At 62.6% G+C, this 55,671-nt stretch carries 58 protein-coding genes (1 of these 58 only partly in view); 31 read left to right on the forward strand and 27 right to left on the reverse strand.

The features are described 5' to 3' along the window. Positions 1–85 precede the first annotated feature (85 nt). Together MAFF_RS01100 and MAFF_RS01105 are read left to right on the forward strand one after the other, a co-directional pair. Complete coding sequence (locus tag MAFF_RS01100) at positions 86–1,084, forward strand: sterol desaturase family protein (RefSeq protein ID WP_044547396.1); 999 nt, start codon at positions 86–88, stop codon at positions 1,082–1,084. Continuing rightward, on the forward strand, positions 1,081–2,223 hold the full coding sequence (locus MAFF_RS01105) for a GNAT family N-acetyltransferase (protein ID WP_044547397.1): 1,143 nt from the start codon (positions 1,081–1,083) through the stop codon (positions 2,221–2,223). The genes MAFF_RS01100 and MAFF_RS01105 overlap by 4 nt, the downstream gene beginning before the upstream one ends. A gap of 29 nt (positions 2,224–2,252) precedes the next feature. On the opposite strand, the gene MAFF_RS01110 is transcribed toward MAFF_RS01105, so the two are convergent. Next, positions 2,253–2,720 carry a peroxiredoxin gene (locus MAFF_RS01110; protein ID WP_010909054.1) on the reverse strand — a complete coding sequence of 156 codons (468 nt, stop codon included), beginning with the start codon at positions 2,718–2,720 and terminating at the stop codon, positions 2,253–2,255. A 95-nt stretch (positions 2,721–2,815) separates the two neighbouring features. Here MAFF_RS01110 and MAFF_RS01115 point away from each other — a divergent pair, with 95 nt between their 5' ends. Next, a complete protein-coding gene (locus MAFF_RS01115) occupies positions 2,816–6,196 on the forward strand; it encodes a DUF3971 domain-containing protein (protein WP_010909055.1) in 3,381 nt (1,126 codons plus the stop codon). 6 nt (positions 6,197–6,202) lie between these two features. On the opposite strand, the gene tyrS is transcribed toward MAFF_RS01115, so the two are convergent. Further along, positions 6,203–7,456 carry a tyrosine--tRNA ligase gene (gene tyrS, locus MAFF_RS01120; RefSeq protein WP_010909056.1) on the reverse strand — a complete coding sequence of 418 codons (1,254 nt, stop codon included), beginning with the start codon at positions 7,454–7,456 and terminating at the stop codon, positions 6,203–6,205. Positions 7,457–7,755: 299 nt separating this feature from the next. On the opposite strand from tyrS, the gene MAFF_RS01125 reads away from it, so the two are divergent. The 4 genes from MAFF_RS01125 to MAFF_RS01140 all read left to right on the forward strand — a co-directional run bounded on the left by MAFF_RS01125 (position 7,756) and on the right by MAFF_RS01140 (position 11,366). Next, complete coding sequence (locus tag MAFF_RS01125) at positions 7,756–8,490, forward strand: glycosyltransferase family 2 protein (protein WP_044547401.1); 735 nt, start codon at positions 7,756–7,758, stop codon at positions 8,488–8,490. After that, the gene (locus MAFF_RS01130; protein ID WP_010909058.1) at positions 8,483–8,815 is read left to right on the forward strand and encodes a lipid-A-disaccharide synthase N-terminal domain-containing protein; all 333 of its coding nucleotides are present in this window, start codon (positions 8,483–8,485) and stop codon (positions 8,813–8,815) included. Before MAFF_RS01125 ends, MAFF_RS01130 begins: the two co-directional genes overlap by 8 nt. 40 nt (positions 8,816–8,855) lie before the next feature. Further along, the gene (locus tag MAFF_RS01135) at positions 8,856–10,505 is read left to right on the forward strand and encodes an ArnT family glycosyltransferase (protein WP_010909059.1); all 1,650 of its coding nucleotides are present in this window, start codon (positions 8,856–8,858) and stop codon (positions 10,503–10,505) included. A 255-nt stretch (positions 10,506–10,760) separates the two neighbouring features. Further along, positions 10,761–11,366 carry a phosphatase PAP2 family protein gene (locus MAFF_RS01140; RefSeq protein WP_244420697.1) on the forward strand — a complete coding sequence of 202 codons (606 nt, stop codon included), beginning with the start codon at positions 10,761–10,763 and terminating at the stop codon, positions 11,364–11,366. Between the two features lie 12 nt (positions 11,367–11,378). On the opposite strand, the gene MAFF_RS01145 is transcribed toward MAFF_RS01140, so the two are convergent. Continuing rightward, positions 11,379–12,029: an FMN-binding negative transcriptional regulator gene (locus MAFF_RS01145; RefSeq protein WP_010909061.1), complete on the reverse strand. Its 651-nt coding sequence runs from the start codon at positions 12,027–12,029 to the stop codon at positions 11,379–11,381. Between the two features lie 21 nt (positions 12,030–12,050). Then, a complete protein-coding gene (locus MAFF_RS01150) occupies positions 12,051–12,725 on the reverse strand; it encodes an alpha/beta hydrolase (protein WP_027046762.1) in 675 nt (224 codons plus the stop codon). 238 nt (positions 12,726–12,963) lie between these two features. Between MAFF_RS01150 and MAFF_RS01155 the strand changes: the two genes are divergently transcribed. The 8 genes from MAFF_RS01155 (at position 12,964) to sufA (ending at position 20,838) form a co-directional block, all read left to right on the forward strand. Then, a complete protein-coding gene (locus MAFF_RS01155; protein WP_010909063.1) occupies positions 12,964–14,127 on the forward strand; it encodes a cysteine desulfurase family protein in 1,164 nt (387 codons plus the stop codon). A gap of 188 nt (positions 14,128–14,315) precedes the next feature. Continuing rightward, positions 14,316–15,833: a Fe-S cluster assembly protein SufB gene (gene sufB, locus MAFF_RS01160; RefSeq protein WP_010909064.1), complete on the forward strand. Its 1,518-nt coding sequence runs from the start codon at positions 14,316–14,318 to the stop codon at positions 15,831–15,833. Then, positions 15,830–16,450 (forward strand): hypothetical protein, encoded by a 621-nt coding sequence (locus MAFF_RS01165; RefSeq protein ID WP_010909065.1) that lies wholly within the window; start codon positions 15,830–15,832, stop codon positions 16,448–16,450. The genes sufB and MAFF_RS01165 overlap by 4 nt, the downstream gene beginning before the upstream one ends. A 101-nt stretch (positions 16,451–16,551) precedes the next feature. After that, positions 16,552–17,307: a Fe-S cluster assembly ATPase SufC gene (gene sufC, locus MAFF_RS01170; protein ID WP_010909066.1), complete on the forward strand. Its 756-nt coding sequence runs from the start codon at positions 16,552–16,554 to the stop codon at positions 17,305–17,307. Between the two features lie 25 nt (positions 17,308–17,332). Continuing rightward, positions 17,333–18,601 (forward strand): Fe-S cluster assembly protein SufD, encoded by a 1,269-nt coding sequence (sufD, locus tag MAFF_RS01175; protein ID WP_080512014.1) that lies wholly within the window; start codon positions 17,333–17,335, stop codon positions 18,599–18,601. A 111-nt stretch (positions 18,602–18,712) separates the two neighbouring features. Then, on the forward strand, positions 18,713–19,954 hold the full coding sequence (locus tag MAFF_RS01180; RefSeq protein ID WP_010909068.1) for a cysteine desulfurase: 1,242 nt from the start codon (positions 18,713–18,715) through the stop codon (positions 19,952–19,954). A gap of 8 nt (positions 19,955–19,962) precedes the next feature. Continuing rightward, a complete protein-coding gene (locus tag MAFF_RS01185) occupies positions 19,963–20,355 on the forward strand; it encodes an SUF system Fe-S cluster assembly protein (protein ID WP_044550339.1) in 393 nt (130 codons plus the stop codon). A gap of 102 nt (positions 20,356–20,457) precedes the next feature. Then, positions 20,458–20,838, forward strand: a complete 381-nt coding sequence (gene sufA / locus MAFF_RS01190) for a Fe-S cluster assembly scaffold SufA (RefSeq protein ID WP_013895897.1) — start codon at positions 20,458–20,460, stop codon at positions 20,836–20,838. Between the two features lie 36 nt (positions 20,839–20,874). On the opposite strand, the gene MAFF_RS01195 is transcribed toward sufA, so the two are convergent. Next, positions 20,875–21,372 (reverse strand): GFA family protein, encoded by a 498-nt coding sequence (locus tag MAFF_RS01195; RefSeq protein WP_010909071.1) that lies wholly within the window; start codon positions 21,370–21,372, stop codon positions 20,875–20,877. Between the two features lie 89 nt (positions 21,373–21,461). Between MAFF_RS01195 and MAFF_RS01200 the strand changes: the two genes are divergently transcribed. Further along, positions 21,462–21,785, forward strand: coding sequence for a TfoX/Sxy family protein (locus tag MAFF_RS01200; protein ID WP_010909072.1), 324 nt, complete (start codon positions 21,462–21,464; stop codon positions 21,783–21,785). Between the two features lies 1 nt (position 21,786). Here the strand turns inward: MAFF_RS01200 and MAFF_RS01205 are convergent, their stop codons facing one another. Continuing rightward, positions 21,787–22,704, reverse strand: a complete 918-nt coding sequence (locus tag MAFF_RS01205; RefSeq protein ID WP_010909073.1) for a pseudouridine-5'-phosphate glycosidase — start codon at positions 22,702–22,704, stop codon at positions 21,787–21,789. A gap of 73 nt (positions 22,705–22,777) precedes the next feature. Next, positions 22,778–23,722 carry a carbohydrate kinase family protein gene (locus tag MAFF_RS01210; protein WP_010909074.1) on the reverse strand — a complete coding sequence of 315 codons (945 nt, stop codon included), beginning with the start codon at positions 23,720–23,722 and terminating at the stop codon, positions 22,778–22,780. A gap of 281 nt (positions 23,723–24,003) precedes the next feature. On the opposite strand from MAFF_RS01210, the gene recA reads away from it, so the two are divergent. The 3 genes from recA to MAFF_RS41385 all read left to right on the forward strand — a co-directional run bounded on the left by recA (position 24,004) and on the right by MAFF_RS41385 (position 28,395). Continuing rightward, the gene (recA, locus tag MAFF_RS01215) at positions 24,004–25,101 is read left to right on the forward strand and encodes a recombinase RecA (protein WP_010909075.1); all 1,098 of its coding nucleotides are present in this window, start codon (positions 24,004–24,006) and stop codon (positions 25,099–25,101) included. Positions 25,102–25,361: 260 nt separating this feature from the next. Beyond that, entirely contained in the window at positions 25,362–28,028 is a 2,667-nt protein-coding gene (gene alaS, locus MAFF_RS01220; protein ID WP_010909076.1) for an alanine--tRNA ligase, read from the forward strand. Between the two features lie 10 nt (positions 28,029–28,038). Then, a complete protein-coding gene (locus MAFF_RS41385; RefSeq protein ID WP_010909077.1) occupies positions 28,039–28,395 on the forward strand; it encodes an NAD-dependent epimerase/dehydratase family protein in 357 nt (118 codons plus the stop codon). Between the two features lie 31 nt (positions 28,396–28,426). On the opposite strand, the gene MAFF_RS01230 is transcribed toward MAFF_RS41385, so the two are convergent. The 3 genes from MAFF_RS01230 to MAFF_RS01240 all read right to left on the reverse strand — a co-directional run bounded on the left by MAFF_RS01230 (position 28,427) and on the right by MAFF_RS01240 (position 31,639). Then, positions 28,427–29,053: a glutathione S-transferase family protein gene (locus tag MAFF_RS01230; protein WP_010909078.1), complete on the reverse strand. Its 627-nt coding sequence runs from the start codon at positions 29,051–29,053 to the stop codon at positions 28,427–28,429. A gap of 79 nt (positions 29,054–29,132) precedes the next feature. Continuing rightward, positions 29,133–30,344, reverse strand: a complete 1,212-nt coding sequence (locus MAFF_RS01235; protein WP_010909079.1) for an NADP-dependent isocitrate dehydrogenase — start codon at positions 30,342–30,344, stop codon at positions 29,133–29,135. 317 nt (positions 30,345–30,661) lie between these two features. Next, entirely contained in the window at positions 30,662–31,639 is a 978-nt protein-coding gene (locus MAFF_RS01240; RefSeq protein ID WP_044547411.1) for a right-handed parallel beta-helix repeat-containing protein, read from the reverse strand. A 551-nt stretch (positions 31,640–32,190) separates the two neighbouring features. Between MAFF_RS01240 and MAFF_RS01245 the strand changes: the two genes are divergently transcribed. Beyond that, positions 32,191–33,102 carry an RNA methyltransferase gene (locus MAFF_RS01245; RefSeq protein WP_010909081.1) on the forward strand — a complete coding sequence of 304 codons (912 nt, stop codon included), beginning with the start codon at positions 32,191–32,193 and terminating at the stop codon, positions 33,100–33,102. Beyond that, positions 33,095–33,883, forward strand: coding sequence for a glutamate racemase (murI, locus tag MAFF_RS01250; RefSeq protein WP_044547414.1), 789 nt, complete (start codon positions 33,095–33,097; stop codon positions 33,881–33,883). Before MAFF_RS01245 ends, murI begins: the two co-directional genes overlap by 8 nt. Positions 33,884–33,965: 82 nt before the next feature. Here murI and MAFF_RS01255 read toward each other — a convergent pair whose 3' ends face one another. After that, complete coding sequence (locus MAFF_RS01255) at positions 33,966–35,348, reverse strand: ribonuclease R family protein (protein WP_010909083.1); 1,383 nt, start codon at positions 35,346–35,348, stop codon at positions 33,966–33,968. A 163-nt stretch (positions 35,349–35,511) separates the two neighbouring features. On the opposite strand from MAFF_RS01255, the gene MAFF_RS01260 reads away from it, so the two are divergent. Then, entirely contained in the window at positions 35,512–35,700 is a 189-nt protein-coding gene (locus MAFF_RS01260) for a DUF3008 family protein (RefSeq protein ID WP_010909084.1), read from the forward strand. Positions 35,701–35,796: 96 nt separating this feature from the next. Here MAFF_RS01260 and MAFF_RS01265 read toward each other — a convergent pair whose 3' ends face one another. Further along, positions 35,797–35,994: a hypothetical protein gene (locus MAFF_RS01265; protein WP_027042433.1), complete on the reverse strand. Its 198-nt coding sequence runs from the start codon at positions 35,992–35,994 to the stop codon at positions 35,797–35,799. 367 nt (positions 35,995–36,361) lie between these two features. Between MAFF_RS01265 and rpsD the strand changes: the two genes are divergently transcribed. From rpsD to MAFF_RS40460, 4 genes are all read left to right on the forward strand, one after another. Next, on the forward strand, positions 36,362–36,979 hold the full coding sequence (gene rpsD, locus MAFF_RS01270) for a 30S ribosomal protein S4 (protein WP_010909086.1): 618 nt from the start codon (positions 36,362–36,364) through the stop codon (positions 36,977–36,979). A 132-nt stretch (positions 36,980–37,111) separates the two neighbouring features. Further along, positions 37,112–37,999, forward strand: a complete 888-nt coding sequence (gene ttcA, locus MAFF_RS01275; RefSeq protein WP_032930041.1) for a tRNA 2-thiocytidine(32) synthetase TtcA — start codon at positions 37,112–37,114, stop codon at positions 37,997–37,999. Continuing rightward, on the forward strand, positions 37,989–38,816 hold the full coding sequence (locus MAFF_RS01280; RefSeq protein ID WP_010909088.1) for an inositol monophosphatase family protein: 828 nt from the start codon (positions 37,989–37,991) through the stop codon (positions 38,814–38,816). Before ttcA ends, MAFF_RS01280 begins: the two co-directional genes overlap by 11 nt. A gap of 250 nt (positions 38,817–39,066) precedes the next feature. After that, on the forward strand, positions 39,067–39,300 hold the full coding sequence (locus MAFF_RS40460) for a hypothetical protein (RefSeq protein ID WP_244420698.1): 234 nt from the start codon (positions 39,067–39,069) through the stop codon (positions 39,298–39,300). Positions 39,301–39,310: 10 nt separating this feature from the next. Here MAFF_RS40460 and MAFF_RS01290 read toward each other — a convergent pair whose 3' ends face one another. The 5 genes from MAFF_RS01290 to purL form a co-directional block, all read right to left on the reverse strand. Next, on the reverse strand, positions 39,311–40,579 hold the full coding sequence (locus MAFF_RS01290; protein WP_080512015.1) for a multidrug effflux MFS transporter: 1,269 nt from the start codon (positions 40,577–40,579) through the stop codon (positions 39,311–39,313). Positions 40,580–40,723: 144 nt separating this feature from the next. Continuing rightward, positions 40,724–41,059: a Grx4 family monothiol glutaredoxin gene (grxD, locus tag MAFF_RS01295; protein WP_010909091.1), complete on the reverse strand. Its 336-nt coding sequence runs from the start codon at positions 41,057–41,059 to the stop codon at positions 40,724–40,726. 152 nt (positions 41,060–41,211) lie between these two features. After that, positions 41,212–41,445 (reverse strand): BolA/IbaG family iron-sulfur metabolism protein, encoded by a 234-nt coding sequence (locus MAFF_RS01300; RefSeq protein WP_010909092.1) that lies wholly within the window; start codon positions 41,443–41,445, stop codon positions 41,212–41,214. Between the two features lie 122 nt (positions 41,446–41,567). Further along, the gene (locus tag MAFF_RS01305; protein ID WP_044547425.1) at positions 41,568–42,092 is read right to left on the reverse strand and encodes a hypothetical protein; all 525 of its coding nucleotides are present in this window, start codon (positions 42,090–42,092) and stop codon (positions 41,568–41,570) included. Next, positions 42,089–44,320, reverse strand: coding sequence for a phosphoribosylformylglycinamidine synthase subunit PurL (gene purL, locus MAFF_RS01310; RefSeq protein ID WP_010909094.1), 2,232 nt, complete (start codon positions 44,318–44,320; stop codon positions 42,089–42,091). The genes MAFF_RS01305 and purL overlap by 4 nt, the downstream gene beginning before the upstream one ends. Positions 44,321–44,575: 255 nt before the next feature. Here purL and MAFF_RS39890 point away from each other — a divergent pair, with 255 nt between their 5' ends. Then, positions 44,576–44,740, forward strand: coding sequence for a hypothetical protein (locus MAFF_RS39890; protein WP_164987053.1), 165 nt, complete (start codon positions 44,576–44,578; stop codon positions 44,738–44,740). A gap of 15 nt (positions 44,741–44,755) precedes the next feature. On the opposite strand, the gene MAFF_RS01315 is transcribed toward MAFF_RS39890, so the two are convergent. Next, the gene (locus MAFF_RS01315) at positions 44,756–46,168 is read right to left on the reverse strand and encodes a PLP-dependent aminotransferase family protein (protein ID WP_010909096.1); all 1,413 of its coding nucleotides are present in this window, start codon (positions 46,166–46,168) and stop codon (positions 44,756–44,758) included. Positions 46,169–46,261: 93 nt separating this feature from the next. Here MAFF_RS01315 and MAFF_RS01320 point away from each other — a divergent pair, with 93 nt between their 5' ends. Beyond that, positions 46,262–46,513, forward strand: a complete 252-nt coding sequence (locus MAFF_RS01320) for a DUF1127 domain-containing protein (RefSeq protein ID WP_010909097.1) — start codon at positions 46,262–46,264, stop codon at positions 46,511–46,513. Between the two features lie 9 nt (positions 46,514–46,522). Here the strand turns inward: MAFF_RS01320 and MAFF_RS01325 are convergent, their stop codons facing one another. The 6 genes from MAFF_RS01325 to purC form a co-directional block, all read right to left on the reverse strand. Continuing rightward, positions 46,523–47,164 carry a Pr6Pr family membrane protein gene (locus MAFF_RS01325; protein ID WP_044547428.1) on the reverse strand — a complete coding sequence of 214 codons (642 nt, stop codon included), beginning with the start codon at positions 47,162–47,164 and terminating at the stop codon, positions 46,523–46,525. A 2-nt stretch (positions 47,165–47,166) separates the two neighbouring features. Continuing rightward, complete coding sequence (locus tag MAFF_RS01330) at positions 47,167–47,574, reverse strand: hypothetical protein (protein WP_044547429.1); 408 nt, start codon at positions 47,572–47,574, stop codon at positions 47,167–47,169. After that, entirely contained in the window at positions 47,571–48,236 is a 666-nt protein-coding gene (locus MAFF_RS01335) for a glutathione S-transferase family protein (RefSeq protein WP_010909100.1), read from the reverse strand. The genes MAFF_RS01330 and MAFF_RS01335 overlap by 4 nt, the downstream gene beginning before the upstream one ends. A 70-nt stretch (positions 48,237–48,306) precedes the next feature. Further along, positions 48,307–48,975, reverse strand: coding sequence for a phosphoribosylformylglycinamidine synthase subunit PurQ (gene purQ, locus MAFF_RS01340; protein WP_010909101.1), 669 nt, complete (start codon positions 48,973–48,975; stop codon positions 48,307–48,309). 271 nt (positions 48,976–49,246) lie between these two features. Then, positions 49,247–49,489, reverse strand: a complete 243-nt coding sequence (gene purS, locus MAFF_RS01345) for a phosphoribosylformylglycinamidine synthase subunit PurS (RefSeq protein WP_013895864.1) — start codon at positions 49,487–49,489, stop codon at positions 49,247–49,249. Between the two features lie 43 nt (positions 49,490–49,532). Then, positions 49,533–50,327, reverse strand: a complete 795-nt coding sequence (gene purC / locus MAFF_RS01350; RefSeq protein WP_010909103.1) for a phosphoribosylaminoimidazolesuccinocarboxamide synthase — start codon at positions 50,325–50,327, stop codon at positions 49,533–49,535. A gap of 275 nt (positions 50,328–50,602) precedes the next feature. On the opposite strand from purC, the gene MAFF_RS01355 reads away from it, so the two are divergent. Next, a complete protein-coding gene (locus MAFF_RS01355; RefSeq protein WP_010909104.1) occupies positions 50,603–50,923 on the forward strand; it encodes a DUF1476 domain-containing protein in 321 nt (106 codons plus the stop codon). Between the two features lie 164 nt (positions 50,924–51,087). Then, a complete protein-coding gene (locus MAFF_RS01360) occupies positions 51,088–51,861 on the forward strand; it encodes an HpcH/HpaI aldolase family protein (RefSeq protein WP_010909105.1) in 774 nt (257 codons plus the stop codon). Positions 51,862–51,899: 38 nt separating this feature from the next. Here MAFF_RS01360 and MAFF_RS01365 read toward each other — a convergent pair whose 3' ends face one another. Both MAFF_RS01365 and MAFF_RS01370 read right to left on the reverse strand, forming a co-directional pair. Continuing rightward, positions 51,900–53,078 carry an acyltransferase family protein gene (locus MAFF_RS01365; protein WP_044547432.1) on the reverse strand — a complete coding sequence of 393 codons (1,179 nt, stop codon included), beginning with the start codon at positions 53,076–53,078 and terminating at the stop codon, positions 51,900–51,902. A 170-nt stretch (positions 53,079–53,248) separates the two neighbouring features. Then, positions 53,249–53,797, reverse strand: a complete 549-nt coding sequence (locus MAFF_RS01370) for an RBBP9/YdeN family alpha/beta hydrolase (protein ID WP_010909107.1) — start codon at positions 53,795–53,797, stop codon at positions 53,249–53,251. A 245-nt stretch (positions 53,798–54,042) separates the two neighbouring features. On the opposite strand from MAFF_RS01370, the gene MAFF_RS01375 reads away from it, so the two are divergent. Beyond that, positions 54,043–54,855 (forward strand): VOC family protein, encoded by an 813-nt coding sequence (locus tag MAFF_RS01375; protein ID WP_010909108.1) that lies wholly within the window; start codon positions 54,043–54,045, stop codon positions 54,853–54,855. 79 nt (positions 54,856–54,934) lie between these two features. On the opposite strand, the gene purB is transcribed toward MAFF_RS01375, so the two are convergent. Next, positions 54,935–55,671, reverse strand: partial view of an adenylosuccinate lyase gene (purB, locus tag MAFF_RS01380; protein WP_010909109.1) — the 3' portion only. It continues 571 nt past the right edge of the window; 737 of the gene's 1,308 nt are visible here — the last part of the coding sequence; its start codon lies beyond the right edge, outside the window; it ends in the stop codon at positions 54,935–54,937.

The raw sequence follows: 55,671 nt of genomic DNA on the forward strand, positions 1-55,671 counted from the left end.
TTAATTAACTGTCTTCGATTGCGTTTAATTGACGGTTTTCGATTAAAAGCGGTACCGGGGTTTGGGAGGTACTATGGCGGCAGGAATGCTGGGCGATCTGGTTGGCAAGATCCTCGACAAGATATCGGGCACCAGTTTGCTGGCGACCGGGCTTTTGCTGCTGACTGCCTTTGTCAGCGCGCTCGTCGCCTATTGGCGCACCGTCGAGGCGAAGAGCTGGAAGGAGTTCTTCGAGTTCGTCGTCCCGCACGAGGTCATCACCCATCCCTCGGCGAAGGCCGACCTGATGTTCTGGGTCACGAAAAAGGCCCTGATGCCTTTCCTGATGCTGCCGGCCGGAATAATCTTCGTCTCGGCGGTGGGCTACGCAATCAACTGGCTGTTTTCGACACTCTTCCAGTTCCAGCCACCGCTGGTCGAGGGACCGGCGGGGCCAGTGACGGTGCTGATCTTCACCATCACCATGCTGCTCGCCTACGATATTTCCTATTATCTCTATCACGTCGCCCAGCATCGCTATCCCCTGCTTTGGGAACTGCACAAGGTGCATCACTCGGCCGAGGTGATGGTCGGGATCACCAAGGACCGGGTTCACCCGCTCGACGAGCTGATGAATCGAGCCTGGGATGGCCTCATCGTCGGCATCTGCTTCGGCATCTGGTCGCTGATTTCGCTGAACCTTGTCGAACTGACCGTCTTTGGCGTCAACGTCTATGTCATGCGCAACATCCTGATGATGGATTTCGTCAGGCACACGCATTTCAAGATTTCGTTCGGCCCGCTCAACAATGTGATCCTGTGTCCGCATTGGCACCAGCTGCATCACAGCACCGATCCGCGCCACTATGACAAGAATTTCGGCCTGCTCTTCTCGTTCTGGGATCGACTCTTCGGAACATTGTGCGTGCCGAAACCTGACGAGGACTTCAAGTTCGGACTGGTCGACCGCAATGTCCGCGACTACCAGTCCCTCGCGGGCCTTTATGTGATGCCGCTGAAGCGGATGTGGGGGCATATTGCCAGGCGCATCCGGCCTGCAAAGTCACGGACCGTACAGTCATCGGAAGAAGGGACGCGGCCATGAACGCTCCCTTCGTGCTGGCGATTCCGCGGACACGCACCTTCGAAGTCGTGACATCTGCGGCGCGCCTGGCCGAGATCGCACCGGCCTGGACCGCGCTCTGGCAGCGAGCGGGCGGGCTTGTCTTCCAGCACCCGGACTGGATCGCGGCCTGGTGGCGCACCACCCCGCATCAGGAGCGGCGCACGCTCAGGATCGGGCTTGCTTGGAATGGCGATCGGCTCGATGGCGTGATCGCGCTCGCCACTTTCAGGCGCTCCGGCATCCGCATGCTCGAATGGGCGGCGAAGGATCACAGCGACTATGGCGACGCGCTGGTTGCGCCCGATAGCGATCCGCAGGTGATCTCCCGTCTCTGGCAGCATGTTTTTGATCAGGGCGGCTTCGACCTGGCCTATCTCAACCGCCTGCTGCCGGATGCCGGGGTCCGGGCCCTGCTGGATCCGGCCTCGCGCCATGCCAGGGCGCTTCGGCCCAACCACCGCAGTGAAATCAGCTATCGTGTCGTCGGTCCCTGGCAAAGTGGGGCGGAATGGTTCGAGACGCTGTCCAAGAAGGCCCGGCAGAACTACCGTCGCGGCCGCAAATTCATGGAGGAAGGCGGTGCGGTGCGTTTCCGCCTGCTGGGTGCGGACGACCCGCGCGAGCCGGTGCTCGCACGGGTCGCGGTGCTGAAGCGCCTCTGGCTTGCCCGGCATGGCCGCGTCTCGGACCTGTTCGACAAGGGCTCGCCGGTTCTCGCCGCGCTGGTTTCGGTGCTGGCCGAACTCGGGCTGTTGCGCATCTTCGTGTTGGAACTCGACGACACGATCATCGCCGTCTCGATCAATTTCGAGCAGCACGGCACGATGATGGCTTTCGTCACCACCTATGATCCCGAATATGAGCGCGCCTCGCCGGGCATGGTGCTGATGATGGACTATATCCAGTGGTCGCTCGACCGTGGCCTCGCCAAAGTCGATTTTCTCTGCGGCGGCGAGGATTTCAAGCGGCGCTTCGCCACGCAATCAGTCAGGCTGTCGTCGATGATCGGCGCGCGCGGTCTGCGCGGCCATCTCGCCGCGCTTGCCGATCGTGCCGTCCATGTCACGAAATCCTCGCGGGCACAGCGGCAGCCGAACGCGCAAACGCCCGACGAGTAAGGACGGCTCGTATGGGCCCTAGCCCACGCTCAAAGCGCGCGAACGGCTTCCAGCACGTCCTCGGCATGGCCCTTGACCCGGACCTTGCGCCAAATCCTGGCGATGCGCCCGTCACGGTCGATCAGGAACGTCGCGCGCTCGACGCCCATATATTTGCGGCCATACATCGATTTCTCGACCCACAGATGGTAGGCCTCGATCACCTTGCGCTCCTCGTCGGCGGCGAGGTCGACGGTGAGATTGTATTTCGATTTGAACTTGTCGTGCTTCTTGACGTTGTCGGGTGACAGACCGATCACGACAGCGCCTGCCTTCTCGAATTCCGGTTTCAGCTGCGAAAAGCTGATCGCTTCCTGCGTGCAGCTTGTTGTGTCGTCCTGCGGATAGAAGTAGAGCACCACGGGTTTGCCGGCCGATGCGGCCAGGCTGAACGAGCCGCCGCCGTCCTGCGGCAGATCGAATTGCGGCGCAAGATCGCCCACGTCGAGGTCAGCCATATCGATGCCCTTGTTTGAGGTTACGCGCGGCGCCACACCGATATAGTGTCGACCGGGGATTCGTCCACGAGCGAGTTTGTACAACGGAAGATTGCGTGGATCAGGAGCAACCGCAGCACGAGAAGATCCGGTTCAGGCGTGACGAGATCACCGACCTGGGGGCTTTGCCGTCCGCGTGCCGCGTTCCACCACTCGGCCAGGCGTCGATCGGCCGCGGCTTCCGCATCCTTTCGCGCGTGTTCGCCGGCATGGTCGCGTTCGTGTTGCTGGCCGCGATCGTTGTCTATCTGGTCGGAGCATCCGGGGTCGGCTCCGAGCGGCTTCGGGCGGAAGCGGAGACCGCCATCGAGAAACTCGCCGGGGTCGATGTTAATGTGGCGGTCGGGCCGGCGCGCATCACGCTCGACAGTTCGAGCTTCGTCGCGCTTCAGGTCAGCGACGTCAGCCTGAAGACATCGGACGACAAACCGATGGCGGATGCCGGCCGCGTCCGCTTCGGCATGCGCCTGATCCCGCTGCTTTGGGGAGAGGTGCGGCTGACCAGCGCCAGGATCTCGGATGCTCACATCGTTGTGGCGGCGATGCCGTCCGGCGACGACTGGACAGCGCAATTGCGCAACGAGGACGGCCTCGTCGATCCGGAGAGACTGTCCGACGCGCTGTTCGGCAACATCCATCGCGCGCTCGACGCCGTGCGGGAAGATTCGATGCGCCGGATCGATCTCAGCAATGTCGAATTCGTGCTGCCTGAAACGGGAGCGATCAAGCTGGTCAAGATCGCCGACGCCACCGTCGTTCAGTCGGGGCCGGGCGCTGTGGAGTTTTCCTCGGAGGCGGATATCGACGGCAGAAAGGTCACGGTTGCCGCCTCCGCCACCCGCGATATCGCGGCGCATCGGGTGACGGCGCTGACTGCGAGCGTCGACCTGGCGGCTGCCGACGACACCGCTGCCGGCGCTGGGAAGCTAGGCGCGGTCGCGTTGAAGCTGACAGGAGCGGAAGGATCCGGCGCCAATGAATCACGGCTGACAGCCGCCCTATCGTCCGCCGGATCCGTGCTCGATCTTGGCACGCGCGGCTTGCTGCCCGCCGATGTCGATGTCGACGCGACGCTTGTCCATGGCAGCAACAAGATCCAGGTCGACAGGCTGCTGCTGAAGACCGGCCGGTCCTCTTTCAATTTCGGCGGCTCGATAGGGCCAAAGCCGGCGACAGGGGCGGCGGGCGAGGAACCCTCTTATCGCTATGACCTGACCAGCGACGGTTCGACCCTGGCGCCGTCGGAATCGCCCGAGCCCGCACTGACCTTCCTCGCCCGCATTGCCGGCGTCTATCAGACCAAGAGCCATAAATTGGTGGCCGAGCAGATCGCGGTTCGGTCCGCCGCTTCCGGCGAGGTACTCGGCACCGCGGCCGTGGCGTTCGTTGAAGGCAAGGCCCCCGGGGTCAATCTCGCGCTCAACGTCCATGACATGCCGGTCTCGCACGTCAAGCAGTTGTGGCCGTGGTTTTCGGCGCGCAATGCCCGGCTCTGGGTGCTGGACAATCTCTTCGGCGGCCGCGTCGTCGATGCCAACCTCCAGTTCCAGGTCGTGCCGGATCGCCTCGGCAACGGCGTGCCGCTTTCGGCCGAGGAGGTGTTCGGCCGCTTCCAGATCGAAGGCTCGCGCTTTGACACGGCCGGCCGCATCCCGCCGATACGCGACGCCGTCGGCGTGGTCGCCTTCCACGGCAATGACGTCGACATTTCGCTCTCCTCGGGCACCGTCTACATGCCCAGTGGCCGCACCGTGGCGGCCAGCAACGGTACGCTGGCGGTCAAGGCGGCGAACCGCCCACCGGTCATCGGCGCCCTCGACATCGATGTGGAGGGCGAGGCGCCGGCTGTGGCCGAACTCGCCTCCTACGAGCCGATCAACGCCATGCGCCATGTCGGCTTCCTGCCGGAGGACCTGTCCGGCAACGTCACCGGCCATGTCCGGGCCGACATTCCGCTGCAGTCCGGCGTCGATACCTCGAAGCTCGATTGGCTGGTGTCGCTCGACTATTCGGGCCTGTCGCTGGCCAAGCCGTTCGAGGGGCAGACCGTGACGGATGCCGACGGTTCGATCACCGTCGACCCCGAAAAGGCGGTGATCTCCGCCAAGGCATCGCTCAATGGCATTCCGGCCGAACTCGACCTTATCGAGCCGCTGGCGGATGACGGGCCGGCGCGCAGCCGCAAGGTGGCCCTGGTGCTCGACGACAAGGTCCGTGCCGCGGCCATGCCCGGCCTGACGCCGCTGCTTGGCGGAACGGTGAAGGTCGCAATCGACAAGAGCGGCGATGGCAACCAGAACGTCTCGGCCGACCTGACCAATGCCAGGCTGGACATTCCGTGGGCCGGCTGGAGCAAGGGGGCAGGGGTTCCCGCCAGTGTCACCTTCGTCATGACCAAGGCTGGCGACACCACGACACTGTCCGATTTCAACCTCGACGGCAAAACATTCTCGATCGACGGCAGCATCGTGCTGGTCAACGGCGGCCTGTCGTCGGCCAAGTTCAGCAAGGTCACCTTGAACCGGGGTGACGATGTCGCCATTTCGGTGAAGCGGTCGGGCAAGGGCTATGCGGTCGACATCAATGGCAACGCGCTCGACGCCCGTTCGCTCATCAAGCAGTTCACGTCCGATGTGGACACCGCGACCAAGACGACCGGAACAGACAACATTTCCGTCAGCGCCGACGTCGAGCAGCTCACCGGCTTCCATGACGAGCAACTGTCCAATTTGAAGCTCGATTACAGCGCGGCCGGCTCAAGGGTGAACGGGCTGAAGGTCAGCGCCACGGCAAGTTCGGGCGCGGCCATCACCATCAGCAACACCACCGGCGACGGCCGGCGCTCGCTCAACGTGAAGTCAGCGGACGCCGGCGCGATATTGAGGTTCCTGAACGTCTACGAGCACATGGAAGGCGGCTCGATCATGCTGGCGCTGACCGGGGCCGGCGACGGGCCGATGAAGGGCAAGGTCGATACCAGCAACTTCTTCATCGTCAACGAACCGAAGCTCGCCTCCATGGTCTCGACCACGCCGGCCGGCGACAACCGCAGCCTCAACCAGGCGGTCAAGGGCAATCTCGACACGTCGCGGGTCAAGTTCGAACGCGGTTATGCCGAGATCGAGAAAGGCAGCGGCTATCTGAAGCTGGCCAATGGCGTGCTGCGCGGCCCGCGCATCGGCACGACGTTCCAGGGCATCCTCTATGACCAGAACAACAATATGGACATGACCGGCACCTTCATGCCGGTCTACGGCCTCAACCGCATCTTCGGCGAACTGCCCATCGTCGGCGCGCTGCTTGGCAACGGCCGGGACCGCGGCCTGATCGGCGTCACCTACCGGCTCAGGGGCAATGCCAACAAGCCGGTGCTGGATATCAATCCGCTGTCGGTGATCGCACCGGGCATCTTCAGGTCGATCTTCGAATATCGATGAACGGCCTCAGGCCGGCCGCACCAGAACGTGCTTTTTCTTGCCGAGTGAAAGCTTGACGACGTTTTCCGGACTCAGATCCTGAAGCGTGACCATGCGGCGGTCGTCGCTGACCGACTGGTCGTTGATGCGAACCGCGCCGCCCTGTATGTGCCGCCGTGCCTCGCCATTGGACGATGCCAGCCCCGCCGTGACCAGCAGCGACAGGATGCCGATGCCGGCTTCGAGCGCTGCCTTGTCGGCCCCGACGGTCGGCAATGTGTCGGCGAGCGCCCCTTCCTCGAAGGTCTTGCGCGCGGTTTCCTCGGCCTGGTTTGCCGCTTCGCGGCCATGGACGATCGCCGTCGTCTCCGTGGCCAGGATCTTCTTGGCCTCGTTGATTTCGGAGCCGCCGAGTGCGGCCAGGCGCGCGATTTCGGGCAGCGGCAGGCGGGTGAATATCTTCAGGAAGCGCTCGACATCGGCGTCCTCGGTGTTGCGCCAGTACTGCCAGAAATCATAGGGCGAGAAGAGGTCGCCGTTGAGCCACACCGCACCCTTCGCCGACTTGCCCATCTTGGCGCCCGACGACGTCGTGAGCAGCGGCGTGGTCAGCGCGTAAAGCTGCGGCGTGCCCATGCGATGGCCGAGATCGACGCCGTTGATGATATTGCCCCACTGGTCCGACCCGCCCATCTGCAGGCGGCAGTTCTGGCGCCGGGCGAGCTCGACGAAATCGTAGCCCTGCAGGATCATGTAGTTGAATTCGAGGAACGACAGCGACTGCTCGCGGTCGAGCCTGAGCTTGACGCTGTCGAAGGTCAGCATGCGGTTGACGGAAAAATGCCGGCCGACATCGCGCAGGAACTCGACATAGTTGAGCTTCATCAGCCAGTCGGCATTGTTGACCATGATGGCGTCGTTCGGGCCGTCGCCGAAGCGCAGGATGCGGCCGAAAATGCGCTTGATGCCTTCGATGTTGGTGGCGATCGCCTCGGGCGTCAAAAGGCTGCGCTGGTCGTCGCGGAAGGACGGGTCGCCGATCATCGACGTGCCGCCGCCCATCAGCGCGATCGGCCGGTGCCCGGTTTCCTGCAGCCAGTAAAGCATGGTCGCCGAGATCAGATTGCCGATATGCAGGCTGGTGGCGGTGGCGTCGTAGCCGACATAGGCGGTGACCGTTTCCTTGGCGAAAAGCTGGTCGAGGCCGGTCTCATCCGAAATCTGGTGGATGAAGCCGCGCTCGCTCATCGTGCGCAGGAAATCGGATTTGAAGGCAGGCATATTTTGTTTCCTGAAAGCGTCCAGCCGGTCTGATGCGGCCTATATGAAGGCGCGCGTTTAGCATCCAAGCGCGATCAGCAAAAGTGGAATCCGGTTTTGCGGTGGATTGCCATGCGTAGATGTCCTGACGATCACCCGTTGTTGAAACGGTGTAACCTGCCGTCCGGCACGAATGCTTGCTTCATCGTTTCGGCTGGCGTAATGAGGCGCCGCGCCAAAGGTTCTTGCAGCCCACGACCTCGAGCGGCACCGCACGGCATCCATCAATGCCACATTCGACGACAGAGCCCCGACGCGACATGCCGGACGCATTGATATCCATTGTCATTCCTTGCAGGAACGAGGCGGCAAACCTGCCGCTCTTGATCGACGAGATCGAGGCGGCGATGGCCGGGCGCCACTTCGAACTGATCATCGTCAATGACGGCTCGACCGACGAGACGGCTGCCGTGCTTACCGAACAGGCGGCACTTCGCTCTTTTCCGGTGCGGGAACTGCGGCACCAGAAATCCGCCGGCCAGAGCCTTTCGGTGAGGTCGGGCGCCTGGGCGGCTCGCGGCGGCATCGTCGCCACGATCGATGGCGACGGCCAGAACGATCCGCAATACATTCCGGTGCTGGTCGATGCCTTGCGGCAGGCCGGGCCTGATTTCGGCGCCGCCCAGGGGCAGCGCCTCAAGCGCCGCGACAGCAAGGTCAAGCAGCTGGCGTCGCGCTTCGCCAACTGGCTGAGAAACGCCATCCTGCATGATGAGACCCGCGATACAGGCTGCGGCTTGAAGGCTGTCCACACCGAGATCCTGCGCAAACTGCCCTTCTTCGACGGCACGCACCGCTTCGTCCCGGCCCTGGTCATCCAGGAAGGCTATCGCGTCGTGCATTGCGATGTCGTCGACCGCTCGCGCCGCCACGGCAAGTCAAACTACGGCATTTTCGACCGCGGCCTGCAGGGCGCGCTCGACCTTGGCGGTGTCTGGTGGCTGCGCCGCCGGCGCCGCAGAATGCCAAAAGTAGAGGAAATCAAGCGTGTTTAACGTGCTTCAGGAACTGGGGACCTGGCTTCACCAGGTCTTCATCAAGCAATTCGATGCGTGGATCCTGCTCGGCTTCGTTGCGCAGTTCTTCTTCACCATGCGCTTTGTCGTGCAATGGCTCGCCTCGGAAAAGGCCAAGCGCAGCGTCGTGCCGGTCGCCTTCTGGTTCTTCTCGCTGTTCGGCGGCGGCCTGCTGCTGATCTATGCCATCCAGCGCCAGGATCCGGTGTTCATCGCCGGCCAGGCCATGGGCATGTTCATCTACATCAGAAATCTCTGGCTGATCGCCAATGAGCGCAAGGCGGCGATGACCAAGGTCGATTGAGCACCGTCACTTCCGAGAAACTGGTCACAGAGGCTAAAGCATGGCGTTGAACAGGAACTACATTCTTCTCTTCCTGTTCAGCCTGGTGATGACGCTTTCGGGGCTGGCATCGCTGCCGCCGATCGACCGCGACGAATCGCGCTTCGTCCAGGCGACCAAGCAGATGGCCGAGAGCGGCGACTATGTCGACATCCGCTTCCAGGAGGCCTCGCGCTACCAGAAGCCGATCGGCATCTACTGGCTGCAATCGGCGGCGGTGACGCTGAGCGGCAAGGGCGCCGAGGCGCCGATCTGGGTCTATCGCACGATCTCGGCGCTCGGCATTGCCATTGCGGTGCTGGCGATCGCGTGGACGGGAACCAATCTTTTCGGCGCCAATGCCGGTATCGCCGCCGGCCTGGTGATGGCGGCGATCTTCGCCACGGCCTTCGAGGGTCGCGACGCCAAGACCGATGCGATGCTGCTGGCCTGTTGCGTGGCGGCGCAAGGTGCGCTGGCGCTGATCTACCTCGCATCACGCCGCAACGAACCGGTCGCCGGCCATCTCTGGTGGATTTTCTGGATCGCGCAAGGCGCGGCGATCCTCATAAAGGGGCCGATTGCACCGCTGCTGTCGGCGCTGACCATCGCCGCGCTGTTCGCCTTCGAACGTGACGGGCGCTGGCTGTCAAAGCTCAGGGTTGGACGCGGCCTGTTGCTGGTCGTGGTGATCACGCTGCCCTGGCTTGCGGCGATCACCTGGAAAAGCCATGGCGCCTTCCTGCAGCAAGCCGTCGGCAAGGACATGCTCGGCAAGGTCGCGTCGGGCGAGGAATCGCATGGTCTGCCACCCGGCTTTTACATGCTGACCTATTCACTGTTCATGTGGCCGTTCGGGCTGATCGCGGTCGGCGCCGGCCTCCAGGCCCTCAACCGTATGCGCGACGATGTCAGGCTTCGCTTCTGCCTTGCCTGGTACATCCCTTTCTGGCTGGTTTTCGAGCTGATCCCGACCAAGCTGCCGCATTATGTGCTGCCGGCCTATCCCGGGATGGCGCTGCTGATCGGCTGGCTGCTGACATTGCAGCCCGAGGACGCCAACGCATCGCTCAAGCGCTGGCAGCAATGGCTGTGGTGGTCGACCGCCTTCGGCCTGGTCGTGGTCAGCCTCGGCCTTGCGGCGGTCTCCATTGGAGCGCCGATCTATCTCACCCACAGCTTCTCCTGGTGGAGCATTCCGGCCGCCGCCGCCGCATTGGGCACTGGCTATTTCGCTTTTTCGCGGCAGTTGCAGGTGCCGTTGCCCCGCATCGGAGCCACCGCCGCCTGTGCCGGCATCACTTATGCCTTGCTGTTCGGCGTGATCGCCCCATCGCTCAAGCCGATCTGGCTGAGCCCGGCGATCAAGCAGGCGGTGCTTGCCAACAAGCCTTGCGACACGACGGTGCTGGCCTCGGCACGGTTTCAGGAGCCGAGCCTGGTGTTCCTGGTCGGCACCAAGACGGTGCTGACTGATGTCGGCGGCGTGGCGCAGCATCTGCTTACCGATCCGGCCTGCGCCCTGGGGCTGGCGCCGATCGAGGACGAGCAGAAACTGAATGGCATGCTGTCGGTGCAAGGGAAATCGGTGAAACGGGTCGCGGAGATCGACGGCCTCAACTATTCGTCGGGAGACAAATTGTCGCTCGGCCTCTATCGTGTGGCCCCATGACGGCTCGTCGATGCCCATAACGGCGACAATGGGGTCGAATTCCCAATGCTCGTAAAATCGCGCCCTTCCGTTTCCAGTCGGCTCCTTGGGGTGGGGCGCCGATCCCTGAGCAATTTTCACGACACCATGCGGATCGTGAGAGGGCGCTTTGCCGCTCGTCCCGCGCGTTACCCGAACATTGCATGGCCGGTATGGGGCCTGGTTTGGCTGTTGCTGACGGCGGTGGCATTCGTTCGCCTGGATACACCGGCAGGGATGGTCCATGGCCAATGGTCGGGAGCCGGGCTGGCCGAGTTCCTGACCCAGTTCGCTCTCGGTGGCTGGTACCTGATCCCGTCGGCGCTTTTGCTCGTCGCGGCCAATCTGACCGATTGGCGCGGCCTTTCACGGCGATCGCTGATGCTCGTCTACAACTGGACTTGCCTGGCTTTTCTGGTGCTGAGCGCCGTTGGCCTGTCGGGTCTGCTGGTCAATGTGCTGAAATATGCGATCGGCCGGGCCCGCCCGCTCTACTTCCAGGATTTTGGTGTGCTCGCCCTGCATCCCTTCGCCTTTGACGCGCGCTTCGCCGGCTTTCCATCCGGCCATGCCACGACGATGGGGGCGGTGTTCGGCGTTCTCCTGCTTTTGTTTCCGCGGCGTTGGCACATCGCCTTGGTGGTCACCGCCTGTCTCGCCTCGACCAGGGTTTTCGTCGGCGCGCACTATCCGAGCGATACGGTGGCCGGCTTCGGCCTTGGCTGCGCCTTCGCGCTGGCTTGCGGGCTGGTCTTTGCCCGGCTCGGCTTCATCTTCCGTGCGACGCCGTCGGGGTTGCCGGTCCGCAAAGCATCGTTCCGGTTGATTGCCCCGCAAAAATAAGTCGTTGCCGGATTAATTGCTGTCCAGGCCGCCGTAGGACCTTACCAGGCGAGCCATGTCGGATGCGTCGGCGACTTCGCTTTCCAGCCCCTGTGCCACGCCGGCGCGATCTGCGACGGGGCGGTTCTGGCTGACCTTCCACTTGCCGTGGATCTCGCTGATCTCGATCTCAAGCCCGATGATGCCCTTGATCTGCGACTGGATGAAGGGCGGCGGCGCATCGGTCACTGCCCAGGGCGCCTGGCGCGCGCCTTCCTGGGAGCCGGTCAGATCGGCGATCTGCTGTGCCAGCCACTCCTGGTCGTCGATCACCTTTGCGGTGCCGCGCACCTGCACGATGGCGTAGTTCCAGGTCGGCACCACCTTGCCGGTCTCGCGCTTGGTCTCATACCAGGAAGGCGTCACATACGCGTCGGCGCCCTGGAAGACGATCAGCACGGGCGACGCCGGATTGTCGGCAATGAGGCGCCAGTGCGGGTTGGCCTTGGCCAGGTGAGCCCGCAGTCTGCCGTTCGACAACCCTTCGGCGTCGAGCAGGAAGGGAATGGCATTGGCGACCGGGCCGTCAGGCCCGTTCGAGATCAGCATGCCGAGCGGATGTGCCCTGATCAGTCCATGCAGCACGTCGGGCCGCGTTTCCTGGAAATGGGGAGGCTCGTACATCGGCGATTGCGCCTTTCCTGCTTATCTCAGCCGCTTGGGCCGCGGATCGGACAATTCGCCCGCCAGCCGGCGATCGAGATAGTCCGCGCATTCCTCGATCAAAAGATCGGCGTGGTTGGCGAAGAAGTGGTTGGCGCCGGGCAGGGTCTTCTGCGTGATGGTGATGCCCTTCTGCGTATGCAGCTTGTCGACCAGGCCTTGGACATCCTTCGGCGGCGCCACCTTGTCGGCATCGCCATGGATAATCAGGCCCGATGACGGGCAGGGCGCCAGGAACGAGAAGTCATAGGTGTTGGGCTGCGGCGCGATCGAGATGAAGCCCTCGATCTCCGGCCGGCGCATCAAAAGCTGCATGCCGATCCACGAGCCGAAGGAATAGCCGGCGACCCAGCAGCTCTTGGAATCCGGGTGCAGCGACTGGACCCAGTCGAGTGCGGCGGCTGCATCCGACAATTCGCCGGTGCCGTGGTCGAATTCGCCCTGGCTGCGGCCGATGCCGCGGAAATTGAAGCGCAGCGTGGTGAAATCGCGCTTCTGGAACATATAGAAGAGGTCGTAGACGATCTTGTTGTTCATCGTGCCGCCGAACTGCGGATGCGGGTGCAAGACGATGGCGATCGGCGCGCTCTTTTCCTTGGAGGGCTGGTAGCGTCCCTCCAGGCGGCCGGCCGGACCGGTGAAAATGACCTCAGGCATGAAATACTCCACTTGGTATACGAATGCGCGGCGCCCGGAACGAGTCTTCCTCTGGCCTTGACGCAGGGCGAGCGTCTTCTTAGAAGCTAGTTTAGAACTATTCAAAACTGAATGGCCAGACGTCGAGCCCGGCCACCCGCGCCGCAAGCCGCGTAAATAGGACGGCTCGCCTTGGAATTTCAAGGAAATAACGCCATACGACGACCGAATGGCTTCTGACGGGATCAACTGGACGAAAATGGCCGCAAAACGCGCCTATCTCGACTATAATGCCAGTGCGCCGCTGCTCCCAGCGGCGCGCGAGGCTATGGTCGTGGCGCTTGACGTGGCCGCCAACCCGTCATCGGTCCATGCCGAGGGCCGCGCCGCGCGCCGCCTGATCGAGACGGCAAGGCGCGAGGTCGCGGCTCTGGTCAGCGCCAGGCCCGAACATGTCGTTTTCACCTCTGGCGCGACGGAAGCTGCCTCGACGTTGCTCTCCCCCGAATGGCAGATGGGGCGCGGCAGCGTGCGCATGAGCCGGCTCTACGTCTGCGAGGCCGATCATCCCTGCCTGTTGAATGGCGGGCGCTTTCCGGCGGCCCAAGTGACGCGCATCGGCGTCGATGCCAACGGCATTGCCGACCTTGCCGCCTTGGCCGCGGCACTTGGCGATCACGACAAGGCCGATGGCCTACCGCTGGTCGCGATCCACGCCGCCAACAACGAGACCGGCGTCATCCAGCCGATCGATCGCATCGCCGAAATCGTCAAGGCCGCTGGCGGCATTCTTGTCGTCGATGCCGTTCAGGCCGCAGGCCGCGTTTCCATCGACATGTCAGCGGGTTACGCCGATTATTTGATTCAGTCTTCGCACAAGATCGGCGGTCCCAAGGGCGTCGGCGCCATCGTCGCCGCCGCCGATCTGATGATGCCGAAGCCGCTTATCAATGGCGGCGGCCAGGAAAAGGGCCATCGCGGTGGCACCGAAAACCTCGCCGCCATATCAGGCTTTGGTGCCGCCGCGCGCGAAGCGCTGGCCGGACTGCTCGCGATTGATGCGGTGCGCCAGCGCCGCGACGAGATCGAAGCCATCGTGAAAATGCTGGTGCCGGACGCGGAAATCTTTGGAACCGGTGCGCCAAGGCTTGCCAACACGACATTCTTCGCTATTGCGGGCATCAAGGCCGAAACCGCGCAGATCGCCTTCGATCTCGCCGGTGTGGCGCTGTCGGCCGGCTCCGCCTGTTCGTCGGGCAAGGTCGGGCCGAGCCACGTGCTGAAAGCCATGGGCTATGGCGACAGTCTTGGCGCCTTGCGTGTGTCGATCGGCTCGGCGACGGGCGCCGAGGACATTGAATTGTTCCGCACCGCGCTGGCGGGAATTGCCCAGCGCCGGGCGGGCAGGGAACAGGCCGCGTGACGCGGTGAAAAGGAATTCAGGCTTCGCAGCCTGGTAGAGCCGTGCGTTTGCAAGTGGCCGGGTGAATTTCCGGTCGAAACGCACTATATGGAACTTACGCCGCTTCCGGCGCCTCCAGGGGCTGCCGTTCGCGGTGCCATAGTTTGAAAACTGTCGGGCCTTGACCCCGGCGTGGATGGAGAACGCATATGCCTGCTGTGCAGGACACGATCGATCGGGTCCGAAAGATCGACGTCGACCAATACAAATATGGATTCCAGACCGAGATTGCTGTCGCCAAGGCCCCCAAGGGCCTGAGCGAAGACATCATTCGTTTCATTTCGGCCAAGAAGGACGAACCGTCCTGGATGCTGGAATGGCGTCTGGAAGCCTATCGGCGCTGGCTGACGCTGGAAGAGCCGACCTGGGCGCGCGTTCATTATCCGAAGATCGATTTCCAGGACATCTACTATTACGCTGCGCCAAAGAGCACGCCTGGCCCGTCGTCGCTCAGCGATGTCGATCCCGAACTCTTGAAGGTCTATGAGAAGCTGGGCATTCCGCTGCGCGAGCAGGAAATCCTGGCCGGCGTGCAGAAGACCGATGCCTCCGAACTCGAGGAGCCCAGCGACAACGTCTACAAATCGGGCCGTGTCGCCGTCGACGCGGTGTTCGATTCCGTCTCCGTCGTCACCACCTTCAAGAAGGAGCTGGCCCAGGCCGGCGTCATTTTCTGCTCGATCTCGGAAGCTATTCGCGAGCATCCGGAACTGGTGCAGAAATATCTCGGCTCGGTCGTGCCGACCTCCGACAATTTCTACGCCACGCTGAATTCGGCTGTCTTCACCGACGGCTCGTTCGTCTTCGTGCCCAAGGGCGTGCGCTGCCCGATGGAGCTGTCAACCTATTTCCGCATGAACGAGAAGAACACCGGCCAGTTCGAGCGCACGCTGATCATTGCCGAGGAGGGGGCTTACGTCTCCTATCTCGAGGGCTGTACCGCACCGCAGCGTGACGAGAACCAGCTGCACGCCGCGGTCGTCGAACTGGTGGCGCTCGACGATGCCGAGATCAAATATTCGACCGTACAGAACTGGTACCCCGGCGACGCCGAGGGCAAGGGCGGCATCTACAATTTCGTCACCAAGCGCGGCGATTGCCGTGGCGACCGCTCGAAGATCTCGTGGACGCAGGTCGAAACCGGTTCGGCGATCACCTGGAAATATCCGAGCTGCATCCTGCGTGGCGACGACTCTTCCGGTGAGTTCTATTCGATCGCCGTTTCCAACGGCTACCAGCAGGTCGATAGCGGCACCAAGATGATCCATCTCGGCAAGAACACGTCGAGCCGCATCATCTCCAAGGGCATCGCCGCCGGCTTCTCGCAGAATACCTATCGCGGCCAGGTCTCGGCGCACCGCAAGGCGACCAACGCGCGCAATTTCACCAACTGCGACAGTCTGCTGATCGGCGACCAGTGCGGCGCGCACACCGTGCCCTACATGGAAGCCAAGAATTCGACGGCGCAGTTCGAGCACGAAGCGACGACGTCGAAGATTTCCGAGGACCAGAAGTTCTACGTCATGCAGCGCGGCATCCCTGAAGAGGAAGCCATCGCGCTGATCGTCAACGGCTTCGTCAAGGACGTCATCCAGCAACTGCCGATGGAGTTCGCCGTCGAGGCGCAGAAACTGATCGGGATCAGCCTTGAGGGTTCCGTTGGGTGATGGTGATGCCGTTCCGAAACATAGTTTCTGGACTGTTTGCTGGTCTCCTCGGCGTGGCCTCGGCTGTTTTGCCAACAGCGTCTGCTTATGCGGTTGAAGAGAAAGAGGCGGGGAGCGCTGACGGCCTTCTGCTTTCAATGTCCAAGGAGTTTCTCGAGAATTCCGGATTCGTATCAGGCCTTGGGCTCGATGGTTCGAAGCTCGACTATTCCGTCGAGAGCTTGAAGCAGATCGATGCGGCCTTACAGAAGCTCCATGACGAGTTGCCGGACGGAACAGACGGAAAAGATCTTATGGCTGCCGGAGACAAGCAGCTGCAATTTGTCACCCTGAGCCTGGGTTCCTATGTCGGTGAGGTCTTGCGCAGACACCTGAAGCAAGATGCCAGATGGGAAGGTTTCGGGTCGCTTTCGGAAGATGAGAAGCAGCTGTTCGGAAATGAGAAGGACATCGGAAACGCTTATTTCATTCGATGGGCGGATGGCGTGGTTTTTCCCATGAGCAAGGTCATGAAATTCCTGGCTAACGGAGACGAAGACAGCGTTTATTTCTACGCAAAGGTCATTCTCAAGGACACCAAGCAGGTTGATGGCGATGGCACCGCAGCTTCCCGTTAACGACATCTGGTTTGCCGCCCGCTGTCGGCGGCTGTGGGCTCTGCAGCGCCGGCACACCGACTACACCGTCACTTACGACGACTATTTCAGAGAAAAGAAAAATGCTTGAAATCAGAAACCTGCACGCCCGCATCGTCGATGACGGCACCGAAATCATCCGTGGCCTGAACCTTACGGTGAAAGCCGGCGAGGTCGCCGCGATCATGGGGCCGAATGGCTCGGGCAAGTCGACGCTGTCCTATATCCTGGCCGGCCGCGAGGATTATGAGGTCACCGAAGGCGACATCCTCTACAACGGCCAGTCGATCCTCGAAATGGATCCGGCCGAGCGCGCCACGTCAGGAATCTTCCTAGCCTTCCAGTATCCGATGGAGATACCGGGCGTGGCGACCATGGAATTCCTGAAAGTGGCCATGAACGAGCAGCGCAAGGCGCGCGGCGAAGAGCCGTTGAAGATCCCGGAATTCTTGAAGCGGGTGAAGGAAGCCGCAGCCTCGCTCAACATGGACATGGCGATGCTGAAGCGGCCGCTCAATGTCGGCTTCTCCGGCGGTGAGAAGAAGCGCGCCGAGATCCTGCAGATGAAGCTGCTGGAGCCGAAACTCTGCGTGCTCGACGAGACCGATTCCGGCCTCGACATCGATGCGCTGAAGATCGTTTCCGACGGCGTCAACGCGCTGCGCGCGCCGGACCGGGCCTTCCTGGTCATCACCCATTACCAGCGGCTGCTCGAGCACATCGTGCCCGATAGCGTGCACGTGCTCTACAGAGGCCAGGTCATCAAGTCCGGCGACAAGTCGCTGGCGCTTGACCTCGAGGCCAATGGCTATGCCGGCGTGATCGGCGAAGCCGCGTGAGATGCCAGAAGGCAAGGTCAAACTGATGAATATGCACACACAACCGCAGCGGACACCGGCTGAAACAGCGTTGATCGACGCGTTCGGCGACCGGCTGTCGCTGCTGCCGGGTGACGGCGCGGTGATGCTGAAGCGCGACGACGCGATCGAGGCGATCAAGCACGGCCTGCCGACCCGGCGCGTCGAATCCTGGCATTACACGGACCTGCGCCGGCTGTTGAGCGTGGTGCCGGACTTCGACCCCGCCGCCATGGCCAAGGCCATCGCGCCGATCGTCGAAGGCTCCGCCGTTCTCCCGGTCCTGAACGGCAAGTCCGACGCCAAGGTGCCGGCGCTTGACGGTGTCACCGTGCAAAGCCTGTCGGAAAAGCTGATTGATGGCAGCATCGCGCCGGGCCTCGATTCCTATGGCAGCGACGATGCGATCGGCGCGCTGAACACCGCCTTCGTTGCCGATGGTTATTTTGTCGACATCGCCGACGGCACGGAACTCGAAAAGCCGATCGAACTGCAGAATGTGCAGGCCGGCGGCCAGACCCATGTGCGCTTGGCCGTTCGCGTCGGCGCCGGCGCCAAGGCCGTCATCGTCGAGCGTCAGGCGGGTGATGGCGCCGCGCTGGTCAGTTCGGTCAGCCAGCTGGTGCTTGGCGAGGACGCCGAGGTGACGTGGCTGATCGTCCAGGAGCAGCCGGACACGGCGACGCATCTGGCGCAGTTCAAGGCCCATATCGGCAAGAACGCGAAGCTGACGCTGTTCGTGATGAACGCCGGCGGCAAGCTTGTGCGCCAGGAGGTCATGGTCAAGACGACTGGCGAAGGCGCCGATTTCAAGCTGCGCGGCATCAACCTTCTGGCCGGCGATACCCATAGCGACGTGACGATGGTGCTCGACCACGCCGTGCCGCACACGACCTCGACCGAGGTCATCCGCAACGTGGTGACGGGCAAGGCGCGCGGCGTCTTCCAGGGTCGTATCAACGTCCACCAATATGCGCAGAAGACCAACGCCAAGATGGCCTGCAACACGCTGCTGTTGTCGGACGATGGCGAGTTCTCGACCAAGCCGGAGCTCGAAATCTTCGCCGACGACGTTGTCTGCGGCCACGGCGCGACGGTGACCGAGATCGACCACGACCATCTGTTCTACCTGATGGCGCGCGGTGTCGACGAGAAGTCGGCCCGTGGTCTGCTGGTCAAGGCCTTCGTGGCCGAGGTGATCGAGGAACTGGACGACGAGACGATCGTCGAGGCGCTGGAAGCGAGACTCGACGAATGGTTTGTGACGCATGGGTGAGGAGCGGTCGGCGTAGCCGACAAAAAGCCAACGATTTGGCTTTTTGAGCGACGAACGCCCGGAGCCATAGCGAAGGGCCGGCTGACGCGGCCGGGTATCGAAAGACAGACGATGGACCAGAAAGTCGAAACCACCCCCTACGACGTCGAGGCGATCCGCCGCGACTTCCCGATCCTGTCGCGCGAAGTCTATGGCAAGCCGTTGGTCTATCTCGACAATGGGGCGTCGGCGCAGAAGCCGCAGGTGGTGCTGGACACGATCCAGCATGCCTATTCCCAGGAATACGCCAACGTCCATCGCGGCCTGCATTTCCTGTCCAACGCAGCGACCGACGCCTATGAAAAGGCGCGCGAGACGGTGCGCCGTTTCCTCAATGCACCAAGCACCGACAACATCGTCTTCACCTCGAACACGACCTCGGCGATCAACACCGTGGCCTATGGCTATGGCATGCCCAATATCGGCGAGGGCGACGAGATCGTGCTGTCGATCATGGAGCACCACTCCAACATCGTTCCCTGGCATTTCATCCGCGAGCGGCAGGGCGCCAAACTGGTCTGGGTGCCCGTTGACGATCTCGGCGTCTTCCACATCGAGGAGTTCGAGAAGCGGCTGACCAACCGCACCAAGCTGGTCGCCATCACGCAGATGTCGAATGCGCTGGGCACGGTGACGCCGATCAAGGAAATCGTGCGCATCGCACATGCGCGCGGCATTCCCGTGCTGGTCGACGGCAGCCAGAGCGCCGTGCATATGCCGATCGACGTGCAGGATCTCGACTGCGACTTCTTCGTCTTTACCGGCCACAAGGTGTACGGTCCCTCGGGCATCGGCGTGCTCTACGGCAAGAAGGATATTCTTGCGGGCATGCGCCCCTTCATGGGCGGCGGCGAGATGATCGAGGAGGTGACGGAAGACATCGTCACCTACAATGAGCCGCCGCATCGCTTCGAGGCCGGCACGCCGCCGATCGTCCAGGCGATCGGGCTGGGTGCCGCTCTCGATTACATGGAAAAGATCGGCCGCGAGCGCATCGCGGCGCACGAGGAAGACCTCAAGACCTACGCGCATGAACGGCTGCGCGCGATCAACTCGCTGCGCATCTTCGGCGATGCGCCCGGCAAGGGCGCCATCATTTCCTTTGAACTGCAAGGCATTCATGCCCATGACGTGTCGATGGTGATAGACAGGCAGGGCGTGGCAGTGCGGGCCGGCACCCATTGTGCCCAGCCGCTGTTGAAACGCTTTGGTGTAACCTCCACATGCAGGGCATCGTTCGGCATGTATAATACCAGGGCCGAAGTCGACGCTTTGGCCGAGGCGCTTGAAAAAGCGCGAAAGTTCTTTGGGTGATGACGACCATGGACGATGTGAGCGCAACCGCAGAGACCGCGCCGGAAACGGCTGCAAATGGCATCGTATCGGCCTCGGCCATTCCCGCTGACGAACTGGCGCGGCTGACCGACGACATCGTCTCGGCGCTGAAGACGGTCTACGACCCGGAAATTCCGGCCGATATCTACGAGCTCGGCCTCGTCTACAAGATCGACATCGAGGACGACCGCTCTGTCAAGATCGACATGACCCTGACTGCGCCGGGTTGCCCCGTCGCCGGCGAAATGCCGGGCTGGGTGGAAAACGCTGTCGGCGCCGTCGAAGGCGTGTCCGGCGTCGAGGTCAACATGACCTTCGACCCGCCCTGGTCGCCCGACCGCATGTCCGAAGAGGCTCAGGTGGCGGTAGGCTGGTACTAGCGTCGAGCCTGGTGCACTTGCGCCAGGGGTAAAACTTCACCATTTTAGGTGAGGAATCATTCGGCAGGCCTTGAACCTGCATGGAATGGAGAAGGAAAGAGAATGGGACGCTTTGCCGTCATCACGATGACCGAAAAGGCCGCCGACCGGGTGCGCGAGATCGTCGCCACCCGCGAAAATGCGCATGGCATTCGCCTCGGCATCAAGAAGGGCGGCTGCGCCGGCATGGAATACACGGTCGATCTGGTGACCGAACCCAACACCAAGGATGACCATATCGAGCGCGATGGCGCGCACGTTTATGTGGCGCCTGAAGCCGCGCTTTTCCTGTTCGGCACCGAGATGGATTTCGAACAGACCACCCTGCGCACCGGCTTCACCTTCCACAACCCGAACCAGAGTTCGGCCTGCGGCTGCGGCGAGTCCGTCGAACTGAAGCCGGCCGACCTCAAGGCGCTCGCTGAAGCACGCGCCTCGGCCTGAGGCTCTCCCTTCGCCCCGTGAACGGGGCGACGAACGCTAGTCCACCCACATGCCCGTCAGCTTGTGCCAGTCGGCGATGGATTCCTCCGGGTAGACGTCGAACGTCTTGTCGCCCTTGCCGATCACGGGTTCGACCCAGTTGGCCTTGTATTTCAGCATCAGATGCACCCGGCTCGGCGGCTTCGGCAGGTCGCTGTCGATTGCCGAGGCGAAGGGGTGCACCAACTCCGGCCAGGTCGGGTCGTAAAGCCAGAGCGCCGACCCGCATTTGCGGCAGAAATTGCGCTCGCCCGTCGAGACCTCGCAATGCGGATGCTCGTCGTCCTCGATCTCGGCACGGTATACGCCAAGGCTCCTCTTGCCCCTGATGTTCAGCGTCTCATAGGCGGCGCCGAGATTGATGGCGAACCCGCCGCCGCCCTGCTGCTTGCGGCAGATCGAGCAGTAGCACAGCATGAACGGTACGGGCGTGTGGCTCTCCACCTCGAAACGCACGGCGTTGCAGCGGCAGGACCCCTTGAGCAGAAGCGGCATGACAAAAACTCCGATGGAATGGTCTTAACCTGTCAGCATGGTTCTGGTTGCGCGATGACAATGTCAAATGCCGGTGACATGATCGCGGCATGGACAATGAACGCATCGCCGAACTGTTCTCAGGGCTGGGCCCGGTCAGCATCCGCAGGTTGTTCGGCGGCAAGGGCATCTATTTCGACGGCGTCATCATCGCCATCGTGCTGCGCGGCGAGTTGCTGCTCAAGGCCGACGAGCAAAGCGCGCCCGATTTCGAGGCCGAGGGCTGCAAGCAATGGGCCTATACCGGCAAGCGCCACGGCAAGCTGGTCGCCATGCCCTATTGGAGCATTCCCGACAGCGCCTTTGACGATCCCGACGAGATGACGGTGTGGGCGCGCCGCGCCTATGAGGCAGGGCGGCGCGCAGGGAAGTGAACTACAGGGCCTTGGCTATCTCGGCCGCCAGCCGCGCATTGTTTTCGACCAGCGCGATATTAGTCTTGAGGCTGCGGCCGCCGGTCAACTCCAGGATTTTTCCCAGCAGGAACGGCGTCACCGCCTTGCCGGTCACGTTGAGCGCCTCGGCGGCCTTTTGCGCGGCTTCGATGTAGCCGGCCATCTCCTCAGCCGGGATTTCGTGGTTTTCCGGCACCGGATTGGCGACCAGCACGCCGCCGCCGAGCCCCAGCGCGACCCGCGTCCGGAAGAAATGCGCGATCTCTTCGGGCTTATAAAGTGTCAGAGGCGCGCGGAACGGCGACTGTCGCGACCAGAAGGCCGGCATCGTCTCACAGCCATGGCCGACCACGGGCACGCCGCGCGTCTCCAGCACTTCCAGCGTCTTTTCGATGTCGAGGATCGCCTTGGCGCCGGCCGAGACGACGATGACCGGTGTGCGCGCCAATTCGTCGAGATCGGCCGAGATGTCAAAACTCTTCTCGGCGCCCTTGTGCACGCCGCCAATGCCGCCGGTGGCGAACACCTTTATTCCGACCATTTCAGCCGCGATCATCGTGGCGGCGACGGTCGTGCCGCCGGTGCGTCCTTGCGCGACGGCGAAGCCGAGGTCGGCGCGCGACAGCTTCATGGCGTCACCGGTCATGGCCAGCGATTCGCGCTCGCCGTCGGAAAGGCCGATCTTGATGCGTCCACCGATCACGGCGATCGTCGCCGGCACGGCGCCGCCGTCGCTGATGATCTTCTCGACATTGGCCGCCATGGCGCCATTGTCCGGGTAGGGCATGCCATGGGTGATGATGGTGCTTTCCAGCGCCACGACAGGGCGCCCGGCGGCCAGGGCTTGCGCCACGGGTGCGTGGATGTCGATGAAGGGGCGTGCGGTTTCGGGGCTCATCTGGATCTCCAACTCGCGGTGCGGGCGTAGGGGGCACACCCGGCAACACAGCGGTACTATGAATTTGCCGGTCTCATGCCACTTCCTGCGCGTTCGGCACAAGAGCCAGCACTTCGGCGAAGCTCGCTGCGGTGAAATCGGGGATGGCGTCGGCGCTTTCGATGGCCAGCGTCGCCGCCGCAATGCCTTCGCGCAAGGCCTGGCGCAGGGGCAGGCCGTGCAGCAGGGCTGCCACCGTCGCACCCGCCAGCGCGTCGCCGGCGCCGGTGACGTTGGCGACTTTTCTGGGGGCAGGTGGTTGGATCGAAAAAGCGCCCGCTTCGTCGAAACCCAGCACCGGCGCGCTGCCTGCCGTCACGACGCCGCTGGTGAGGCCGCTGCATCTCAAGCCGTCGATGACATCTCGCTCGGCGGCATTGGCGTTGACGCCGGCCAGCGCGACGGCCTCGCGGCGGTTCATGAAGACCAGCGCCAGCGCGCCGAGCACCGGTATCAGCCGCACCACCTTGGCCGGTGAAATGGCAATGGCATAGACCGGCTTGCCGGCGGCAAGCGAAACCAGCCGCTCCAGTGCCGCCGACGGCAGATTGGCGTCGCACAGTATGGCATCGGCGGCGGCGATCGCCTCGCGGACCTTGGAGCGCCGCATCTGCTTGGGGAACGCCAGATCGTACAGCGCCATGTCGGCGAAGCCGACGATCAGCTCGCCCTCGCGATCGATCAGCGCCGTATAACTCGGCGTCGTGCGGTCGAGGAAGACCGCCGACAGGTCGGCAATGCCGGCTTGCGCGATAGCCCTCGAAATGGTGTCCGCCCCGGCATCGCCGCCGCGCATCGACATCAGCGAGCCCGATACGCCGCGCCGCACCGTGCTGCGCAGCGCGTTGAACACGCCGCCGCCGACATCCTCGCGCATCGTGCCGGGATTGGACGCGGCCGGCACGTAGGCGCCGGACACCTGGCCACGCCGGTCTATATGGGCGCCGCCCACGGCCAGTATCTCTATGGATTTCACCATGCCGGCGATATGCCCTTTGTTATTGCAACTGCACAAGCGCTACACTGCGTCGTAGACCTTCGCCAGCAAGATGGCGATTCGGCGGGTCGATACAATCGAGCAGTCTGGCCCAATGCGGGGTGTATTCCTGTTCGATCTCTTGGTACGAAAAAAGAACAAATCCGGATATCGATTGTTTTTCAGATATTTGATCCCTCTTGCCAAACGAGAACAAAAAAGGTACAAAATGACAGGGATTACGGATTGTCCGGCCTTCATTGACGACCAAGGGGTGATGTATCATGGCTCAGAATTCTTTGCGGCTTGTAGAGGATAAGGCAGTGGACAAATCAAAGGCTCTGGATGCGGCGCTGTCGCAAATCGAGCGGGCTTTCGGCAAGGGCTCGATCATGCGGCTCGGCGCGAACGAGCAGGTCGTCGAGATCGAAACCGTGCCGACCGGCTCGCTCGGCCTCGACATCGCGCTCGGCGTCGGTGGCCTGCCGCGCGGCCGCATCATCGAGATCTACGGACCGGAAAGCTCGGGCAAGACGACGCTGGCCCTCCACACGGTGGCCGAAGCCCAGAAGAAGGGCGGCATCTGCGCCTTCGTCGACGCCGAACACGCGCTCGATCCGGTCTATGCCCGCAAGCTCGGCGTCGACCTTGAAAACCTGCTGATCTCGCAGCCCGATACCGGCGAGCAGGCGCTGGAGATCTGCGACACGCTGGTGCGTTCCGGCGCCATCGACGTGCTGGTGGTCGATTCGGTCGCGGCACTGACGCCGCGCGCCGAAATCGAGGGCGAGATGGGCGATTCGCTGCCCGGCCTGCAGGCTCGACTGATGAGCCAGGCGCTGCGCAAGCTGACCGCCTCGATCTCGCGCTCCAACACCATGGTCATCTTCATCAACCAGATCCGCATGAAGATCGGCGTCATGTTCGGTTCGCCCGAGACCACGACCGGCGGCAATGCGCTGAAATTCTATGCGTCGGTGCGCCTCGATATCCGCCGCATCGGCTCGGTCAAGGACCGCGACGAGGTCGTTGGCAACCAGACCCGCGTCAAGGTGGTCAAGAACAAGCTGGCGCCGCCCTTCAAGGTGGTCGAGTTCGACATCATGTATGGCGAGGGCGTGTCCAAGACCGGCGAACTGGTCGACCTCGGCGTCAAGGCCGGCGTGGTTGAGAAATCGGGCGCCTGGTTCTCCTACAATTCGCAACGTCTCGGCCAGGGGCGCGAAAATGCAAAGCTGTTCCTGCGCGACAATCCCGATACCGCACGCGAGATCGAACTGGCGCTCAGGCAGAATGCCGGGCTGATCGCCGAAAAATTCCTCGAGAATGGCGGCTCTGAAGGCGGCGACGACGGTTTTGAGGACGAAGCCGGCGCAATGTAGGCCGCGGACAGAGTTCGGCCATAAAGTCGGTCTATGACCTGATGCTTAAGTAATCGAGTTCTTTAGTACCGCGTCCAAAACCGCCGGCCTTCGCGCCGGCGGTTTTCGTTTTTGGCGGACCAATAGACTCCCCGGATTGGCCCAGTTCCGTGTTTCTGGACAGGCTGGGGCGTGCCCGCTAAAAGGCCAAGTCTATTTCTGCAAACCAGAGACCAGTTTCCGCCGGCCGCGCCGGCGGTTTTCGCGAAAAGGCAGCAGTCATGAGTGGCGTGAACGAGATACGGTCGACATTTCTCGACTATTTCCGCAAGGAGGGCCACGAGGTCGTGGCCTCGAGCCCGCTCGTACCGCGCAACGATCCGACATTGATGTTCACCAATGCTGGCATGGTGCAGTTCAAGAACGTCTTCACCGGTCTGGAGAAGCGGTCCTATTCGCGCGCCACCACCGCCCAGAAGAGCGTTCGCGCCGGCGGCAAGCACAACGACCTCGACAATGTCGGCTACACCGCGCGCCACCTGACCTTCTTCGAGATGCTCGGCAATTTCTCCTTTGGCGACTATTTCAAGGAGCGCGCCATCGAGCTTGCCTGGAACCTGATCACCAAGGAGTTCGGGCTGAAGAAGGACAAGCTGCTGGTCACCGTCTATCACACGGACGATGAGGCGGCCGGCTTCTGGAAGAAGATCGCCGGCTTCTCGGACGATCGCATCATCCGCATCGCGACCTCGGACAATTTCTGGGCAATGGGCGACACCGGTCCCTGCGGACCGTGCTCGGAAATCTTCATCGATCGCGGCGAGCACGTCTGGGGCGGGCCTCCCGGCAGCCCCGAAGAGGATGGCGACCGCTTCCTCGAATTCTGGAACCTGGTGTTCATGCAGTATGAACAGGTGACGAAGGAGGAGCGCATCGACCTGCCGCGCCCGTCGATCGACACCGGCATGGGCCTGGAGCGCATGGCCTCCATCCTGCAAGGTGTGGAAAGCGTATTCGAGACTGACCTGTTCCGTCACCTGATCGATGCGGCGTCCTCCGCGCTCGGCCGCGCTCCCGATGCGGAAACGGTGGCGTCCTATCGCGTCATCGCCGACCATTTGCGCTCGTCCTCCTTCCTGGTCGCCGACGGTGTCTTGCCGTCGAACGAAGGCCGCGGCTATGTACTGCGCCGCATCATGCGCCGCGCCATGCGCCACGCGCAGCTGCTCGGCGCGAACGAGCCGCTGATGTGGAAGCTGGTGCCGGCGCTGGTGCGCGAGATGGGCCAGGCCTATCCCGAGCTGCTGCGCGGCGAACAGCTGGTCACCGAGACGCTGAAGCTCGAGGAAACGCGCTTCCGCAAGACTTTGGTGCGCGGCCTCGGCCTGCTTTCGGAGGCGACGGAAACGCTGCATGCCGGCGACATGCTGGACGGCGAGACGGCCTTCAAGCTCTACGACACTTACGGCTTCCCGCTCGACCTGACGCAGGACGCGCTGCGCCAGCGCAACATCTCGGTCGATCTGGCCGGCTTCACCAACGCAATGGAGCAGCAGAAGGCCGAGGCGCGCAAGCATTGGACCGGGTCCGGCGAGGCCGCCACCGAGACGGTGTGGTTTTCCGTGCGCGAACAGACGGGCGCTACCGAATTCCTCGGTTACGAGACCGAGCAGGCAGAAGGTCTGATCCAGGCGCTGGTCAAGGACGGCAAGACCGTCGACAGCGCCGGCAAGGGCGACGCCGTTGCGGTGGTCGTCAACCAGACGCCGTTCTACGGCGAGTCCGGCGGTCAGATGGGCGACACCGGCATCATCTCGGGCGAGGGGTTCTCGATCGAGATCTCCGACACGCAGAAGAAGGCCGACGGGCTGTTCGTGCATCTGGGCAAAGTGGCGAGCGGCACGGTCAAGACCGGTGCTGCCGTCGAGCTTAAGGTCGACCATGCGCGCCGCACCAGGCTGCGTGCCAATCATTCCGCCACGCACCTGATCCATGAGGCGCTGCGCGAGGTGCTGGGCACCCATGTCGCGCAGAAGGGCTCGCTGGTCGCGCCGGAGCGTCTGCGTTTCGACATCTCACACAACAAGCCGATCTCGGCCGAGGAGCTCGAAGAGGTCGAGCGCATGGCCAACGAAATCGTCGTGCAGAACAGCCCGGTGACCACGCGCCTGATGTCGGTCGATGACGCCATTGCCGAGGGCGCCATGGCGCTGTTCGGCGAGAAATACGGCGACGAGGTGCGCGTCGTGTCGATGGGCACGGGGCTGCATGGCGCCAAGGCCAACCGGCCCTATTCGGTCGAACTCTGCGGCGGCACGCATGTCAGGGCGACCGGCGATATCGGCCTGGTCCGCGTCGTCTCCGACAGCGCGGTCGCCGCTGGCGTACGCCGTATCGAGGCGCTGACCGGCGAGGCGGCCAGAAAACATCTCGACGAGCAGGACCGGCGCCTGAAGGCGGCGGCGGCCACGCTGAAAATCTCGCCCGCCGACGTGCCGGCCCGCGTCGAGGCTTTGCTCGAAGAGCGCAAGAAGCTCGAGAAGGACCTGACCGAAGCGCGCAAGAAACTGGCACTGGGCGGCGGGGCCGCAGCGGGCGCGCCCTCGGAAAACGAGACGGTCGCGGGCGTCGGCTTCCTCGGCAAGGCGGTCTCCGGCGTCTCGCCGAAGGATCTGAAGCCGCTGGCCGATGCCGGCAAGAGCTCGCTCGGCTCCGGCGTCGTCGTCTTCGTCGGCGCCGATGAAGACAACAAGGCGAGCGTCGTCGTCGCCGTCACCGACGACCTCGTCGGCCGCTTCAGCGCCGTCGATCTGGTGCGCGTCGCCTCCGCCGCCTTGGGCGGGCAGGGCGGTGGCGGGCGGCCCGACATGGCCCAGGCCGGCGGCCCGGATGCCTCGAAGGCCAATGATGCGATCGCGGCTGTGAAGGCGGCGCTCGAAGCCGCCTGAAAGCCATGACATGAATGTTCTCGTCCTCGGTGGCTATGGGTTGATCGGGGACGCCGTCATTGGCCGTTTGCTTCGCGACGGTCATCATGTGACCGGCCTCGGCCGCGATGTTCCGGATGCTGGGCGGCGCCGGCCGGCGGTTCGATGGATCGCGGCGGACATGTCGAAACTGCTTGCCGCTGAAGACTGGCTGCCGGTGGTTGCGGGCATGGACGCGGTGGTCAAATTCGGATCCGCAATCTGGCGCGGCAGGCGGCCATCGAAAACGCACCGCTGCCCGCCGAAGAGAAACGCCTGTTTCGCATCTGGTTTGCTTGCGGTTTTCCAGCCTTTGGCGCGGCGCTTGCGATCCTCTGGCCGATGGTGACCCGCCCCGAACTCGGGTTTTGAATGCGGCTTCAATCAGCCTTTTCAGACCGCGCAAAGCTCGCACGATCAGCGACGCGCGCATACCAATCCCGCATATCCGCGAACCGCGCCAACAGATCGCGCCCTTGCGTGACCTTGACGAAATAGGCGATGATCGGCGCGGCGTGCAGGTCCGCCAGCGTCAGCTGGTCGCCAAGCAGCCACGGACCTTGTGCCTTCAGCGATCTCAGCACCTTCAGCACCGTCTCAGCCTGAGCAAGGCCGCTGGCGATCAACGCCCAATCCGGCTCAACCTTTTCCAGGCGCTCGACGGCAACGTCCCAGACCATGGCGCGGTAGCCATAGGCGTCGAGCATGCCTGTCATCTGGCCCATCCTGGCGCGGCCGCGCGCATCGGCGGGCTGCAGCGCCGGACCGTCGAAAGCCTCGTCGACATAGCGGGTGATCGCATTCGTCTCGAAGAGGCGAAAACCGTCATGCTCGAAAGCCGGGATGCGGCCGAACGGGTGATGTTCCAGGTACCAGGCCGGTATGCCGTCGGCGGCGAAGATGTCGAGCGGCACCAGCTCGTAGTCGACGCCCTTCTCCTCCAGCGCCATCCGCGCGATGCGTACATAGACGCTGTAGTCCGCGCCATAGAGGATTGGCCTGGTCATGCTGTCAGCTCTTCGCTTTCGCTGGCCCAAAAAAGCGAAGGCTCCTTTCGGAGCCTTCGGCATGTGGAAATCTGGGTTCTTACGCCATCGCCTTCTGCAAGTTTTCGTCGATCTTGTCGAGGAAGCCGGTGGTCGAGAGCCAGGGCTGATCGGGACCGATCAACAGCGACAGGTCCTTGGTCATGAAGCCGGACTCGACGGTCTGGATACAGACCTTTTCCAGCGTCTCGGCAAAGCGCTTCAGCTCCGCATTGTCGTCGAGCTTGGCGCGGTGGGCCAGCCCGCGCGTCCAGGCGAAGATCGAGGCGATCGAATTGGTCGAGGTTTCCTCGCCCTTCTGGTGCTGGCGGTAGTGGCGGGTTACGGTGCCGTGCGCGGCTTCGGCTTCCACCGTCTTGCCGTCCGGCGTCATCAGCACCGAAGTCATAAGGCCGAGCGAGCCGAAACCTTGCGCCACGGTATCGGACTGGACGTCGCCGTCATAGTTCTTGCAGGCCCAGACATAGCCGCCCGACCATTTCAGACTGGACGCCACCATGTCGTCGATCAGGCGGTGTTCGTACCACAGCTTCTTCGACTTGAAGTCGGCCTCGAATTCAGCCTCGTAGACTTCCTGGAAAATGTCCTTGAAGCGGCCGTCATAGGCTTTCAGGATGGTGTTCTTGGTCGACAGATAGACCGGATAGTTGCGCAGCAGGCCGTAATTCAGCGAGGCGCGGGCAAACTCGCGGATCGACTCGTCGAGATTGTACATGGCCATGGCGACGCCGGCGCCGGGTGCGTCGAACACGTCATGCTCGATGACCTTTCCGTCTTCACCGACGAACTTGATCGTCAGCTTGCCCTTGCCGGGGAAGCGGAAATCGGTGGCGCGGTACTGGTCGCCGAAGGCGTGGCGGCCGACGATGATCGGCTTGGTCCAGCCGGGCACCAGGCGCGGCACGTTCTTCATGATGATCGGCTCGCGGAAGATGGTGCCGCCAAGGATGTTGCGGATGGTGCCATTCGGCGACTTCCACATCTTCTTCAGCTTGAACTCCTCGACGCGCTGTTCGTCGGGGGTGATCGTCGCGCACTTCACGCCGACGCCGTATTTCTTGATGGCGTTGGCCGAATCGATGGTCACCTGGTCGTTGGTGGCGTCACGATGCTCGATGCCGAGATCGTAATATTCGAGCTTCAGGTCGAGATAAGGGTGGATCAGCTTGTCCTTGATGAACTGCCAGATGATGCGGGTCATCTCGTCGCCGTCGAGCTCGACGACCGGGTTCGCCACCTTGATCTTCGCCATGGAAAGAATGCCTCGTTCAACAGTTGGGGGATGGCGGGGCCGGCCCCGCCAGGATAGGGACTTCGCCTATAGCAAAGCGATCCGGGCGGCGCAAACCTGGGCAATGCGGAAGCAGGCTGCTGCCGGCGCAATTCCAGGAAAGTGTGAAGCGGTTTTTCGTTCGAAGTTGCCGTAAAACAAGGGGACAGAGCGGTTCGGCATTTCCGCGAAACGGTGAGGCGATCCAGCAATCGTGAACAAAAAACGATGCCGCACTGCCCATCGAGAGGCAGGCGGCATCGCCTTTGTTTCATGCGCCGCACCCAGGCGGCTGGCGCTTATTGCAGCGGCGTGCCGCCAGGGCCCGGGAAGGCCGTGATCGGAGTGCCGTCAGCCACGTTGCCGGAGATCATGTTGTTCTTGAACGACTGGACGGCGCCGCTGCCGGTGTTGCTGACCCCGGTGACATTGCCGAACACGGTCGAGGCGCCGAGAAAGGCGATGGCGCTGCCGGCGCCGCTGGCGGCGGCGCCGTTGGCATTGACTCCGATGCCGGCATTGGAACTGATCGTGGTGTTGACGATCGTCGCGCGTACCGACGATGCCGCGGCGACGGACTTGACCGCCACCCCGTTGCCAGTGTTGCCGCTGACCAGGCTGTCGGTCAGTGCCATATTCATGGCGGAGGTGTTGCCGGTGCCGTCGACAAGAATGCCATTGGCGCTGTTGGTCAGTTCCACCCTGGACAGGATGGCATTGATGCCAACGGCGCCAGTCGTTTTGATAAGAATGGCGCCACCGACTGCCTCGGCTATCCGCGTATTGCTGATGTAGAGTTCGCTGGCCCCGTTGGGAAGAAATTCGACGCCATTGCTGGTCACCCGCTCGATGTTGCAGTCCTCGATATGCAGTTGACCTTGGCCGGTCATCCGCACGCCGTCGAGTCCGGTGCCCGCGCCGTCTATGTCGAGGCCGCGAAGATGCACGACGGAGCCGACAGGCGTATTGACGACGATGCCGTTCACGAGCGCCGAAAGCACACCGCCTTCGGTGGTTTTGCAGTCGATGGTGATGGATTTGGTGATGGTGACTGTGCCAAATCCGCCCGGGTCCAGACAGTTGATCTCGCCGGCCGTCGCCGTCTTCGAGATGGCGCCGGCAAACGTCTTACAAGGTGCCGTTCGGCTGCACGGATCGGCGTCGTTGCCGACGCCGGAAACCCAGGTCCGTGTCGCTTGCGCGGAAGCCGGAGCAATCAGGAAGACTGATGCCAGAAGTAACACCGCGATTGAAAGGAAAAACCGTAAGACGTTCATTTGCCCCTCCTGAAGTCTAGCCAACACCTTTGTCGGCCATTGAAAACCCGTGTCGAAACGCTTGGGGCATAGATAAATGACAGAAGCGTGCAAGACACGCTCCATCTTCAAAATGCGTTTACCGATACAGCTTGACCCCAAGCGGTTTTGATATTGCAATTTTCTAAGATGATGTCACAGAGACGGCCGGCCGCATCGCCGTATTTAACTATACATATAGCTAATAGGTTATTTCTGTAACCGGAAGATGTCGCCGATAAAAATAAGGCAGAGCCATCACGGAGTATAGGGTTGGATAGCGTGTCGTTGGCAGAGCGGCCGCGATGCCCACATCTCAACCATCTTTTGAGAAGATGCAGCACGTGGCTCGTCTGCTTGTACGGGCGCGTGACCATTTGCTCCAGCCCGCCGGTGGAGCGAATTGGGATTTTTCCCGCAAACACAGGGGTGGCGAGACAAGGCTATTTGTCGCCAGGTCACCGACAACTCTTCAAAAAGCCGTATCGATATGGCAGGACGCGGTGACCTCGTAGCGCAATCATCTGGAACACATGACCGGAAAAGACTTTCAGCGTGGCCCCGGCGGTCCGGCGATCATCCTCGTCGAGCCGCAGCTTGGCGAGAACATCGGCATGGTCGCGCGCGCCATGGCCAATTTCGGCCTGTCGGAACTGCGTCTGGTCAATCCGCGCGACGGCTGGCCGAGCGAGAAGGCGCGCGCCGCCGCGAGCCGCGCCGACCATGTCATCGATGCCGTGAAGGTGTTCGACGATCTGGCCTCGGCGCTTGCCGACCTCAATTTCGTTTTCGCCACCACCGCCAGGCAGCGCGATGGCTTCAAGGCGGTGCGCGGCCCCGTTGAGGCGGGCAGGGTGCTGCGCGCCCGCCATGGCATGGGGCAGCGCACCGGCATCCTGTTCGGCCGCGAGCGCTTCGGCCTCTACAATGACGAGGTCGGACTTGCCGACGAGATCGTCACCTTTCCCGTCGATCCTGATTTCTCCTCGCTCAACATCGCTCAGGCCGCGCTGCTGATGTCCTATGAGTGGATGAAGTCCGGCCTCGAGGACGAGACCAAAACCAATTTTTCAGGGCCGGAGATGAAGCCGGCCAGCAAGGAAGAATTGCATGGTCTGTTCGCCTATCTCGAAGGCGCGTTGGAAGCGCGCGGCTATTTCCGGCCGGCGCCGAAGAAGCCGAAAATGGTCGACAATCTGCGCGCCGTGCTGACGCGCGCCGGCTTTGCCGAGCCGGAGCTGAAGGTGCTGCGCGGCATCATTTCCTCGCTGGACAGGTTCTCGCCGGCAATGCCGCGCGGCGATGGCTCGCCGGGCGATGATCCAAGGCGGCTTCCGGCCGCCGCGCGCGCGGGGAAGGCAGACGCCGATCGCCAGGTGCGCAAGCCTGCCGGTGATGATGAGGACGCGCCGCCGCTGGGCGGCAAGGGAACCGACAATGACTGACCAGCCGATCCTGATGTTCGATTCCGGCGTCGGCGGTTTGACCGTGCTGCGCGAGGCGCGCGTGCTGATGCCGGACCGGCGCTTCGTCTATGTCGCGGACGATGCGGCCTTTCCTTTCGGCGCCTGGGAGGAACCGGCGCTACGCACCCATATACTCGATCTCTTCGTCAAATTGCTGGACCGGTTTGCGCCTGCGATTTCCGTCATTGCCTGTAACACCGCCTCGACGCTGGTGATCGATGCGCTGCGCGAGAGATTTCCGGGCCATCCCTTTGTCGGCACCGTGCCGGCGGTCAAGCCGGCGGCGGAGCGCACGCGCTCCGGCCTGGTTTCGGTGCTGGCGACGCCGGGTACGGTGAAGCGGCAATACACGCGCGACCTGATCAGCAAATGGGCGCAGAAATGCCATGTCCGCCTGGTGGGCAGCGACAGGCTGGCGGGCCTTGCCGAAGTCTATATGCGCGAGGGTTTTGTCGACGAGGAAGCCGTGCGCGCCGAGATCGCGCCCTGTTTCATGGAACATGAGGGGCTCAGGACCGACATTGTCGTGCTGGCCTGCACCCACTACCCTTTTCTGGTCAACCGCATGCGCAAGACCGCGCCCTGGCCTGTCGACTGGATCGATCCGGCCGAAGCGATCGCCCGGCGAGCCCTTTCGCTGCTGCCGCCCGTCGACGGGGCGCTGCCGCAAGGCGAGCCCGATATCGCTGTCTTCACCTCAGGCAAGACGGATTTCGCCATCGGCCGGCTGATGCAGGGCTTTGGACTGTCCGTGAGGTAATGCATGTCGCCCAAAAGTGACCTCGGTTTTGGGAAAACGACATGCATAAAATCAAGACCTAAAGCGGCGGAACGCCAGCTGCTCAAACAGGTTCGAAGACGATGCTGCGTTGATCCGGATCGGCCGAGGCCAGCTTTAGCATCACTCTGTCGCCCTGTCTGAGACCGGAGGCCTTTACGGTGGCGACGACAGGCATGTCGGCAAGCTGAACGCGCACACCATGGTCGACGAAGTCGGTGACAACGGCTTTGAACGTTTCCCCTTCGCGTCCGCTGAGCATGACCGCCTCGGCAAGGTCGATGGCCGCATGGTTTATCTGTGAAGCGCGGGCATCCGCACGTCCCATCACCTTCGGCAGCCCAGCGAACGCATCGGTGACGGCCTGCGGCACGGCCTGGCCGTTGGCGATCGCCAGCGCGCAGCGCACGACATAACGATCGGCCAACCGCCTGAGTGGCGCGGTTGCATGGGCATAGGTCGCGGCCATCGCCTCGTGCCAGGGGACAACGCCTTCCTGGTAGGGCTGGTAGGACGCGCCATTGCCCGCGCGGCGGATTTCCAGCATCAACGCCGCCTGTTTCGGATCAGCCGGATCGAGTGTGCGCTGGTAGTCGCGCAGGCTGGTCGAGGCCGGCCAGGACAGGCCGAGCGCCTGTGCCGCGTTGCGCAGTCTCTGCTCCTTGGGATCGTCCGGCCCAGACATTACCCGGAACAGCCCGGTCTTGTGCGTCAGCATGGCGTCGGCGATCGCCATGTTGGCGGCCAGCGAAAGCGCGGCGTTGTCCTGCTCTGATTGCAATATCGGCCTGAACGAAAGCCGGAATGTGCCGTCGGCGAGCCTTTCCACCTCCTGCTCGGGCGGGTCGACGCGGGAAGCGCCGCGACGCTCTTCGTTTGCCGCCATGCGCCGCGCCATTTCGGCGAAGTCGGCCGGAACGTCGGAGGCCTTTACGCTGTCATAGGCAAGCTTCGCGCGGCTTTGGATGATTGCCCGCTCCGCGCCGTCCAGTTTCGTCGCCCCGTCCTCGGCGACCCGAACGGTGAAGACAACGGCTGGACGTGGTCCGTCCGGCAGCAGGCTCGCCGCGCCCTCCGCAATTGCCGGCGGGTAGAGTCCGGCCTTGCCATCCGGCAGGTACAGCGTCTCGCCCCGCGCCCAGGCTTCGCGATCGAGCGCGTCGCCGTCCTCGACGAACCAGGCCACGTCGGCAATGGCATAATGCAGCAGAAGATCACTGCTGCTCGCCTCGATCGAGAACGCCTGGTCAAGATCGGTGGAGGCAGCCGGATCGAGCGTGACAAAGGGCATCGCGGTTCGATCGACATGCTGGTTCGGCACACGTCTGGCCGCCGTCTCGGCCGCGGCCACTACGTCTACCGGAAATCCACCCGGCACGTGGAATTCGGTGCGGATTTTCGCCAGGCCGGCGGAAAGCGCTTGCGAGGGGTCTGTCAGAGACTTCATTCAGCCGTCCTACACCAGGGCTCCGGACACGGGAAGGCTGCCGACGAAATCGTCAAAGCCAGCCGCCTGACGGGCTGCCAGCGGCCGACTGAGAACTGGGCCACTGGCGCTGGAACCGCCGCCGAAGCGCGGCGTTTCTCCTAACGGCAAAGGAGAAACCGCCATGCCAGCCACCTCGAAAGCTCAGCAGAAAGCCGCCGGCGCCGCACTCTCCGCCAAGCGCGGCGAGACGAAAAAGAGCGAACTCAAAGGCGCTTCCAAAGGGATGTACGAATCCATGAGCGAGAAGCAGCTCGAGGAATTCGCCGAGACCAAGCGCAAAGGGCTGCCGGAAAAAAAGTCGAAAGACTGAGTGTCGTTCGCGAAACATCGACCAAACAGGCAAGGCCCGCAGCGGAACTGCGGGCCTTTGTTTCTTCAAGCAAAATCTTCGGGCAAATGTTTTGCCTTACCAGCGATGGCAGCGCCGTATCCGCTCGACGATTACCCTGCGATGACCGTGCCGCCACACCACTCTCTTCTTGACGATGATGCGACAGACCTGTTTGTGACCGTGCCAATGGCGCGCCATTGCCGGCTCCGGCGCAACCGCCATCGATCCGGCAAGCACCGCGGCACCGGCCAGGGTAAGGAAGAACTTCTTCATGCTAATTGGACTCCTCTTGTTCCAGATCCCTTCCTGGTGCCGCTGGTGCAAACCTTCCGGCACACATTGCTCAACGTCGTGAACGCTATAGGGTCGCGTTGCGCCGCGCCACTGACAAGCTTGACACCGGTTAAATCTCGGTTTAACCAGCCGCCAACGCCGGGCAGCGATGTCCGGTGTTTGTTTTGTATGCGCAAGACCGGTTGCCTTGGTTTCTGATCTTGTTTGAACTGACGTGTCCCGTGGGTTTTCCGCCGCGTTGCGTGGGAAAACCCTGTCAGGTCTCGAAAACGGAGGCCAGAGGAGGGCGCGTTTCCTTCACCCGGACCATGAGGTGCCGGGTGTGTTGTTTTGAAAAGGGAATGCGATGAGCAAGCGCGAATCCGCGAAATATAAGATCGACCGCCGTCTCGGCGAAAATATCTGGGGCCGCCCGAAGTCCCCGGTCAACAAGCGTGAATACGGCCCCGGCCAGCACGGCCAGCGCCGCAAGGGCAAGCTTTCCGATTTCGGCCTGCAGCTGCGCGCCAAGCAGAAGCTGAAGGGTCACTATGGCGACGTTTCGGAAAAGCAGTTCCGCAAGGTCTATGAAGAGGCCGACCGCCGCAAGGGCGACACCTCGGAGAACCTGATCGGCCTGCTCGAATCGCGTCTCGACGCGGTCGTCTACCGCGCCAAGTTCGTCCCGACCATTTTCGCCGCCCGTCAGTTCGTCAACCACGGCCACGTCAACGTCAACGGCAAGCGCGTCAACATCGGCTCGTACCGCTGCAAGCCGGGCGACGTCATCGAAGTGCGCGAAAAGTCGAAGCAGCTGGTCATCGTTCTGGAATCGGTCGGCCTCGCCGAGCGCGACGTGCCGGACTACATCGAAGCCGATCACAACAAGATGGTCGCGACCTTCTCGCGCATCCCCGGCCTGGCGGACGTTCCGTTCGCCGTGCAGATGGAACCGAACCTGGTCGTTGAATTCTATTCGCGCTAAGCGAACGCTTTTCTGCGATACCGAAAAGGCCGCCCCTGAAGGCGGCCTTTTTGTTGGCGCATCCCGCTTTGCCGTTTCGATTTTGCGGCCGATGCGCTAATCCGTGCGGACATCACATCCCGGGGCCGCGCCATGAACATGCTGCCAGACATCGAGACGCTTGAAACGGCCGCAGAAGGGGGCTCCCATCCGCTGTTCGCCGATGTGCCGTCCTCGGTCGAGTTCAACAAATTGCGCAAGCGGCTGCTGCGGCTGACCCGCCAGGCGATCGAGGACTTCTCGATGGTGGAGCCGGGCCAGCGCTGGCTGGTCGCGCTGTCGGGCGGCAAGGATTCCTACGGCCTGCTTGCCTTGCTGCTCGACCTCAAATGGCGCGGGCTGCTGCCGGTCGAATTGCTGGCCTGCAATCTCGACCAGGGCCAGCCGAACTTTCCCAAGCACATCCTGCCCGATTATCTCAACGCCAACGGCATCGCGCATCGCATCGAATATCAGGACACCTATTCGGTGGTCACTAACAAGCTGCCGGAAGGCAGCACCTATTGCTCGCTCTGCTCGCGGCTGCGGCGCGGCCATCTCTACCGCATTGCGCGCGAGGAGGGGTGCTCGGCGCTGGTGCTCGGCCACCACCGCGAGGACATTCTCGAGACCTTCTTCATGAACCTGTTCCATGGCGGCCGTCTCGCCGCCATGCCGCCAAAGCTGCTCAACGACGAGGGCGACGTCATGGTGCTGCGGCCACTGAGCTATTGCGCCGAGATCGACCTCGAGAAATTCGCCGCGGCGATGCGGTTCCCGATCATCCCTTGCGACCTCTGCGGCAGCCAGGAGGGTCTCCAGCGCAACGCCATGAAGGCGATGCTGGAAGACATCGAAAAGCGCATGCCCGGCCGCAAGGACACCATGATCCGCGCGCTGTCCAATACCAGGCCGTCGCATCTGCTCGACAGGAAACTGTTCGATTTCGCCGCCCTGAACCAGACCCTCATCACAGGACAAGACGCTTCAGATGACATTTGACGATAACGCGATCGACTGGCTGGCCAGCCTGCTGGCCGAGGCCGCCGACACCGAAATCATGCCCCGCTTTCGCCGGCTGGGCGACGGCGATATCAGACAGAAGACCTCCGCCGCCGATCTGGTGACGGAAGCGGACGTCAACGCCGAGCGGCTGATCACCACCAGGCTGCGCCAGAATTATCCCTCGGCCATGGTTGTCGGCGAGGAAGCCTGTTCCGACGATCCGGCGCTGCTCGACGGGCTGGGCGACGCCGATCTGGCCTTCGTCATCGACCCGGTCGACGGCACCTTCAATTTCGCCTCCGGCGTGCCGCTGTTCGGCGTCATGCTTGGCGTCGTGGTCAAGGGCGAGACGGTCGCCGGTATCATCCATGATCCGGTCGGCAAGGACTGGCTGATCGGCGCCAAGGGTGGCGGCAGTCATATCCGCCATGCGCATGGCAGCCTGGAGAAGGTGCGGGTTGCCGCAAGCGCGCCGATCTCGCAGATGACCGGCGCGGTCTCCTGGCAGTACATGGCCGAGCCCGACCGCACCCGACTGGCCTGCAACCAGACCAAGACGCTGTCGCAGTTCAACTACCGCTGCGCCGCCCACGAATACCGCTTGCTGGCGAGCGGCCATGGCCATTTCGTCGTCTACAACAAGCTGATGCCGTGGGACCATCTCGCCGGTGTGCTGATCCATGCGGAGGCCGGCGGCCATGCGGCGCGCTTTGACGGCAGCGCCTATCTGCCGTCGCATGTCGGCGGCGGTCTGCTGGTCGCCCCCGATCGAGAAAGCTGGCAGGAGTTGCGCCGCGAACTGTGGGCTGGATAGGATCATTTTCCGAGGCCGGCGCTTGACTGCCGGGTTTGTGCGGCCGAAGAATTGGTGCGCAGGCGGGGGCTCTCGAATGAAATCTCGGTTCGCGATTCTTGCGGCGGCTCTTGCCGCAATCTCGTTTGCGAGCGCCAGCGGGGCGATCGCGCAAGAGCGCCCTTGCCACAGTCCCGATCCCGTCAACACCCTAAAGGAGATGTCGGAGGCTATCTATGCCTGCTGGAGGCCGCCAGCGGGAACCGCGGGCATGTCCTTGACGCTGCAGTTCTCGCTGCGCCGCAACGGCACGCTGATCGGCAAGCCTCGCGCCACCTATTCCGATCTGGGAACCGATCCGCAACTCAGCCGGGCCTTCGTGGCATCCATCCTCAAGGCACTCGACGAAGCGTTGCCATTGCCCTTTTCGGACGGCATGGGCGGAGCAATTGCTGGACGCATGCTTGCGCCTCGCTTCACGGCGGCGCTTGAAGGTGCATCCTGACGCACATCGTCTAATGCAGGTCGGTGATATGCCCTGAAATGGGTGGGTTATGCGGCTGGAACATCTTGCCGCGCTCGGCGATGAGGATCATCAGCAGCGCGGCGACCGAGACGCTGCAGAAGCCGGCGGCAAGCGGCGTCACCGTGCCGTTGAAGGCCTGGCCGATCAGCGTGCCGAGAATGCCGCCGAGAAACGTCTGCATGAAGCCCAGTATGGACGATGCCGTGCCGGCCAGCTGGCCGAGCGGTTCCATCGCCAAGGCGTTGAAATTGGCGCCAAGCGCGCCGAAGGGAAGCATGGCGCTGGCAAAGAAGGTGATGAACAGCCAGAGCGGCATCTTGATTTCCAGCGAAACGACCAGCCAAGCCAGGCTGATGACCAGAAACAAAAGCAACGCACTTTGCGACAGACGGCGCATGCCGATGCGGCCGACAAGGCGCGAGTTCAGAAAATTGGAGAAGGCGAGCACGCCGGCGACCCCGGCGAAAATGACCGGGAACATTTCGCCGACGTTGAAGATGCCGACATAGATCTGCTGCGCCGAGGCGATGAAGCCGAACATGGCGGCGAAGATGAAGGTGCTGGCAAAGGCGTAGCAGAGCGCGATGCGGTTGGTGAGCACGATGCGGAATCCGCCGAGGACGGAGGAAACCGTCAGTTGCCGGCGATATTCGGGACGCAGCGTTTCAGGCAGGCGCAGCAGCGACCACGCCGACACGATCAGCGCGCCGACGGCCATGGTGACGAAGATGTAGTGCCAGGTCGCAAACAGCATGATGAACTGGCCGATGCCCGGCGCAATGACCGGTATGGCCATGAACACCATGAAGATCAGCGACATGACCTCCGCCATGCGCCGGCCTTCGAACGTATCACGCACGATCGAGACCGCGATGACGCGCGTGGCGGCAGCGCCGATGCCTTGCACGGCACGGCATATCAGCAGCGTTTCGAAGCTTGGCGCGATGGCGGCGGCGGCGGCCGCCGCCACATAGATGATCAGCCCGGCGACGAGCGGCGAGCGGCGGCCGAACCGGTCGGAGATCGGTCCGAAGAACAGCTGGCCGCCACCAAAACCCAGAATGTAGGCGGTGACCACATATTGCCGGTGGTTTTCATTCTCGACGCCGAGCGAGGCGCCGATCTGCTGCAGCGCCGGCAGCATGATGTCGATGGCCAGCGAATTCAGCGCCATCAGTGCCGCGCACAGCGCAATAAACTCCCAGCGCGGAATAGGCAGTTTGCTTGCCGATTGCGGCGCTGTTGATTGCTGGTCCACGGCAAGTCCGATCTTCTCAAGCAAAAATGCGCCGGCGGGCCGGCGCATTGGCTCGTCTTTATCCCGATATCGGGACATAGAAATTGCCGAGGTGGGGCTGCCCCGGTGTTCAGTGCAGTCGCGACGACATGCCCAAAACCGAAATCAGGCGGCGCCTTTGACGCTGACGCCCTTTTCGACCAGGAAGGTCTGCAACTCGCCGGCCTGGAACATCTCGCGGACAATATCGCAGCCGCCGACGAATTCACCCTTGACGTAAAGCTGCGGGATCGTCGGCCAGTTGGAATAGTCCTTGATGCCCTGGCGCAGTTCAGCCGAGTCCAGGACATTCACGCCCTTATAGTCGGCGCCGATATAGTCGAGGATCTGGACGACCTGGCCGGAAAATCCGCACTGCGGAAAACCGGGCGTGCCCTTCATGAAAAGGACGACGTCGTTGCCCTTCACTTCATTGTCGATGTAGTCGTTGATACCGCTCATGGAATTTCCTTTCACGCCTGTGGGAGTCAGGCTCGAAGCATGTCTTTCAAATAAACCCATAGGTTGCCCGAAACAAGACATTAGCCACGCCATGGCCCAAATGGCGCAAAGGATGGGCGGGTTTGGGCCAAGCGGTGTTGGCCGGAATGGCCTCAGTCGGGGACACTGGTCTGCAGCGCCAGTGCGTGCAGCACGCCGCCCATATTGCCCTTCAGCGCGTCATAAACCATCTGGTGCTGCTGGACGCGGCTCTTTCCCCGAAAGCTCTCGGCGACGACTTCAGCCGCATAGTGGTCGCCGTCGCCGGCGAGGTCGCGGATCGTCACCTTGGCGTCCGGAATGCCGTCCTTGATCAGTTTTTCGATGTCGTGGGCATCCATTGCCATTGCACAATTCCTGTTTCGGGCGGGCGACGGTGTGGCCGCCCGTGCGATGAGAGTCGGGGTAAACCTAAAGCCTTTCCGGCCGCGATTGAAGCCGTTCCGTCCGCCGTCGGCGCGATTGTCGCCTAGGATGCGTTCGTGCCCGGATCGACCGCATCGGCCGCGGGGTCGTCTTCGCGCATCGAGAAGGTGCGGCCAAGGCTGAAAACCAGGATATAGAGGGGGATGTTGACCGCAAGATCGGCGATCGGCAGGTAGCTGGTGATCTGCCAGACGGGCGAGAAGAACGGTTGGCCATAGCCGTCGCAGACAAGCGACGAGCCATATTCCCACAAGGCGCCCAGAACGGCCGCGACGGCGAAGAGCTTGATGCAGGTGACGATCCGGTTTGCCCGTGCCGGGTCCGGCAGAAGCCGGTTCCAGAACACCAGACAGACGATCGGAACCGCATAGATGAGGTTCTGCAGCACCAGCATCGGCAGCGTGCCGTTGGCCGCGTCAAGGAACTCGGCGCGCGTTTCCAGCCGCGGGCAAACCTCGCTCGAGGTCGTCGACAACAGGAAAAAGACGAACGGCCCGAGGAACCAGAAGAAGAACAGCGACGGCCAGAAAACGACTGCAAGCAGCGCCCGGGCCGCCAGTGTGCTCAACTGGCCTGGTCCATGAAGCGGGGGAACCAGCCTTCATGGGCGGCCTTCAGATCGCCGACCGGGATCGCCTTGGCATCGCCGAGCTTCAGCGCATCGCCTCCGGTCGAGCCGATCCACGGCGCGAAGATGCCGAGTTCGCCCTGCTGCTTGCGGATGGCGTCCCATTCATCGCCATGCGGGTCGATCGACAGTGTCAGCAGATAGCGGCCCTGATCCTCGCCGAACCAGACCGGGATGGGATCGGTGCCGACAAGGCCGGGAACGGTCGCGCCGATGCCCGACGCCATCGCCATTTCGGCCAGCGCCACGGCGATACCGCCATCTGAAACGTCATGCGCCGCGGTGACGATGCCGGAGGCGATCAGCGAGCGCACGTGGTCGCCGACGCGCTTCTCATGCGCGAGGTCGACCGGCGGCGGCGGACCGTCGGTGCGGCCATGGATGTCCCTGAAATAGACGGACTGGCCAAGATGCGTGCCCCAGGAGGCGGGCGCGCCGACCAGCAGGATCATCTGGTCTTGCGCGGCAAAACCGGTGCGCACCATCTTCGACCAGTCGGCGATCAGCCCGACGCCGCCGATGGTCGGTGTCGGCAGGATGCCCTGGCCGTTGGTCTCGTTGTAGAGCGAGACATTGCCAGACACGATCGGGAAGCCGAGCGCGCGGCAGGCGTCGCCGATGCCTTTCACCGCGCCGACCAGCTGGCCCATGATCTCGGGCCGTTCCGGATTGCCGAAATTGAGGTTGTCGGTCGCGGCCAGCGGCAGCGCGCCGGTGGCGGTGAGATTGCGCCAGCATTCGGCCACGGCCTGCTTGCCGCCTTCATAGGGATCGGCTTCGCAATAACGCGGCGTCACATCCGAGGAGAAGGCGAGCGCTTTGGTCGCATGGCCTTCCACCCGCACCACGCCGGCATCGCCGCCGGGAAGCTGCAGCGAATTGCCCTGAATCAGCGTGTCATACTGCTCCCAGACCCAGCGGCGCGACGACAGGTCCGGTCCGCCGAGTAGTTTCAGCAGCGCGTCCGCGACATCGGCCTGCGGAATGTCGTTGGCGGCAAGCGGTGCCGGCTTCTTCGGCTCGATCCAGGGGCGGTCATATTCCGGCGCCTTGTCGCCGAGATCCTTGATCGGCAGATCGGCGACCTGGTCGCCCTGATGCAGCACGCGAAAACGCAGATCGTCGGTGGTCTTGCCGACAATGGCGAAGTCGAGGCCCCATTTGTGGAAGATCGCCTCGGCTTCCTTTTCCTTCTCGGGGCGCAGCACCATCAGCATGCGCTCCTGGCTTTCCGACAGCATCATCTCATAGGCGCTCATGCGCTCCTCGCGCACCGGCACCTTGTCGAGGTCGAGCTCGATGCCGAGATCGCCCTTGGCGCCCATCTCGACCGCCGAGCAGGTGAGGCCGGCCGCACCCATGTCCTGGATGGCGATGACGGCGCCCGATGCCATCAGCTCGAGGCAGGCCTCGAGCAGGCACTTTTCGGTGAAAGGGTCGCCGACCTGCACGGTCGGGCGCTTCTCGTCGATCTTGTCGTCGAACTCGGCCGACGCCATGGTGGCGCCGCCGACGCCGTCGCGGCCAGTCTTGGCGCCGAGATAGACGACCGGCAGGCCGACGCCCTTGGCTTCCGACAGGAAGATGGCATTGGTCTTGGCGAGGCCGGCGGCGAAGGCGTTGACCAGGATGTTGCCGTTGTAGCGGGCGTCGAAGTTGACCTCACCGCCTACCGTCGGCACGCCGAAGGAATTGCCGTAACCGCCGACGCCTGAAACCACACCGGCGACGAGATGCCTGGTCTTGGGGTGGTCAGGCGCGCCGAAGCGCAGCGCATTCATCGCCGCGATCGGCCGTGCGCCCATGGTGAAGACGTCGCGCAAAATGCCGCCGACGCCGGTCGCCGCGCCCTGGTAGGGCTCGATGAAAGAGGGGTGGTTGTGGCTTTCCATCTTGAAGACGACGCAATCGCCGTCGCCGATGTCGACCACGCCGGCATTCTCGCCCGGCCCCTGGATAACTTGTGGCCCCGTCGTGGGCAGTGTGCGCAGCCACTTCTTCGAGGATTTGTAGGAGCAGTGCTCGTTCCACATCGCCGAGAAAATGCCGAGCTCGGTAAAACTCGGTTCGCGCCCAACGAGATCGAGGATGCGCTGATACTCGTCTGGCTTCAGCCCATGCGCGGCAATGAGCTCGGGGGTGATCGGCACGGAATTGGAAATGGTCATGGGCGGCGATTTATGTCCATGGGAGCGGGGATTTTGAGTCCCCTCTTATCGCAAGCTTTGCGGCCGATACACCCGTCGATGAGCGAAAAAAGACAGAAAGCAACAAGGTGATGACCGGGGTGGGTCCGCACCTGGAGCTTTCAGGCGCCCGTGGGGCCAGCGGTGATCCGCGGGGCCATCTTGAGGAATGCAAAGGCGAATGGGAACGCTATGGCATCCCGGCCGTTGGGTTCCAACCCTTCAGGAGATCAGGACATGGCGACCAAGCAAGGCAAGAAAGACAATCGCCTCTCGGATAAGGAGGCTCTCCATATCGCGGAAACCACCGACGTTTCGCCCGGGCAGGCCAAGGAACTGGCCAAGAAGCACGGCAAGGACAAGGCCAAGGAGGAAGCCAAAAACTTCAAGGCCGAGGGCTGATCCGATTCAGGTCCCTCAGGAGAAGCTGTCATAGCCGGCGCGGCCCTCGTCGAGGAGGCGCCGGATGACGGCAACGCCGTTGGCGACATCGCCGCGCTGTCTCGGCTGCGAGGTGCCGAAGCGGACGCCGTGAAAGACCTGTTCGGAGCGGCCGGCCTTGAACTCGTCCTCGTCGTCGATCAGCACGCCGTGTTCCAGACAGGCATTCTTGAAGGTGCCGGAAAGCCATGGGTCGGGCAAAGTCAGCCAGACAAAGGGCACCTTGTCATGTGACTTGAATGCGAAGCCAGCCAGGGTCTCGCGCACGATCGCGATGCGGGCGCTGATCTCGGCGATGCAGCGCTTGCGGATATCGCTGGCCTGGCCGGAAAGCACCAGCCTTGTATTCACCTCCGCCAGCAGGAAGGGCATGCCGCCGGTCATCATCTTGTGGGCGACACGGATCCGGTGGCGATAGGCGGGAGGGCAGGAGAGCCAGCCGCCGCGGATACCGGCCGCCACCGATTTCGACAGGCCGCCGGCGACGATGGTTCTCTCCGGGGCATATTCGGCAAGCAACGGTGTCGGATCGTCGGTCAGGTGGCCGTAAAGATCATCCTCGATCAGAATGACGTTGTATTCGCGCGCAACACGCGCGATCGCCTCGCGTCGCCCGGCGGACAGTGTCGTCAGGGTCGGATTCTGCGCCGTCGGCATCAGGAAGATCATCCTCGGATGCTTTTGCGCGCAGACGCGCTCGAAATCGGCCGGGTCGAGGCCTTCGTCGTCCGAGGCCACCAGTGCGGTGCGCCGGCCGATCAGCCCGGCGCTGCGCGAAATCTGCGAATAGGTGAGGTGTTCGAAGGCGACATAGTCGCCGGGTGTTGTAAGTGCGGCGATCGCCGCCATCACCGCCGCATGGGTGCCGAGCGTCGGAACGATGCCGTCGGCGGCCGGGCGGAACGAGTTTCGCGCCAGCCAGCGGGCGCCGGCTTCGTACCAGCGGCCAGGAAAATCACGCGTATAGCTCGAGATTTCATGAGGATGATCCTGCGCGGTGCGCGACAGCACATCGGCAACAACGGCGCCCTGGCCGACATCGGGTGCCGCCGTGCTGTCGAAACGCAGCTTGTCCTGAGGCGCATCGACATAGCGCGTGCCTTCCACACTGACGTCGGGCGCCTCCGGCTTCACGCCGTCGGCGCGCCGGCCAAGCACATAGGTCCCGCGCCCGACTTCGCCGCTCACCAGCCCGCGCTCGCGCAGCAATTGGTAGGCCCGGCCGACCGTGCCGACAGTAGTGCCGATGTCGTAGGCGAGGTCGCGCTGCGGCGGCAGTTTTGTCCCGGCGCCGATCACGCCTTGGTCGATGCCCGCTTCAACGGAGTCCGCAAGGCGTTGGTAGAGCGGTCCGGCGCCGCCGGTCAGATCTGGGAGCCAATTTGTCATGGTGACAATTTTCTATATTGCACCGAATTGTGAGTCAATACATATCAATCACGCACCAAAAGGGGTGCAATTGAGAGTTTTGGCAGAAAGAAAATGGATACAATAGCGACAATCCGTCATTCCAGAGCCGCGTTTCCAAGTGAGGCGCTGCGCCCGTCCGGCCAGCGAGGCTTTGTCCGCCGTTTGGTGCGCGTGGTCAGGTCGCTCGCACGATGGATCGACCATTTGCTGGAGCGCCGGCGCGGCCGCCTGGCATTGCTGGAGATGACTGACGATCAGCTCAAGGATATCGGCATCTCCCGCTGCGATGCCCATCGCGAAGGCATCAGGCGCTTTTGGGAATAGAGGCCAATCTTAACGGACCCGTTTGGCCCCGCGATGGCCGATGCCGCGATCGATAAAAACGGCAACGATAGAGATCACCAGGAACAGCGCGGTGATGGCCAAAGCCGCAATGGCGACGCTGGCGGCACCGTTCTTGGCGACATCGAGGAAAGGGTAGGGCACCTCGCCCGCGATCGGTGCCCGTACCAGCGCGTAGACAAGATAGGCGATGGGATAGAGCACCCACCAGGAAATGTCGCTCCAGCGGGTTCTGCCGTCGGCGCCTGCTGCCAGCCACCACAGCACGAACAGCACCGGCGTCACATAGTGCAACAGCACATCGCAAAGCAGGAACAGGCCTTGCGGCTGCCAGAGACGTGCCAGAACCGTGGCATAGACGATGAAGACGAGGGTGATCGAAACCGCGACACCCGCACGCATCCGCAGCCCGGCGAAAGCCGGCAGCCAGGCATAGCCGGTGGATGACAGCAGGGATGTGTACACCAGCACAGCGCCAATGTTGGTCAGGATGGTGAAGAAGCTGAAGTAGAACACGATCGAGCCGAGCAGGCTGCGACCCGCCTCCATCGATGCCGGAACCGTGATGCAGAACTGCAGGACGAGGCCGGCCAGACCGATGGCCAGACCCACCACCTGCAGGAAGCGGCCCATGGTCAGGCGGTCGCGGCGCAGCCCGGATTGCCCGTCTGCCACCGGGCAATGTCCGAGCCGATGCGTGCGCCGAGCGGGTCGTTCATCAGCGGTCCGAACACGTCGACGCGGCTCGAATTGCCTTGCGCCTGCACGACCAGCAACGGCTTGCCGCCATAATGCTTGGCCGGCACCAACAGGAAACGCGGCGTGCCGCTGAACGAGTTCAGCTCATTGGCCATCTGATATTGCTTGAAGGCCGGGTCCTTGCTGGCGATCCAGCATTTGTGGGCTGATATCGCCACCTGTTCCATGGCCAGCAGTGCCGCACTCTTGCCCGAAGGCACGGGGGTGCTCTTCGGGGTCGATTGGCATGACGCCAGGGCGAAGCCTGCGGCGGCGACGAGAACGATCGTCTTGCTCTTGATCAAGCGGCACCCATCTCGAGTTCGGAAAGAAAGACTTTCAGGCCATCGGTCATCTCGCCCCAGACCCGCGACAAGGCCGGATGCTGCGAGGCGATCTGCTCATAGGCATCGAATTTGGGATAGGCGTCGAGCAGGTCGTGGTGGCCCGTCATGGCGCGGAAATTGTTGAAGATGAACCGGGTCGGCGTCAGCCAGGCGTCGGCAAAGCTGATGTCGTTGCCGAGCGCGAAGGGGCCTTGCGCCATACGGGCCTCGATCCCCGCCAGCCCGTGATGCAGGCGGGCGAATTGGGCGTCGATCTCGGCATTGTTGCGCTTCGGCACGAAATGCAGCTCGAAAAGCTTCATCGTCGGCGTCAGCACGTCGAGATCGGTGATGCGGGCGAACATGCGCACCAGCGCGCGGTCCTTGGAATCGGGCGGCAGCAGCGCCGGCTCCGGAAACCGCTCCTCGAGATATTCGGCGATGACCACCGATTCGACGATGGTTTCGCCGGAGCCGGTGATCAGCACCGGAATCCGGTTCATCGGCGAAATGGCGCGAAACGCTTCGGGGATCGGAAAACCCGGCGGCGGCGCGATGATCTTGAGCGGCACGTCCTTGATATAGGCCAGCGCCCGCACGATCGACGAGTAGGGCGACAACGGCCGCGAATAGAGTTTCATGACCGTCTCTCTCCCCAGAGCAGTGGACTTGATGTCCCTAAGAATTTAACCGCGTTCGCAGCTGAGATCGTCAAGCGGCGATACCGAGCGCGCCTTCGAACAGCGCACGACCGTCGCTGCCGCCATGAGCGGCTTCGATCAGGTTTTCCGGATGCGGCATCAGACCAAGCACATTGCCCTGCTCGTTGATGATGCCGGCAATGTCGTTGATCGAGCCATTGGGATTGGTCCCCTCGGCATAGCGGAACACCACCTGGCCTTCGCCTTCGAGGCGGGCAAGGGTTTCGGCGTCGGCGAAGTAGTTGCCGTCATGGTGCGCCACCGGCGAGCGGATGACCTGGCCCGGTTGGTAACGGCGGGTGAACATGGTGTTGGCGTTGGTGATCTCAAGCTTGATCTGCCGGCAGACGAACTTCAGCGAGGTGTTGCGCATGAGCGCCCCCGGCAGCAGGCCGGCCTCGACCAGGATCTGAAAACCGTTGCAGACGCCGATGACGGTCACGCCCTTGGCGGCCTTTTCGGCGACGGCCCGCATCACCGGCATGCGCGCGGCGATCGCGCCGCAGCGCAGATAGTCGCCGAAGGAGAAGCCGCCGGGGATGGCGATCAGGTCGACATCGGGGATCTCGGTGTCGGTCTGCCAGACGGTGACCGGCGGTTTTCCCGAAATCTTGGTCAGCGCCGCGATCATGTCGCGGTCTCGGTTGAGGCCAGGCAGGAGGACGACAGCGGATTTCATTTTGGTTCGTAAGGCCTCTGGGCTTCGGCTAGTTCGCACAGGTCGAGACGGCGTTCGATATGTTCGAGCCGATCATCCTGGCGAGCGAGCACAACCATAGATGTTTTTCACGTCACTTTCAGTGGCTATGAGATGACCTCGAATGGAACCAAGCTCGGATTTCGCCTCTCCGAGGATCAAGTCCATCCTGTCTAACCGAGACTGAATGGACTTGAGGGTTTCAAATATTAAGCTGCCATCGATCTCGGCCACCAACCCCTCCGACACAACCTCAGGTAAGTGTCACACTATAATTCTCAATCACCGTGTTCGCCAGCAGCTTGTCGCACATGGCTTTCAGATCGGCCTCGGCCTTGGCCTTGTCGCTTTCCGCCAGTTCGACGTCGAACACCTTACCCTGCCGCACCGCGCCGACGCCATCGAAGCCCAGACCGGACAGGGCGTGTTCGATCGCCTTGCCTTGCGGGTCGAGGACGCCGTTCTTGAGGGTGACGGTAATGCGGGCCTTGATCACGCTGGACATGCTCCTGTTCTAAGTATCGGATCGCAAGCCGCTATCAGTGCGGCTTGCCTTTGACGACATCGGTCGAGGCGACAAGAACCGGACCGGTCGGGCGCGGCGGCTCGTTCTCGTTCATGATGCCGAGGCGGCGGGCGACTTCCTGGTAGGCCTCGACGAGACCACCCATGTCGCGGCGGAAACGGTCCTTGTCGAGCTTGTCCTGTGTCGCCACATCCCACAGGCGGCAGGAGTCCGGCGAAATCTCGTCGGCCACGACGATGCGCATCATGTCGCCCTCGAACAGGCGGCCACATTCGATCTTGAAGTCGACGAGCTGGATGCCGACGCCCATGAACAGGCCGGAGAGGAAGTCGTTGACGCGGATGGCGAGCGCCATCACGTCGTCGATCTCCTGCGGGCTTGCCCAACCGAAGGCGGTGATGTGCTCTTCCGACACCATCGGATCGTCGAGCGCGTCGGCCTTGTAGTAGAATTCGATGATCGAGCGCGGCAGGACGGTGCCTTCCTCGATGCCGAGGCGCTTGGACAGCGAGCCGGCGGCGACATTTCGCACCACCACTTCGAGTGGAATGATCTCGACTTCCTTGATCAGCTGCTCACGCATGTTGAGCCGGCGGATGAAGTGGGTCGGGATGCCCATGCGGTTCAAGTGGTTGAAGATGTGCTCGGAAATGCGGTTGTTGAGCACGCCCTTGCCGTCGACAACCTCGTGTTTCTTCTTGTTGAAAGCGGTGGCGTCATCCTTGAAGAACTGGATGAGGGTACCCGGCTCCGGTCCCTCATAGAGGATCTTGGCCTTGCCTTCATAAATGCGGCGGCGATTTTTCATCTGATTTTTTCTCTGGATTTGTGGGCAGGCGGCAAGCGACCAGTTCCTGTCCGTCTGCCTATATTAGTGCGGCGACGGTTGGGTTCAATGCCGGGTCTATCCCAATCACACCGTTTGCTCAATCGGCAAATCCGCCCAATCAACCGCTTTCGGGACTGAAATGCCGCAGCGCAGCATATGACGAAGCGTATTGACCGGCTCGCGACCTTTTGGTTTGTGCTTTGGCAACACACATATCTCTTGCCAACGAATCGGATTTGACCCGGAGGGACGCCATGAGCAGCATGAAAGATCGCGAAGAAGGCTTCGAGCGCAAATTTGCATTCGACGAAGAGCTTCGGTTCAAGGCGTCGGCGCGCCGCAACAAGGCGCTCGGGCTGTGGGCCGCCGAAAAGCTCGGAAAGTCGGGTGCCGACGCCGACGCCTATGCGAAGGAAGTCGTCGTTTCCGACATCGAGGAAGCCGGCGATCACGACGTGTTCCGCAAGATCCGCAAGGATTTCGATGCCGCCGGTGTCGAGCAGTCGGACCATCAGATCCGCCGCACCATGGACGAACTGATGGCGCAGGCGATCGAGCAGATCAAGAACACCTGATCCGGGACGACGCAGGTTTCGCAAAAATGTCCCGGTTTTGCGACGGAACCTGCGGCAAAGGACTGACTGGACCAATCGACCGCCCGGCCAAGCCGGGCGGTTTTTCTTTGCCTTCGCCGTGGTTTCCGGCTGAAACTGCCGGCATTAACGAGGAAAGAGATTAGATGTCCCTGAAGTCCCGCCTTGCCGCCGATGAAACGCTGGTCACCGCCTGGTCCGGAGTGCCGGATGCCCTGACCGTCGAGATCCTCGCCAAACAGGGCTTCGATGCCATCACGCTCGACATGCAGCATGGCGGTCATCACGAGGACAGCGTGCTGCGCGGTCTTATGCCCGTGCTTGCCGCAAACAAGCCTGCGCTGGTGCGCATCCCCGTCGGCCGTTTCGACATGGCAAGCCGCGCGCTCGATTTCGGCGCCGAGGCGGTGATCGCGCCGATGGTGAATTCGGTGGCCGATGCAAAGTTGTTCGCCGCGGCAATGAAATATCCACCGCTCGGCGAGCGCTCGTGGGGGCCCACCTACGCCTTTCCGCGCCATGGCAAGGGCGACCATGCCGAATGGCTGCGCGACACCAATCAGCGCACCATGGCCTTTGCCATGGTCGAGACGCGCGCCGCGCTCGACGCGCTCGACGGCATTCTCGACACGCCGGGCATTGATGGCATCTTCCTCGGCCCATCGGATTTCTCGATCGCCTGGACCAATGGCGCCACGGTCAGTTCGACCCTGGAGAGCATGATGGAGACGGTGGCGTCGGTGGCCGAGCGCACCCGCAAGGCCGGAAAACATGCCGCGATCTATGTCGTCGAACCAGCAATTGCCGGCCGTGTCGTCTCGATGGGCTATCGCCTACTCGCCACCGGGTCCGAGCATGCGTTGATTTCATTGGGGGCAAAGACTCTGCTGAAAGATATCAAGGATTCGATCGGAGCCTGAACCCAAACCGGAGGAGCTGCCGTCACGGCGCCGGGCGATCAGGCGCTCGCTGCAGCAGGTGCCGCGGCCATAGGGCCGCCGCGCCTGAATCTGTTGAACAGGGCGCCGAGCGCCTGGACCCACCAGTTGTTGAAGGTCATCAGCGGCAACGCCGCGAGGATCGAACCCAGTATCGCGGCGGCGGCACCGAGTGCGGTGGAACCGCTGGCCAACAGAACCCATGACCCCAGTGAGCAGATAACGGGTACATGCACCAGGTAGAGCGGGAAAGAGAGGTCGCCGAGGAAACGTGCCGCCTTGCCCGAGAGCCATGCTGGAGGCTCGTCCACACTTAGCATAGCGTAGACCAGCATGATGCTTGCCGGGATGGCCACACAGGCTTGCCGCAGGCCGACATCATCGCAAACCGCGGTCTCAAGCAGCGCAAAGGGCCGGTATATGCCGACTGCACTCCCCGCATAGCCCAGCAGCACAAGGGAAACGATCATCATGGCGCCTCTTACCCAGCGATTCGGGCGCAAACCCATGGCGAGAAGCGGATAGAGCATGAGGCTGGCCGGAAAGGCACAAAAGAAGAAGCTGACTTGCAGCGCCAGGAACACGCCTGTTGCTATGCAGAACCAGGAGAGCAGCGTCCAGCGGCCCAGGAGGAAAAAGGCGATCGGAGCGAGGGCGAAGGTCAGCATGCTCCCCCAGAACTCGACCGTCATGGTCCACAGGCTGCTGTCATAATATTTGTCGCCGTAGATGAACGTGCGCCAGGCCCCTTGCTGGAACGCATCGGCGAAACTCGCTGTCTCCTGCGAGAGCACCTTTGAGGCATTGCCGAATCTGCTCAGCCACTCGGATTGGGTGACCGCAGCCGCATCCTGGAAGAAATACAGATCGAGCTTGAAGATGACACAAGATGCCAGGACCGTGACGAGCACTGGTCCGGCCAGACGAGGCAAACGCTTTGTCGCGCCCAGCAGCAGATCTTGTGCCTCGCGGGTCTGGAAATAGCGCTTCACAAGCACATAGGAAGACAGAACGAAAAACAAGTAGACGGCAGAGCCGCCATTGAAGGCGACGAAAGCCAGACTTGTCTTGAGGGATTGCGCGGCGTTGTCTCCGTCTCCGCCCGCCGCCGAAGGGGCAAAGGCACGCAAAATATGCCCGTTCAAAACGATCAGCGCTGCGGCACCCCTCAAGAATTCGAGTGAAGCGTCCTTGCGCAAGCGCTTGCCTTCGTTTGAGCTTGAAGAATTTTATTAGTAATCTCAGGTATTTACGCGTGACGAACGGAGTTCGCCGCGCGCAAAGAATTTATCGCGAGCCACCTTAAATTATTGTTTATTGGAGCTCGACGGTTTCTTCGCGAACTTTCCGCGCCGACTTTGGGCCTGAATCACAGATCCGTCAGGAACTTGGCGAAGGTCATCGAGCCTTCGGGCCAGGGGCCGAAGCCAGAATCCTGGTTGAGATGGCCGGTCTCGCCGGCATCGATGAACAGCGAGCCCCAGGCGCCGGCTATGTCCTCGGCAACATCGAAGGCACAGAACGGGTCGTTGCGGCTGGCGATCACAATCGACGGAAAAGGCAGCGGCTCGCGCGGGTACGGGCCGAAGGTCATCAGGTGCTTCGGCTTGATCCCGGGGTTGGCGACATCGGGCGGCGCCACGAAGAAGGCGCCGGCGACCGGCTTGACGAATTGCGGGATGGCCTGCACGGCGGCGGCAACACCCAGAGAATGCGCGACGATGACAACCGGCCTCTCGGCCTCGTTGACCGCTTTGGCCACGCTCGCCGTCCAGTCCTCGCGCACCGGCTTCGACCATTCAGCCTGCTCGACGCGCCGCGCCGTCGACAGTTTCGATTGCCAGCGGGTTTGCCAATGCTCTGGTCCGGAATTGGTGTAGCCCGGAACGATCAGGATATCTGCATCTTTGACTTTCATGGCGCTGAGATAGCGAGCGCGATTGCCTCATGCAACCGTTGATGGACACGTTCCTGTTCGTAATGGTGAACACCATGTTCGCTTTTCGCCGTCTTGTGTGAACGATCGCAATCGACGATCTGTCATCAGGAGAGAAACAGCCGTGAAGGACCGGGATTTTGGCACTGACACGACGTACAATGATCGGCGGCGCCGGCTTCCTGGCATTGGGAGCTTCATCAAGCGTTGCCGCAACGGAGACAATGATGAGCGAACTGCCATTTGCCGCTACCACGCCGGTGAGCGTTGCCCGCGTCGGGTTGAAGGCGCGCGACGCCGAAAGCCTCGCTGCCTATTACCGCAGGGTTGTCGGCCTGCAGGAATTGAGCCGTGCCGATGGCGCGATCACCCTCGGTGCCGGCAGCCGTCCGTTGCTGGTCCTCGAGCCGGATGCTTCCGCCAAGCCTGACGATCCGCGCAGCGCCGGCCTGTTCCACACGGCCTTCCTGCTGCCCAGCCGTGCCGATCTCGGCCGCTGGATCAACCACGCCATATCAGACAAGATCGCCATCGAGGGCGCGTCCGACCATCTGGTCAGCGAAGCGCTCTACCTGACCGACCCCGAAGGCAACGGCATCGAGATCTATGCCGACCGCCGGCCGCAGGACTGGAAGTGGAACGGCGACAAGATCGCCATGGCGACCGAGCGGCTCAACATTCCGGCTGTCGTCGGCGAAGTACCGGTCGGCGATGCAGGCTGGCAAGGCGCGCCGGAAAACAGCATTGTCGGCCATGTCCATCTTCGTGTCGGCAGGCCGGAAGAGGCGGAAGCCTGGTGGAACCAGGAATTCGGCTTCGACACGGTGGCCAAATATGGCGGTCAGGCAGTGTTCCTGTCGTCGGGCCATTACCATCATCACATCGGCGCCAATGCCTGGCAGAGCGCCGGCGCCGGCCGTCGCGACCCGTCGCGTTCGGGCCTCGCCTGGGTCGAGATGCGTTCGGACAATGTGACCGGCGAAACGACCCGTGAGGATCCTTGGGGCACGGTGATCAGGACCGTTCCGGGAAAGGCGTGATCGGCTTTGTCCTTCGCGAGTTCGGATACGAAAAGGCCCGCCGGAAAGGCGGGCCTTTTTCTTTGGCGCGTTTAGGTTCTCAAGCCTCCCCGAACACCCGCCTGAAGATCGTGTCGACATGCTTGGTGTGGTAGCCCAGGTCGAATTTCTCACGGATTTCCGCCTCCGGCAAGGCGGCGGTGACTTCCTTGTCCGCCAAAAGTTCCTCAAGAAAATCAGCGCCTTGTTCCCACACCTTCATGGCGTTGCGCTGCACCAGCCGGTAGGAGTCCTCGCGCGACAGGCCGGCCTGCGTCAGCGCCAGCATGACGCGCTGCGAATGCACCAGGCCGCGGAACTTGTTCATGTTCCTCAGCATGTTCTCGGGATAGACGACCAGCTTGTCGACGACGCCGGTCAGGCGTGACAGCGCGAAATCCAGCGTCACCGTGGCGTCCGGACCAATCATGCGCTCGACGGAGGAGTGCGAGATGTCGCGCTCGTGCCAGAGCGCCACATCCTCCATCGCCGGCAGCGCCATGGAGCGCACCATGCGGGCAAGGCCGGTGAGGTTTTCCGTCAGCACCGGATTGCGCTTGTGCGGCATTGCCGACGAGCCTTTCTGGCCCGGCGAAAAATACTCTTCCGCTTCCAGCACCTCGGTGCGCTGCAGGTGCCGGATCTCGGTCGCCAGCCGCTCCATCGACGAGGCGATGACGCCGAGCGTGGCAAAGAACATGGCGTGGCGGTCGCGCGGGATCACTTGCGTCGACACCGGCTCCGGCTTCAGCCCGAGCTTTGCCGCGACATGCTCCTCGACATAGGGTTCGATGTTGG

Source organism: Mesorhizobium japonicum MAFF 303099, assembly GCF_000009625.1.
GTDB lineage: Bacteria > Pseudomonadota > Alphaproteobacteria > Rhizobiales > Rhizobiaceae > Mesorhizobium > Mesorhizobium japonicum.

Bases quoted from the DNA above. Each gene is read 5' to 3' on its own strand.
- MAFF_RS01100 (WP_044547396.1), top strand. From the start codon at position 86: ATGCTGGGCGATCTGGTTGGCAAGATCCTCGACAAGATATCGGGCACC.
- MAFF_RS01105 (WP_044547397.1), top strand. From the start codon at position 1,081: ATGAACGCTCCCTTCGTGCTGGCGATTCCGCGGACACGCACCTTCGAA.
- MAFF_RS01110 (WP_010909054.1), bottom strand. From the start codon at position 2,720: ATGGCTGACCTCGACGTGGGCGATCTTGCGCCGCAATTCGATCTGCCG.
- tyrS (WP_010909056.1), bottom strand. From the start codon at position 7,456: ATGCCTGCCTTCAAATCCGATTTCCTGCGCACGATGAGCGAGCGCGGC.
- MAFF_RS01125 (WP_044547401.1), top strand. From the start codon at position 7,756: ATGCCGGACGCATTGATATCCATTGTCATTCCTTGCAGGAACGAGGCG.
- MAFF_RS01135 (WP_010909059.1), top strand. From the start codon at position 8,856: ATGGCGTTGAACAGGAACTACATTCTTCTCTTCCTGTTCAGCCTGGTG.
- MAFF_RS01140 (WP_244420697.1), top strand. From the start codon at position 10,761: ATGGTCCATGGCCAATGGTCGGGAGCCGGGCTGGCCGAGTTCCTGACC.
- MAFF_RS01145 (WP_010909061.1), bottom strand. From the start codon at position 12,029: ATGTACGAGCCTCCCCATTTCCAGGAAACGCGGCCCGACGTGCTGCAT.
- MAFF_RS01150 (WP_027046762.1), bottom strand. From the start codon at position 12,725: ATGCCTGAGGTCATTTTCACCGGTCCGGCCGGCCGCCTGGAGGGACGC.
- MAFF_RS01155 (WP_010909063.1), top strand. From the start codon at position 12,964: ATGGCCGCAAAACGCGCCTATCTCGACTATAATGCCAGTGCGCCGCTG.
- sufB (WP_010909064.1), top strand. From the start codon at position 14,316: ATGCCTGCTGTGCAGGACACGATCGATCGGGTCCGAAAGATCGACGTC.
- sufC (WP_010909066.1), top strand. From the start codon at position 16,552: ATGCTTGAAATCAGAAACCTGCACGCCCGCATCGTCGATGACGGCACC.
- sufD (WP_080512014.1), top strand. From the start codon at position 17,333: ATGAATATGCACACACAACCGCAGCGGACACCGGCTGAAACAGCGTTG.
- MAFF_RS01180 (WP_010909068.1), top strand. From the start codon at position 18,713: ATGGACCAGAAAGTCGAAACCACCCCCTACGACGTCGAGGCGATCCGC.
- MAFF_RS01185 (WP_044550339.1), top strand. From the start codon at position 19,963: ATGGACGATGTGAGCGCAACCGCAGAGACCGCGCCGGAAACGGCTGCA.
- sufA (WP_013895897.1), top strand. From the start codon at position 20,458: ATGGGACGCTTTGCCGTCATCACGATGACCGAAAAGGCCGCCGACCGG.
- MAFF_RS01195 (WP_010909071.1), bottom strand. From the start codon at position 21,372: ATGCCGCTTCTGCTCAAGGGGTCCTGCCGCTGCAACGCCGTGCGTTTC.
- MAFF_RS01200 (WP_010909072.1), top strand. From the start codon at position 21,462: ATGGACAATGAACGCATCGCCGAACTGTTCTCAGGGCTGGGCCCGGTC.
- MAFF_RS01205 (WP_010909073.1), bottom strand. From the start codon at position 22,704: ATGAGCCCCGAAACCGCACGCCCCTTCATCGACATCCACGCACCCGTG.
- MAFF_RS01210 (WP_010909074.1), bottom strand. From the start codon at position 23,722: ATGGTGAAATCCATAGAGATACTGGCCGTGGGCGGCGCCCATATAGAC.
- recA (WP_010909075.1), top strand. From the start codon at position 24,004: ATGGCTCAGAATTCTTTGCGGCTTGTAGAGGATAAGGCAGTGGACAAA.
- alaS (WP_010909076.1), top strand. From the start codon at position 25,362: ATGAGTGGCGTGAACGAGATACGGTCGACATTTCTCGACTATTTCCGC.
- MAFF_RS41385 (WP_010909077.1), top strand. From the start codon at position 28,039: ATGAATGTTCTCGTCCTCGGTGGCTATGGGTTGATCGGGGACGCCGTC.
- MAFF_RS01230 (WP_010909078.1), bottom strand. From the start codon at position 29,053: ATGACCAGGCCAATCCTCTATGGCGCGGACTACAGCGTCTATGTACGC.
- MAFF_RS01235 (WP_010909079.1), bottom strand. From the start codon at position 30,344: ATGGCGAAGATCAAGGTGGCGAACCCGGTCGTCGAGCTCGACGGCGAC.
- MAFF_RS01240 (WP_044547411.1), bottom strand. From the start codon at position 31,639: ATGAACGTCTTACGGTTTTTCCTTTCAATCGCGGTGTTACTTCTGGCA.
- MAFF_RS01245 (WP_010909081.1), top strand. From the start codon at position 32,191: ATGACCGGAAAAGACTTTCAGCGTGGCCCCGGCGGTCCGGCGATCATC.
- murI (WP_044547414.1), top strand. From the start codon at position 33,095: ATGACTGACCAGCCGATCCTGATGTTCGATTCCGGCGTCGGCGGTTTG.
- MAFF_RS01255 (WP_010909083.1), bottom strand. From the start codon at position 35,348: ATGAAGTCTCTGACAGACCCCTCGCAAGCGCTTTCCGCCGGCCTGGCG.
- MAFF_RS01260 (WP_010909084.1), top strand. From the start codon at position 35,512: ATGCCAGCCACCTCGAAAGCTCAGCAGAAAGCCGCCGGCGCCGCACTC.
- MAFF_RS01265 (WP_027042433.1), bottom strand. From the start codon at position 35,994: ATGAAGAAGTTCTTCCTTACCCTGGCCGGTGCCGCGGTGCTTGCCGGA.
- rpsD (WP_010909086.1), top strand. From the start codon at position 36,362: ATGAGCAAGCGCGAATCCGCGAAATATAAGATCGACCGCCGTCTCGGC.
- ttcA (WP_032930041.1), top strand. From the start codon at position 37,112: ATGAACATGCTGCCAGACATCGAGACGCTTGAAACGGCCGCAGAAGGG.
- MAFF_RS01280 (WP_010909088.1), top strand. From the start codon at position 37,989: ATGACATTTGACGATAACGCGATCGACTGGCTGGCCAGCCTGCTGGCC.
- MAFF_RS40460 (WP_244420698.1), top strand. From the start codon at position 39,067: ATGTCCTTGACGCTGCAGTTCTCGCTGCGCCGCAACGGCACGCTGATC.
- grxD (WP_010909091.1), bottom strand. From the start codon at position 41,059: ATGAGCGGTATCAACGACTACATCGACAATGAAGTGAAGGGCAACGAC.
- MAFF_RS01300 (WP_010909092.1), bottom strand. From the start codon at position 41,445: ATGGCAATGGATGCCCACGACATCGAAAAACTGATCAAGGACGGCATT.
- purL (WP_010909094.1), bottom strand. From the start codon at position 44,320: ATGACCATTTCCAATTCCGTGCCGATCACCCCCGAGCTCATTGCCGCG.
- MAFF_RS39890 (WP_164987053.1), top strand. From the start codon at position 44,576: ATGGCGACCAAGCAAGGCAAGAAAGACAATCGCCTCTCGGATAAGGAG.
- MAFF_RS01315 (WP_010909096.1), bottom strand. From the start codon at position 46,168: ATGACAAATTGGCTCCCAGATCTGACCGGCGGCGCCGGACCGCTCTAC.
- MAFF_RS01320 (WP_010909097.1), top strand. From the start codon at position 46,262: ATGGATACAATAGCGACAATCCGTCATTCCAGAGCCGCGTTTCCAAGT.
- MAFF_RS01325 (WP_044547428.1), bottom strand. From the start codon at position 47,164: ATGGGCCGCTTCCTGCAGGTGGTGGGTCTGGCCATCGGTCTGGCCGGC.
- MAFF_RS01335 (WP_010909100.1), bottom strand. From the start codon at position 48,236: ATGAAACTCTATTCGCGGCCGTTGTCGCCCTACTCGTCGATCGTGCGG.
- purQ (WP_010909101.1), bottom strand. From the start codon at position 48,975: ATGAAATCCGCTGTCGTCCTCCTGCCTGGCCTCAACCGAGACCGCGAC.
- purC (WP_010909103.1), bottom strand. From the start codon at position 50,327: ATGAAAAATCGCCGCCGCATTTATGAAGGCAAGGCCAAGATCCTCTAT.
- MAFF_RS01355 (WP_010909104.1), top strand. From the start codon at position 50,603: ATGAGCAGCATGAAAGATCGCGAAGAAGGCTTCGAGCGCAAATTTGCA.
- MAFF_RS01360 (WP_010909105.1), top strand. From the start codon at position 51,088: ATGTCCCTGAAGTCCCGCCTTGCCGCCGATGAAACGCTGGTCACCGCC.
- MAFF_RS01370 (WP_010909107.1), bottom strand. From the start codon at position 53,797: ATGAAAGTCAAAGATGCAGATATCCTGATCGTTCCGGGCTACACCAAT.
- MAFF_RS01375 (WP_010909108.1), top strand. From the start codon at position 54,043: ATGAGCGAACTGCCATTTGCCGCTACCACGCCGGTGAGCGTTGCCCGC.